Annotated in this window: 29 protein-coding genes (2 of these 29 only partly in view); 10 read left to right on the top strand and 19 right to left on the bottom strand. The window is 72.9% G+C overall.

Features of this window, described 5'->3' with window-relative positions; genetic code table 11:
- From CGL27_RS40805 to CGL27_RS40770, 8 genes are all read right to left on the bottom strand, one after another.
- On the bottom strand, positions 1 to 645 hold the 5' portion of the coding sequence (locus CGL27_RS40805; RefSeq protein ID WP_119992537.1) for an acyl-CoA dehydrogenase family protein. Its footprint begins 588 nt before the window's first position; only the first 645 of its 1233 coding nucleotides appear in the window; its start codon is at positions 643 to 645; its stop codon lies off the left edge, out of view.
- 37 nt (positions 646 to 682) lie between these two features.
- Positions 683 to 1657, bottom strand: a complete 975-nt coding sequence (locus tag CGL27_RS40800; RefSeq protein WP_119992536.1) for a phosphotransferase family protein — start codon at positions 1655 to 1657, stop codon at positions 683 to 685.
- Positions 1654 to 2856, bottom strand: coding sequence for an acyl-CoA dehydrogenase family protein (locus CGL27_RS40795; protein WP_119992535.1), 1203 nt, complete (start codon positions 2854 to 2856; stop codon positions 1654 to 1656). Before CGL27_RS40795 ends, CGL27_RS40800 begins: the two co-directional genes overlap by 4 nt.
- 91 nt (positions 2857 to 2947) lie before the next feature.
- Entirely contained in the window at positions 2948 to 4093 is a 1146-nt protein-coding gene (locus tag CGL27_RS40790; protein ID WP_119992534.1) for a thiolase family protein, read from the bottom strand.
- Entirely contained in the window at positions 4090 to 4473 is a 384-nt protein-coding gene (locus CGL27_RS40785; protein WP_078647183.1) for an OB-fold domain-containing protein, read from the bottom strand. Before CGL27_RS40785 ends, CGL27_RS40790 begins: the two co-directional genes overlap by 4 nt.
- A 5-nt stretch (positions 4474 to 4478) precedes the next feature.
- Positions 4479 to 5267 (bottom strand): enoyl-CoA hydratase/isomerase family protein, encoded by a 789-nt coding sequence (locus CGL27_RS40780; protein WP_119992533.1) that lies wholly within the window; start codon positions 5265 to 5267, stop codon positions 4479 to 4481.
- A gap of 94 nt (positions 5268 to 5361) precedes the next feature.
- Positions 5362 to 6561: an acyl-CoA dehydrogenase family protein gene (locus CGL27_RS40775; RefSeq protein ID WP_119992532.1), complete on the bottom strand. Its 1200-nt coding sequence runs from the start codon at positions 6559 to 6561 to the stop codon at positions 5362 to 5364.
- Between the two features lie 163 nt (positions 6562 to 6724).
- Entirely contained in the window at positions 6725 to 7528 is an 804-nt protein-coding gene (locus CGL27_RS40770; RefSeq protein ID WP_240450817.1) for an SDR family NAD(P)-dependent oxidoreductase, read from the bottom strand.
- A gap of 95 nt (positions 7529 to 7623) precedes the next feature.
- On the opposite strand from CGL27_RS40770, the gene CGL27_RS40765 reads away from it, so the two are divergent.
- Together CGL27_RS40765 and CGL27_RS40760 are read left to right on the top strand one after the other, a co-directional pair.
- Positions 7624 to 8664, top strand: coding sequence for an NAD(P)-dependent alcohol dehydrogenase (locus tag CGL27_RS40765; protein WP_119994791.1), 1041 nt, complete (start codon positions 7624 to 7626; stop codon positions 8662 to 8664).
- 119 nt (positions 8665 to 8783) lie between these two features.
- On the top strand, positions 8784 to 9533 hold the full coding sequence (locus CGL27_RS40760) for a glucose 1-dehydrogenase (protein WP_119992531.1): 750 nt from the start codon (positions 8784 to 8786) through the stop codon (positions 9531 to 9533).
- A gap of 40 nt (positions 9534 to 9573) precedes the next feature.
- On the opposite strand, the gene CGL27_RS40755 is transcribed toward CGL27_RS40760, so the two are convergent.
- A complete protein-coding gene (locus CGL27_RS40755; RefSeq protein ID WP_119992530.1) occupies positions 9574 to 10872 on the bottom strand; it encodes an MFS transporter in 1299 nt (432 codons plus the stop codon).
- Between the two features lie 400 nt (positions 10873 to 11272).
- Between CGL27_RS40755 and CGL27_RS40750 the strand changes: the two genes are divergently transcribed.
- The 3 genes from CGL27_RS40750 (at position 11273) to CGL27_RS40740 (ending at position 14417) form a co-directional block, all read left to right on the top strand.
- Positions 11273 to 12475 carry an acyl-CoA dehydrogenase family protein gene (locus tag CGL27_RS40750; RefSeq protein WP_119992529.1) on the top strand — a complete coding sequence of 401 codons (1203 nt, stop codon included), beginning with the start codon at positions 11273 to 11275 and terminating at the stop codon, positions 12473 to 12475.
- Complete coding sequence (locus CGL27_RS40745) at positions 12472 to 13500, top strand: phosphotransferase family protein (protein ID WP_119992528.1); 1029 nt, start codon at positions 12472 to 12474, stop codon at positions 13498 to 13500. Before CGL27_RS40750 ends, CGL27_RS40745 begins: the two co-directional genes overlap by 4 nt.
- 146 nt (positions 13501 to 13646) lie before the next feature.
- Complete coding sequence (locus CGL27_RS40740) at positions 13647 to 14417, top strand: glucose 1-dehydrogenase (protein ID WP_119992527.1); 771 nt, start codon at positions 13647 to 13649, stop codon at positions 14415 to 14417.
- Positions 14418 to 14496: 79 nt separating this feature from the next.
- Here CGL27_RS40740 and CGL27_RS40735 read toward each other — a convergent pair whose 3' ends face one another.
- From CGL27_RS40735 to CGL27_RS40680, 6 genes are all read right to left on the bottom strand, one after another.
- The gene (locus CGL27_RS40735) at positions 14497 to 15864 is read right to left on the bottom strand and encodes an FAD-binding protein (RefSeq protein WP_119992526.1); all 1368 of its coding nucleotides are present in this window, start codon (positions 15862 to 15864) and stop codon (positions 14497 to 14499) included.
- 217 nt (positions 15865 to 16081) lie between these two features.
- Positions 16082 to 17605, bottom strand: coding sequence for an FGGY-family carbohydrate kinase (locus CGL27_RS40730; RefSeq protein ID WP_119994790.1), 1524 nt, complete (start codon positions 17603 to 17605; stop codon positions 16082 to 16084).
- Positions 17606 to 17714: 109 nt separating this feature from the next.
- On the bottom strand, positions 17715 to 31679 hold the full coding sequence (locus tag CGL27_RS52560) for a non-ribosomal peptide synthetase/type I polyketide synthase (protein WP_240450816.1): 13965 nt from the start codon (positions 31677 to 31679) through the stop codon (positions 17715 to 17717).
- A 131-nt stretch (positions 31680 to 31810) separates the two neighbouring features.
- A complete protein-coding gene (locus CGL27_RS40690) occupies positions 31811 to 33310 on the bottom strand; it encodes an ankyrin repeat domain-containing protein (RefSeq protein ID WP_119992525.1) in 1500 nt (499 codons plus the stop codon).
- Between the two features lie 136 nt (positions 33311 to 33446).
- Complete coding sequence (locus CGL27_RS40685; RefSeq protein ID WP_119992524.1) at positions 33447 to 34874, bottom strand: gluconate:H+ symporter; 1428 nt, start codon at positions 34872 to 34874, stop codon at positions 33447 to 33449.
- A 209-nt stretch (positions 34875 to 35083) separates the two neighbouring features.
- Positions 35084 to 36073: a tripartite tricarboxylate transporter substrate binding protein gene (locus CGL27_RS40680; protein ID WP_119992523.1), complete on the bottom strand. Its 990-nt coding sequence runs from the start codon at positions 36071 to 36073 to the stop codon at positions 35084 to 35086.
- 98 nt (positions 36074 to 36171) lie between these two features.
- On the opposite strand from CGL27_RS40680, the gene CGL27_RS40675 reads away from it, so the two are divergent.
- The 5 genes from CGL27_RS40675 to CGL27_RS40655 all read left to right on the top strand — a co-directional run bounded on the left by CGL27_RS40675 (position 36172) and on the right by CGL27_RS40655 (position 41818).
- Positions 36172 to 37851 carry an ATP-binding protein gene (locus CGL27_RS40675; RefSeq protein ID WP_119992522.1) on the top strand — a complete coding sequence of 560 codons (1680 nt, stop codon included), beginning with the start codon at positions 36172 to 36174 and terminating at the stop codon, positions 37849 to 37851.
- Complete coding sequence (locus tag CGL27_RS40670) at positions 37848 to 38540, top strand: response regulator (RefSeq protein ID WP_078639594.1); 693 nt, start codon at positions 37848 to 37850, stop codon at positions 38538 to 38540. The genes CGL27_RS40675 and CGL27_RS40670 overlap by 4 nt, the downstream gene beginning before the upstream one ends.
- A 248-nt stretch (positions 38541 to 38788) precedes the next feature.
- Positions 38789 to 39823 (top strand): LacI family DNA-binding transcriptional regulator, encoded by a 1035-nt coding sequence (locus CGL27_RS40665; RefSeq protein WP_119992521.1) that lies wholly within the window; start codon positions 38789 to 38791, stop codon positions 39821 to 39823.
- 145 nt (positions 39824 to 39968) lie between these two features.
- A complete protein-coding gene (locus tag CGL27_RS40660; protein ID WP_119992520.1) occupies positions 39969 to 40439 on the top strand; it encodes an RpiB/LacA/LacB family sugar-phosphate isomerase in 471 nt (156 codons plus the stop codon).
- A 35-nt stretch (positions 40440 to 40474) separates the two neighbouring features.
- Positions 40475 to 41818: an MFS transporter gene (locus CGL27_RS40655; protein ID WP_119992519.1), complete on the top strand. Its 1344-nt coding sequence runs from the start codon at positions 40475 to 40477 to the stop codon at positions 41816 to 41818.
- 22 nt (positions 41819 to 41840) lie between these two features.
- Here the strand turns inward: CGL27_RS40655 and CGL27_RS40650 are convergent, their stop codons facing one another.
- From CGL27_RS40650 to CGL27_RS40635, 4 genes are all read right to left on the bottom strand, one after another.
- Positions 41841 to 42407 (bottom strand): cupin domain-containing protein, encoded by a 567-nt coding sequence (locus CGL27_RS40650; protein WP_078639596.1) that lies wholly within the window; start codon positions 42405 to 42407, stop codon positions 41841 to 41843.
- 1 nt (position 42408) lies between these two features.
- Positions 42409 to 44460, bottom strand: a complete 2052-nt coding sequence (locus tag CGL27_RS40645) for a class I adenylate-forming enzyme family protein (protein ID WP_119992518.1) — start codon at positions 44458 to 44460, stop codon at positions 42409 to 42411.
- The gene (locus CGL27_RS40640) at positions 44457 to 57221 is read right to left on the bottom strand and encodes a non-ribosomal peptide synthetase (protein ID WP_119992517.1); all 12765 of its coding nucleotides are present in this window, start codon (positions 57219 to 57221) and stop codon (positions 44457 to 44459) included. Before CGL27_RS40640 ends, CGL27_RS40645 begins: the two co-directional genes overlap by 4 nt.
- Positions 57222 to 57540: 319 nt before the next feature.
- On the bottom strand, positions 57541 to 57671 hold the end of the coding sequence (locus tag CGL27_RS40635; protein WP_078639599.1) for an SAM-dependent methyltransferase. Its footprint extends 685 nt past the window's final position; 131 of the gene's 816 nt are visible here — the last part of the coding sequence; its start codon lies off the right edge, out of view; it ends in the stop codon at positions 57541 to 57543.

The following is a 57671-nucleotide window of genomic DNA, read 5'->3' as shown; positions in this document are numbered from 1 at the left end:
CGGCAGGTCACGCAGGACCGTGACGCCCGGGGTGTCCCGGGGGACGAGCAGCATGGACTGCTGCCGGTAGGTGGGCGCCTCCGGATCGGTCTTGCCCATCAGGATGATCAGCTTGCAGTCGGGGTCGAGGATCCCGGAGGTGTACCACTTGCGGCCGTTGACGACGTAGCTGTCGCCGTCGCGGGTGATGCGGGTGCGGATGTTGCGGGCGTCGGAGCTCGCCACCTCCGGCTCGGTCATGGCGAAGCACGAGCGGATCTGAGCGTCGAGCAGCGGGCGCAGCCAGCGGTCCTGCTGCTCGGGGGTGGCGTACAGCGCGAGCAGCTCCATGTTGCCGGTGTCGGGCGCCGAGCAGTTGAACACCTCGGGGCCGATGATGGAGCGGCCCGCCAGCTCCATGAGCGGCGCGTATTCGAGGTTGCTCAGCCCCGCGCCCCAGTCGCCGTGCGCCATGAAGAGGTTCCACAGGCCCTCGGCGCGGGCCTTCTCCTTCAGCTCGGCCATCACCGGCGGCAGGGCGTGCGGGTCGTTCCCTTCGGCCAGTTGCCGGTCATACGTCGCCTCCGCGGGGAAGACGTGTTCGTCCATGAACGACCGCATGCGGTCCTGGAGTTCACTCGCCCGTGACGAGTATCCGAAATCCACGATTGCTCCTGTTCGGTGGGGGCGTACCGCTGCCGGATCAGCCGAGGATGTCGCGGGCGGTGCGGATCATCGCGGCGATGGTGGGCGGCAGGCGTTCCTGGTCCGGGTCGTGGTGCTTGCCCTCGCGGTGCCGGCGGAGGTTGTGGCCCATGATCGCGGCCATCTTCATGCGGCCGAGTGCCCGGAACCAGTCCATCGCGGGCAGCGCGGGCCGCCCGTCGCGGTAGGTGTCCAGCAGTTCGGCCTCGCCGGGCAGTCCGGGCACGGCGTGTCCCAGTTGGGGGAAGTTGCGGTGGTCGGCGAAGAGCAGAAACCAGCCCAGGTCGATGCGCGGGTCGCCGACGCTCCAGATCTCCCAGTCGACGACGGCCACCGCCCGCTCGCCCGCGCACAGCACATTGCCGAGCCGGAAGTCCCCGTGCAGCAGCACCGGCGGAAGGCCGTGGGGTACGCCGTCGGCGAGGCGTGCCAGCAACTCCTCCCCGCCGGGCCGCAGTTCGGCGGGAACGGCACGCAGGGTGCGGCTCCACCGCTCCAGCTCACCGGCGGCGTCCAGCGGTGCGGGCGCGTCGAGCCCGGGCGTGTCCACATCGGTGCCGTGCAGTCGGCGCAGGACGGAGGCGATCTCCAGCATCCGGGCGCGGGCCGTCGCGGGGTCCACCTGGTGGTCGTCCAGTACCGGCTCGACGGCCTCCCCGGCCGCGAAGTCCATGGCGAACCAGGCGGGTCGGGTCTCGTCGACGGCCACGACGCCCGGTACCGGCACCGTGGATCCGGCCAGCGCGCTCAGCACCCGAGACTGGCGCAGGACGTCGTTGCGCCCGACGGGCCGCTGCCCCGGAGGCACCGCCTTGACGACGTACCGGGCGTCCCCCGCCGCGACCTCGTACGTCAGCCCGGAGTGGCCGCCCGGCAGCACCGTCAACTCCCCTACCGGCGCGCCCGGGTGGCGGCGGGCGAGCCGGTCGCGGACCCGGGCGGCCAGCTCCGGCACCTCGGTGGCCATGCTCATCGGACGGGCTCCTTGGGCAGGCCGAGTACGCGCTCGGCGAGGATGGTGCGCTGGATCTCGTCGGTGCCGCCCGCGATGCTGTAGCCGGGGGCGCCCAGCAGGTGTTCCGTCCAGGCGTAGGCGCCCCACTCCCCCGTGTCCGCCACGAGGCTCGGCCCCAGCAGTTCGGACACCAGGTCGCTGGTGCACCGCATGGTCTCGGTGGCGTACAGCTTGCCGACCGATGCCTCCGCGCCGGGTTCGCGCCCGGCGACGAGGGCGGCGGTCACCCGCAGTCCCATGAGCCGCTGGACGAGGGTGCGGAGGTGGAGGTCGGCGGCCCGCTGCTGTTCGCTACCGGTGAGCGGGCGCGACAGGTTTCCGGCCAGGTCCAGCGCCCGGTCGGCGTTGTCCAGGCCGAGGCTTCCGGAGTCGAGCCGTTCGGCGGCCAGCACGCTGAGCGTGACCCGCCACCCCTCGCCGACGGGACCGAGCCGGTCGGTGTCGGGCACCCGCACACCGTCGAGGTAGACCTCGTTGAAGCTGGTGCCACCGGTCATCTGCCGGATGGGCCGTACGGTGACACCCGGCGCGTCCATGCGCACCAGGAAGACGGTGATCCCGGCGTGCTTGCGGACGTCCGGATCGGTGCGGCACACCGCCACGCCCCAGGTCGCCACGCGGGCCCCGGAGGTCCACACCTTGTGCCCGGTCAGCACCCAAGTGTCGCCCTCGCGCACCGCCCGGGTGCGCACCGCGGCGAGGTCGGAGCCCGCCTCGGTCTCCGAGAACAGCTGGCAGGCCAGCTCGTCGGTGCGCAGCATGGGCATGAGCCAGCGGCGCTTCTGTTCCTCGGTGCCCCACAGGCCGATCGCGGGGGCGACGAGCGCTTGGGTCACCGGGAAGATCTCGGGGCGGTGCGGTACGTCGAAGGCCGCCTCCTCGCCGCGGTAGAGCTGCTCGTAGTACGCGGGCAGACTTCGGCCGCCGTACTCCTGCGGCCAGTTGAGCGCGGACCAGCCCTGGTCGTAGCGGGTGCGTTCCCACTCCTGGACGCGGGCGGTGTGCTCGCGCTCCTGCTCCTCGGTCCAGTTCTCGAACACGGCGACGGAGTCGGAGCCGCTGCCCCACTCCCCGTCGGCGGCGCGGGGCCGGGCCACTCCGGCGAGCCACGTCCGGGCCTCGGCGCGGAACTCATCGGGTTCCGGGATACCGCTCATCTCTTCCTCCACCTCCGATCGGGGGGCCGTTCAGCGGGACATTCCGCCGGACATTCGGCGCGACATTCGGGCGGGACATTCGGCGGGACTTTCAACGGGACAGGACCGTGCAGGCGCTCACGCCGGGGGCCCCGTACACATGGGTGAAGCCGATCCTGGGGCGGTCCGGGACCTGGCGCTCACCGGCCCGGCCGCGCAGTTGCTGGACGACCTCGTAGACCTGGCGCAGTCCTGAGGCGCCGATGGGTTCGCCGTTGGCGATGCAGCCGCCGTCGGTGTTGACCGGCAGCGTCCCGTCGATCGCGGTGGCGCCGGAGGCGATCAGCCGCTCCTGCTCGCCGTCCTCGCAGAACCCGCACTCGGCCATGTGCATGACCTCGGCGCCGCTCTCGGTGTCCTGCAGTTGAGCGACGTCGACGTCGCCGGGGCCGAGCCCCGCCTCCTCGAAGGCGGCGGCCGAGGCATCACGGCTGACGCTGGTCAGTGTGCCCCCGGGAATCCACGGGCTGAACACCTCGAACGAGCCGAAGCGCCGGGTGCGTACGGCCGCCGAGCGCAGGGTGACCGGTGTGCCGTCCATCGCGCGGGCGGCCTCGGGTGAGCAGAGGACCAGCGCCGCCGCGCCCGCTCCCGGGGAGCAGAACATGAAGCGGGTCAGCGGATCGCTGACCATGCCGGATTCCAGGATCTCCGCGGCGGACACCGGTTCGCGCCGCCATGCCTCGGGGGTCAGGCCGCCGTTGCGGTACGCCTTCTCGGCGACCAGGGCGAGGGTCCGCGGGGTGATCCCGTGGTCGTGCATATAGCGCTGGATCTTCATGCCGAAGAACTGGGTGGTCACCATCAGCCCGTCGCTGCCGTACTCCGCTCCCAGCCCCCAGTCCTCGGGCCTGGGGTCGAAGGCGCCGCGCGGGTGTTTGTCGAAGCCGACGGCGAGGACGACGTCCGCCATGCCGGAGCGGATCGCGTTCACGGCGGAGACCAGCGCACTGCCACCGGTGGCGCAGCCGTTCTTGACATTGACGAACGGCAGTCCGGTCAGGCCGAGTTGGGCCACCAGGGTGTCCGCGAGACCCGCGCTGTCGCTGCCGCCGAACGCGGCCCGCACCCGCGACCACGCGATCCCGGCGTCCGCCAGCGCGGCGTTCACGGCGGCCACGGCGAGCTGCCGGCCGGTCGTCTCCGACCGGCCGAACGGGGTGCGCCCCGCGCCGCAGATCAGCACATCGGTGCTCAAGAGCCCTCCTCGCTCAGGGACGTGGGCCTGGCCCGGGGCACCCCGGCATCGGCGGTCACGGAGAGCGGCATGCCGATACGGACGGCGTCGAGGTCGTCGACGTCGAGGACGGCGGCCACCCGCACGCCCTCCGCCAGCTCGACATAGCCGAGCGCGAACGGCTCGAAGCCTCCGGGCGGGACCTGGTAGGGCGGCGACTTGGGGGCGTACCGCTGCACCGTCCAGGTCCACAGCGTGCCCGTGCCCTGGAGGGCCGCCGGATCGGCCGGCCCTCCGCAGCGCGGGCACGTGTCGTCCGCGGGGTACACCGTCACCGAGCAGCCGGAGCAGCGTGCGCCCTGGAGCCCGCCGGCGGCGGAGCTCCGCGGATCCGTGGTCATCCGGATCAGCGCCCCTGCCACTTGGGTTCGCGCTTCTCCAGGAACGCCGACACGCCCTCGTTCGCGTCCTCGGAGTTGAGCGCCACGCCCACGGCGAGGTGCTCCATCACCATCAGGGACTGGGTGTCGGCGTCCAGGCTGCGGTCGATCGTCATCTTCGTGAGCCACATGGTGAAGGGGCTCTTGTCGGCGAGGTGGCTGATGAACTCCTCGACCGTCGCGTCCAGTTCCTCGGCCGGGGCCGACTTGTTGATCAGGCCGAACTCGGCGGCCTCTACACCGGAGAGGAGCTTGCCGGTGAGCATCAGCTCCTTGGTCTTGCGGATGCCGATCATGCGCGGCACCCGGTAGATCGGACCGGCCCCGCCGAACAGCGCGCGGCGGATGTGGAAGTCGCCGATCTTCGCGTCGTCGGCGGAGATGGCGAAGTCGCAGGAGATCATGATCTCGAAGCCGCCCGCGGTGACATGGCCCTCCAGGACCGCGACCGAGGGGGTCTTCATCGAGTACAGGCGGTCGCACACCTTCGCGGACTTCACCGCGACGTCGATCGCGTTCGACTTGCCGACGTACTCGGCCTTCAGGCTGTCGAGGTCGAACCCCGAGCAGAACGTGCCGCCACGGCCGCGCACCACCAGGACCCGAAGCTCGGGGTCCTCGTCCACCTCGGTGATGATCTCGTCGAGCCGCTCAAGGATCGGCACGGTGACGCAGTTCTTCTTCCACGGACGGTTGAGCCACACACGGGCGACGTGGCCGTCGCGCTCGAACTGGATCTCTTCTTCCGTTGTCATCCCTCACCCCTCTGAAACTGAACTGAATTCACTACAACTCTGATTCCAGAGCCGCACGGTGTCAAGCCCTTGATCGAGACATACCTATTCGGGTTCAGGCAGCGGGGCGGCCAGCGAGGCCGACGAGCCCGGCGAGCCGGGTCCGGTGCTGGTCCGCCGTGCCGAACAGCACCTCTGCGCCGCGCGCCCGGCGCACGTACAGATGCGCCGGGTGCTCCCAGGTGAAGCCGATCCCGCCGTGCAACTGGACGTACTCGGCCGTCGCCAGGCGGAAGGTCTCGGAGCAGACCACGGCGGCGGCACAGGCGGCCACCGGAAACTGCGACGAGGCGATGGCGGCACAGGCGGTCGCATACGCGGACCCCGAGCGCGCCGCCTCCAGCGCCACCAGCACATCGGCCAGCCGGTGCTTGACGGCCTGGAAGGACCCGATGGGGCGGCCGAACTGGTGGCGCTGGGCCACGAAGGCGACCGTGGCGTCCAGCGCATGCCCGCTGCCGCCGACCTGCTCGGCCGCCAGCGCGGCCCGCCCGGTGTCCAGCGTGGCCGAAACCGTGCCCTCGACCCCCTCCGCCGTGCCCACGGCAGTGGCCGGGGCGCCCCCGAACTCCACCAGCGCCTGGCGCCGCGTCTCGTCCAGGACGCGGCGCGGAGTCCGCCGGCAGGTGTCGGGGACGGGCTCACAAGCGAAGACCCGAGGCCCGGCGGGCGTTCCGGCCCGCACCAGGAGCAGATCCGCACCGGCCCCGTCGAGCACGAAGTCCGCCTGCCCGCGCAGCACCCAGCCATTGGCCCCCTGTTCCGCGGTGACGCCGGGCTCGCCGGACTCGTCGAGGCCACCGGGACCACCGGGGCCACCGGGGCCACCGGGGCCACCGGGGCCGAACCCGGCCACGGTGGCGGTGAGCGTGCCGTCGGCGATCCGGGGCAGATAGCGCTCGCATGCCGTACGGTCGCCGCTGAACAGCAGGGCGTTTGCGGCCAGGACCACCGTGGGGAGCAGGGGCGCGCAGTACAGGGCGCGTCCGGATTCCTCCAGGGCCACGGCCAGCTCGGCGAAGGTGAAGCCCGACCCGCCGTACTCCTCCGGAATGGCCAGGCCGTGGACGCCGATCTCGCCCGCGAGCCGCCCCCAGAGCGCTTCGTCGTATCCGCGCGGGGTGGCCAGATGCTTGCGCACCTCCTCGACGCCACTCGCCTCGGTGTAGAGGTCCCGCAGGACGGTACGCAGTTGTCGCTGTTCGTCCGTTTCGGACAGTAGCTGGGGGTCGATCTCGGGGTGGCGACGGTGCATGGGATCTCCATCGTGCTCGTACGGCGGGCGAGGAGCGCAAGAATTGAACTCAATTCATGACCGTAGGCATGGGAACTCCAGGCAGGCAAGACCATCCGGCGCCAGGATCAGGGCGGTCCGGATCAGGGGACCGACCCGGATCAGGGGACCGGCCCGGATCCGCTCAGGCGGTGAACCGGCCGCCGTTGGCGAGCAGCACCGCGCCGACGAGGTTCGCCGCGGCATCGCTCGCGAGGAAGAGGGCGATCTCGGATATCTCCTCGGGCGTCGCGTACGGGCGCACCCGCGGGTCGGCGAAGGCCGACCGCAGCACCTCGGGGGTGCGGGCCGCCATCCCCGTGTCCGTCGGCCCCGGCGCCACCAGGTTCACGCGGATCCCGGACGCGATGACCTCCTTGGCCACGGCCTGGGCCAGGGCGTGCACCCCCGCCTTGGAGGCGGCGTAGTGCGGGTAGCCGACGGGCGCGTCGAAGGCCGACGACGATCCGATCACCACGATCGCCCCGGCCCCGCGGGGCCGCATGACCCGCACCGCGGCGCGCAGCACGTGGAAGGCTCCGTCCAGGTTCACGCGCATGACCCGCCGCCAGGAGGCGTCGTCGAGGGAATCGGTCAGCTCGACCGGCCGCCCTTCGACGGCCGCGTCCGCGATGCGCCGCTTCGCCTCCGGATCGTCGACCCCCGCCGCGTGCACCAGGACATCGAGGCGGCCGTGCCGGCGCAGTACGTCCTGGAAGGCACTGTCGACGCCCGCCGCGTCCGTGACGTCGAGTGCGACCGCCCGGGCGGCGGGCAGTTCCTCGGCGACGGCCGCCGCGCCGTCGCCGTTCACGTCCGCCAGGACGACGGCCCGCGCGCCTTCCGCGGCCAGTTGCCGGGCGACCGCCGCGCCCATGCCGGAGGCGGCTCCCGTCACCATCGCGACCCTGTCGGCGAACCTCCCCGCGCGGACCTCTTCGCTCGTCACACCGATCCCCTTCCGTTGCCTCAGCCATCTATTGAACCGACTTCACCTCTGTTACCGTGGCAGCCGCAGCGCTGACAAGACCCGGGACGGTGAAGATGAGGGCACTGCGGCTGACGGCCTGGGGCGAGGCTCCGGCACCTACAGAGGTCGAGCGGCCCGTCCCCCACGGCGCCGAGGTGCTGGTGCGGGTCGAAGCCGCCGGTCTCTGCCGCTCCGATCTGCATGTCATCGACGGTGCTCCGGGCGCGCTCCCCTACGGGCTGCCATTCACCCTCGGCCACGAGGTCGCCGGGCAGGTCACGGCCCTGGGGCCCGCCGCCGACGGGGTGAGCGCAGGTGACCGCGTGGTGCTCTACGGGCCGTGGGGCTGCGGCTCCTGCGCCCGGTGCGCCGCGGGCTCCGACAACTACTGCGACCGGCGGGACACCCTCGCCTGGCACGGGGCGGGACTGGGCCGGGACGGCGGAATGGCCGAGTATCTGCTCGTCCCGTCCGCCCGCCATCTGGTGCCGATCGGCGACCTGCCGGCCGACCAGGCCGCCCCGCTCTCCGACGCGGGCCTGACGTCCTACCACGCCGTGGCCGGGCTCCGGCACGCCCTCGTCGAGGGCACCACCGCCGTCGTCATCGGTGTCGGCGGGCTCGGCCACCTGGCCGTCCAGGCCCTCCACGCGACCACCGCGAGCCGTGTGCTGGCGGTCGATGTCCGGGAGGACGCCCTGGCTCTCGCGGATCGCTCCGGCGCGGACTTCGGCACCCTGATGCGGCCGGACACCGCCCGCGTGCTGAGGGCGCGCAGCGGTGGCGTGGGGGCGGACGCCGTGTTCGACTTCGTCGGCGCCGCACAGACGCTGGAACTCGCGACCAGCGTCCTGCGCCCCGGCGGCGAACTCGCCGTCGTCGGAAGCGGAGGCGGCAGCCTGACGGTGGCCAAGCCGGGTGTCCTCCCACCCGGCTTCCGGCTCTCACTGCCCTTCTGGGGTACGCGCCAGGAACTGGCCGCGGTCGTCGCGCTGGCACGTTCGGGGGCGCTCCACGTCGAGACGGAGCGCTTCCCGCTGTCCGCCGCCGCCGAGGCCATCGACCGGCTTCGCCGGGGCCGGGTGCGGGGCCGGACCGTGCTCGTACCGGACTGATCACATTCGCGGTGGACTGACGGCTCCGGCTCATGGACGCGGGGGCTCACCGACGCGGGCCTCATGGACGTCGGGGCTCACCGACGCGGCAACTCACGGATGCGGAAGGGAAGTTCAGCATGCGCTTCGACGGAAAAGTAGCGATCGTCACCGGCGGCGCCCGGGGCATGGGTGCCACGCATGTACGGGGGCTGGTCGCGGAAGGCGCCCGGGTCGCCGTCTGTGACGTCCTGGACGACGAGGGCGAGGCCCTGGCCGGGGAACTCCCCCACGCGCGGTACTGCCACCTCGACGTGACCGACGAAGCGCAGTGGCGGTCCGTCGTCCGCACGGTCGAGGACACCCTCGGCCCCGTGGACGTCCTGGTCAACAATGCGGGGATCATGCACTACGGCGGTGTGGAGCAGCAGTCGCCCGAGCACTTCCGCCGGACCATCGACGTCAATCTGGTGGGCGCCTTCCTCGGCATGCACACCGTTCTCCCCGGCATGCGCGAGCGCGGCCACGGGGCCGTCGTCAACGTCTCCTCGGCCGCCGGGATGACGGGTTTCGCCAATGGCATCGGCTATGTGGCGAGCAAGTGGGGGGTGCGCGGGATGACCAAGGCCGCCGCACTGGACCTGGCAGGCACGGGGGTACGCGTCAACTCCGTACACCCCGGAGTCATCCGCACGCCCATGGGCGAGACCGCCTCACCCGAACTCTTCGCCCATCAGCCGGTGGCGCGCATCGGGGAGCCCGAGGAGGTCACCCGCATGGTGCTCTTCCTCGCGAGCGACGACGCCTCCTACACCACGGGTGGGGAGTTCCTCATCGACGGTGGCCAGACCATCGGCCTCCGCGGCCACTCCTCCACGACGGCGGACTGACGCGGTGCGGTGCGGTGGCCGCGGCCACCGCACCCGCCCTCTACACGTCCTCGCGGACGGTGAGCAGGGAACCGATCCCGATCAGGCAGACCACCATGACGAAGAACGCCGGGGAGAGCAGGTTTCCGGTCTTGTCCACAAGGAAGGTCGCGATGTACGGAGCCGTACCGCCCGCGAGGACGGTGCCGATGTTGTACCCGATCGCCATGCCGGTGTAGCGGACCCGGCGTTCGAACAGACGCGGCCACAGACTGGCCGCCGGGACCTGCACAAACCCACTGCTCACCATGAAGAGCAGATAAGCCAGGCCGGCCAGGGCCAGGTTGTGCCGGCCCATGAGCGTCATCGCGGGGTAGGCGGTCACCAGGAAGCCCAGCAGCCCGCACATCAGGACGCGACGGCAGCCGAACCGGGCGGCGAGCCAGCCGGCCGGCACCATGAGCAGCACGGTGACGAGCACGACCCCTGCGGTCAGCCAGAACACCTGCGTGGAGTCGTACCCCAGGTTGGTGGTCAGATGGATGCCGATGTACGTCAGCCCCAGGAAGATGGCTCCGCCCTGCGCCATGGCCAGGCCGATGGACTGCAGCAGCGCGCCGCGGTGGGTGGACAGTACCTCCCGGATGGGCGCCGTCGGGATGTCGGCGCGGTTTGCGGCCGCCTCGAATTCCGGCGTGTCCTCGATCCGCAGCCGGGCCCACAGGCAGATCAAGGTGAGCGGCACGGCCATCAGGAAGGGCAGCCGCCAGCCCCAGTCGCCCATCTGATCCTTGGTGGTGAGGGCCGAGATCGCCCCGGCCGTGGCGGCCGCGAACATGAACCCGAGGTTGGACCCGATGGGCGTGACGGAGCCGAGGAAGGCTCTGCGCCCGGGCGGCGCCGACTCGTAGATGTAGGTGTAGGCACCGACCGACTCACCGCCCGAGGAGACGCCCTGCGCCAGCCTGGTGATGAACAGGAGCACCGCGGCGAACACGCCGATCTGGCTGTAGGTCGGCAGCAGGCCCGTGACGCTGCTGGCCACGCCCATGCACACCACGGAGGAGACCAGCGCCTTGCGGCGACCCCATCGGTCGCCGATCCACCCGAAGAAGACACCGCCGACCGGCCGCACCACGAGGCCGGTGGCGAGCACCGCGAGCGTTGCCAGCAACGAGGCCGCCGGATCGTCGCCCGGGAAGAACTGAGGTGCGATCGCCACGGCGAGATAGCCGTAGACGCTGAAGTCGTAGTACTCGATCAGGGTGCCGATGCTCCCGGCGAGCATCGCGCGGCGCACCGTACGTGGATCGTATGACGCCTCCTCCCCCGGAGGTGCGGGCTGTTGTGTGGTGCTCATGATCCGGCTCCCTTCGCGACGGCACGGTCCGGTGCCATGCCGACGCTCGGGACGCTACAGAACTGAACTCAGTCCAGCTAGCCATCGAACAGGAGTTTCCTCCGGGAGCGCGGCGGATGCCGTGGGCACCATCAGGCGCGCGAACCGAAAGGACTTCGCGGATACGGCATCCGACCTGCGGCTCAGTCGGCGGCGGAGTGCCGTGCGAGACGGTGACCGCATCGACACACGCCGACCGGTTGATGATCTGAATTGGATTCGGTTTACTCGTAAGGAGCGGGGCGCGCCGGGTGCGGTGCCCGCGCTTCGGATCTGCTTCGCGTCGTGGGTGCGCGGTCGCGCGCCCACGATGCGAAGTGTCGCCGTACAGGTAGGCAGTAGCCAAGCTCGGGAGTGCAACGTGCCCATCGGGTTCGAGATCGACGAACGGGTCGCCGGGATCGCGCGGCGTACCACCGAGTTCGTACGGGAGGTGGTGATACCCGAGGAGCAGGCGTGTGACGGCAACGTCCATGCCGGGCCGGAGCCGCTGCGCCGTCGGCTTCAGGACGCGGCCCGCGAGGCGGGCGTGTTCGCCCCGCACGTCGGCGCCGAATGGGGCGGACTCGGACTGGACCTGTGCGGGCAGGCGGTGGTGTTCGAAGCGGCCGGGTACTCGCTGCTGGGGCCCCTCGCGCTCAACTGCGCGGCTCCCGACGAGGGCAATACGCATCTGCTCGAGGTGGTGGCCACGGAGGAGCAGAAGGAGCGGTATCTGCGCCCGCTGGCGGCCGGTGAGGCGCGCTCGTGCTTCGCGATGACCGAGCCGGCGCCGGGCGCCGGCTCCGACCCGCGTGCGCTCATGACGACCGCGACGAAGATCGACGGCGGCTGGCGGCTCGACGGCCGCAAGTGGTTCATCAGCGGCGCCGACGGGGCGGCCTTCGCCATCTGCATGGCCCGCACCAGTGGCGGCCCCGGCGACCCGGGCGGCGCGACGATGTTCCTCGTCGCCGCCGACAACCCCGGTATGAAGATCGTCCGGAATATCGACACCCTGGACCAGGGCCTCTTCGGCGGGCACAGCGAAATCGCCTTCGAGGGCTGCGAGGTCGGGGACGAGGCCGTCCTGGGCGAGGTGGACCAGGGCTTCGCGTATGCCCAGGTGCGCCTGGGGCCCGCGCGCATGACCCACTGCATGCGCTGGCTCGGCGTGGCCCGTCGGGCGCAGGACATCGCCCTGGAGCGCGCGGCGGACCGTTCGGCCTTCGGCAAGCCGCTGGCCGAACTGGGCATGGTGCAGCAGATGCTGGCCGACTCCGAGATCGACATCGAGACCAGCCGGGCGGTGCTGTGGCGGGCCTGCTGGGAGCTGGACCAGGGCCGCCCCGCCGCCCAGCACACCTCGATCGCCAAGACCTACGTCTCCGAGGCGGTGAACCGGGTGGTCGACCGGGCCGTCCAGATATGCGGTGCGCTCGGCATCTCGGGGGACGCCCCGCTGTCGCGGCTGTACCGCGAGGTGCGCCCGTTCCGTATCTACGACGGCCCTTCCGAGACCCATCGCTGGGCCATCGCCAAGCGCGCGGTGCGGACGGCGCGGGAGCGGCGGGGCACCCGGTGACCAGTTCTGGGGCGACGGTGGCCGGAGTCGACGTGGCCGCGTTGCAGCGCTACTTCGAACGCCACGTACCCGAGTGCGCGGGCCCCCTCACAGTCACGCTGCTGCAGGGCGGGCGCTCCAATCTCACCTACGCGGTGACCGACGGGGCACACCGATGGGTGGTGCGACGGCCACCGCTGGGGGTGCTGACACCGACCGCGCACGACATGGACCGCGAATACCGCGTCGTCGCGGCGCTCGGCGACACCGCGGTGCCGGTTGCCCGGGCCGTGCTGTCGTGCACGGATCCGGAGGTGATCGGAGCGCCGTTCTGCGTCGTCGACTTCGTGGCGGGCACGGTGCTGCGCGACGGCGACGAGGCCGCCGCGCTCCCGCCCGACGACGCGCGGCGCGCCGCTGACGCGCTGGTGGACGCCCTGGTCACACTGCACTCGGTGGACGCGACCACCGTCGGGCTCGGCGACTTCGGCCGGCCCGACGGCTATCTGGAGCGCCAAGTGCGGCGATGGCGCGGGCAGTGGGACAAGGTCGCCACGCGGAGCCTGCCCGACCTCGACGAACTGCACGGCAGGCTGGCCCGTTCCCTGCCCGCGAGCGGCGCCCCGGCCATCGTGCACGGCGACTACCGCCTGGACAACGTCATCCTGGCACCCGGCGAGTTCGGGCGGATCGCCGCCGTGCTCGACTGGGAGATGGCCACGCTCGGCGATCCGCTCGCCGACCTCGGGATGCTGCTCATGTACTGGGACCGGACCTGCGAACCGGTCCTCGGGGCGCGCCACGTCCCGACGGCCAATTCCGGCTTTCCCTCGGGCCGCGAGGTGGCCGAGCGATACGCCGAGAAGTCCGGACGGGACATCGGTGGCCTGCCCTTTTACCAGGCACTGGGCTGTTTCAAGCTCGCCGTCATCGCGGAGGGCATCCACGCCCGCTATTCGGCGGGACAGACGGTCGGAACGGGATTCGAGCGGGTCGGCTCCGCGGTGCCCGCGCTGCTGCGCTCGGGGCTGGAGCTGCTGCCGTGACCGCTGACACCGGAGATGCCACGGCTGACACCGGAGATGCCACGCGAGACGCCATGCCAGATGCCACGCGAGTTACCACCCAAGGTGCCACGCGAGACGCCACGTCCGACGCCACGCGAAACGCCACGCAAGACGGAGGAGAGCCCGTGCGAGACCGACTGTCCGGACAGATCGCCCTGGTCACCGGCGCGACCGGCGGTATAGGAGCCGCCGTCTCGCGGCGGTTGGCCATCGAGGGGGCCACGGTGGTGGTGACCGACGTGGACGCCGACCGCTGCGAGCAGCTGGCGGAGGAGCTGACGAAGGAGCTGGCGGCCGATGGGGCGCGGGCGCTGGGCCTCGCGCTGGACGTGAGCGACGAGGAGGCGTGGCGCGGCACGGTCGAGCGCGTGGTCTCCGAACTGGGCGGCCTGTCCGTGCTCGTCAACAACGCGGGTATCGCCCAGATGCGCACCGTGGAGACGGAGACCCAGGAGTCCTGGGACAAGGTCATCGCGGTGACCCAGGGCGGTGTCTGGCTCGGCATGAAGCACGGTGGACCCGCGATCGAACGCGCCGGTGGCGGCTCGATCGTCAACATCGCGTCGATCTTCGGCACGGTGGGCGGCTTCGGCAGCCAGTTCTCGTACCACGCGGCGAAGGGTGCGGTCCGGCTGATGACGAAGAACGCCGCCCTGCACTGGGCCACGCGCGGCGTCCGCGTCAATTCGATCCATCCCGGTTTCATCGAGACCCCTCTCTCGCGCGAACTGTGGCGGGGCACTCCCCGTCACACCGCGATGGTCGAGGGCACCCCCATGGGGCGGCTCGGCACGCCGGATGAGGTCGCGGGGGCCGTCGCGTTCCTCGCCTCCCAGGACGCGAGCTTCGTGACCGGCTCCGAGCTGTACGTGGACGGCGGCTGGACGGCACGCTGACGCACCACCACCCGGTCGCGGGGACGGCGCCCCACCACCCCGTCGCGGCGGACGAGCGAGGTGGTGGGGCGGCGAGCGCTCAGTCCGTCGCTTGTGACTCCCTCGCCTGTGACGCCGTCGCGGTGGTGGTGGCGGTGTCCGCGGCGGTCAGTCCGAACACCAGGGCCGAGGCGGTGCCGCCTGCGTAGGCGCGGTGCCACAGGCCACCGGTGTCCGACCCGGCCGCGAGGAGTCCGTGGAGCGGTTCGCCGTCCCCGCGCAGAACGCGGGCCCGGTCGTCGATGCGCACACCGTGAAAGGGGAAGGTGATGGCCGGTACCGTCTCGATCACGTAGTACGGCGGTTCGTCGAGCGGGAGGCGGTCCAGCCGCCGACCGGGCACCGACTCCAGCCCCGCCGCGGCGTCTTCGTTGAACAGCTTGACCGCGTCGCGCACGGCGTCGCCCCGATACCCCCATTCCTCCGGGAGGTAGGCCAGTTCGTCGAGGTCTTCGGCGAGTCCCACACGGCCGCCCCGCTTACTGGCCAGCGCGAACTTGTCCACGGCGACGGCGCCCTCGACGTACGCCCCGACGACCCAGTCACGGAACACCCGGGCGTCAGCGATGAGCAGACCCCGGCTCTCGGGCTGCTCCAGCAACGCCATGGCCGTGAGGTGGTCGCCCAGCGTCTCGTCCACGAACCGATCGTTGAGCACGTTGAACAGAAGGGCGTGCTCGCTGTAGTAGAGGGACAAGTCGACGAAGTCCGCCGGGTCGGCGAAGGAGATCCCGCTGGGGATGAGATGGCCGTAGAAGCCCGCGTCGTCGTGGCCGGTGGCGGCACCGACCTGGGTGGCCAGACGGTATCCGCCACCGCGGCTGAAGGAGTTGGAGCGGAGCTGCATGCCCCCGGCACGGGGGTGCACATGCGCGGTGCGGAGTTCCGGATCGCCCTGAAACCCGCCGGTCGCGATCAGCGTGGACGCGGCACGCACACGCATGCGCGCGCCATCGGCCAGCCTCAGCTCCGCCCCCGCCACAGCCCCGTCCTCGACCACCAGCCGTTCGGCACACGTCTCCAACAGCAACGCGCCACCGCCTTGGCGGACGATCCGACAACAGGTGTCGACATACTGATGGGTGTCGAACTGGTGCCCGCGACCGAAACTGAGGACGCGCTGCGCGTCCTTGATCTCCACGTCGAGCGAACGAATCCATTCGACGCCTTCGGGAAACCGATCCACGAGGGCGCGCTTGAGCGCGGTGTCTCCCCAGGGATTGTGCTGGTCCATGACGTCATGGCTCGGCGCGGTCCACGCGTAGCCCGCGAAGCGCGCGGAACCGCCGATGTCCCCGGCGATCTCCACGACCATGACGGACAGACCGTTGCGAACCGCGCGAGCACCGGCGGTCAACCCCGCCATTCCCGCACCGATGACCAGCAGATCGACGTCCTTCACGCGCACGTGACTCCCCTCCGGCGATGAGCTCGACGGCTCGCCAAGGGCCACGACACGCCCTTGATGACCCTCCCCAGCAAAACCGAATCCAATTCAAAATACAAGCATCGGAGCGGGATACGGCATCATCACCGAAGTGAATTCGTTTGATGAGTGCAGGGGTGTGAGGCGGCCAGTACGGCGATCGAGGTGAAACGGGCACTCGACGACGGGAAGGGGGCGCTCAGCGCTCCTGGAGTGCCGCCAGGGCGTGGACGGTCGCGGCGGTGTCCGGGTACAGCCGCCGGTAGAGGGCGTACAACTCGTCGTAGCGCCCGGCGTGCTCGGCGCGGGGCGTCACCGTCTCGCGCACCGGGTTCCAGTCCTCGATGGAGGCGTCCCCGACGAGCTGCGCGGCCAGCAGAGCGTCACCGTAACCGGCGCCGATGGTGATGGTGCGCAGCTCCTGCGGGCGGCCGGTGATGTCGGAGACGATCTGCGTCCACAGGCAGCCCTGGGTGCCGCCACCGACGGCGACAACGCGGCGGATGTCACCGCCGGCCGCCTCGATGACCTCGATGTTCTGGCGGACGCCGAACCCGGTGGCTTCGAGCGCGGCCCGGTAGAGGTCGCCACGGGTGTGGGACAGGGTCAGCCCGGCGATCACTCCGCGGGCGTCCGGGTCCATGATCGGGGTCCGCTCGCCGGAGAAGTACGGGAGCATCAGCAGGCCATTGGCGCCGGCGCCCGACTCGGTGGCCAGCGCGGTGAGTTCGGCGTGGTCCCCGTCGGTGAACAGATCCCGCAGCCAGTTGGCGACCGCACCGGAGGTGGCCATGCCGCCGGCCAGATTACGGGTTCCGGGCAGGGCGCCGACCGTGCCCCACAGGGACGGGCTGGTCAGCGGCTTGGGCACGGTATGGATGAGAAACATGGTGGTGCCGTACATCAGCATCAGATCCCCGATGTGCTGGGCCCCCACGCTCAGGGCCTCGGCCCAGGCGTCGATGGTGCCGGTGGTGACGGGGATCCCGGCGGGCAGGCCGGTTGCCTCGGCGGCCTCGGTGGTGAGGGCCCCGGCCGCCTCGCCGGGCCAGCGCAGTGGCGGCAGTTCGATGCCGGGGGCGACCTTGGCGGCCCAGGGGGCGTACCACTCACCGGCGAGCGTGTCGTACAGCGGGGTGCACTGGCTGGCCGAGTGGTGGTCCAGGACGTAGTTTCCGGTGAGCTTCCTGACCAACCAGGAGCTCGGCATGTACAACCGCCGGGCCCGCGCGTAGACCTCGGGCTCCTCCTCGGCGATCCAGGCGATCTTCGGCCCGGCGGCCTGTGTGGTCAGAGCGGAGCCACAGCGGCGGATGATCTCCTCGGCGCCGAGCCACGCCTCGATGCGCCGGATCTGCTGGACCGAGCGGGTGTCCACACCGTACAGAACGGCGGGGCGCAGCGGGGTGTCGTGCTCATCGGCCAGCAGAACGCAGGGCCCCATGCCGCTGACCCCGACGGCGACTACGGTGGTGTCACCGGAGGCGGCGCCATCCGCGACGGTGTCACCGGAGGCGGTGTCACCGGAGCCGGTCAACTCCCGGGCGAGTTCGACGAACTCGCGCCACCAGACGGCAGCGTCCATCTCGAAGTGACCGGGGCCGGGCCTTGCGGGGGTGTGCTCCCGAGTGGCCGAGCGGATCAGTGTGCCATCGAGGCCGACGAGAACGCCCTTGCTGCTCGAGGTACCGATGTCCACACCGATGACTGCGTTGCGAGGCATGGCGAGCACGCTGGCAGAAGGCGATTTCAGCGTCAAGGGATTCCTGACATATGACCCTTATCTGGACGAAAGCCATATCAACAGCGCGAACGGCAGCTCGTGGAGTCGGTCAAGGCGTCCCGTGAGAAGTCGTCCCATGCCACGGTGGCCCGGTGGCGAGGGTGTGGCCGAGCAGGTGCAGTGGGGCGGCGCTCACTCCGGCTGCCTCGACCGCGTCCCAGTAGGCGTGCGCATGGGAGGCGTTGACCAGTCCGTGGACCAGTGGCAGGCCGGACACGGCGGTGTGCAGCAGGGACTCGAGTCGGCAGGAGGCGACCGTGCCCGGCAGCCAGGACCGTTCCGCGTATCCGGAGGCGGCGGCCGGTGGGAGGTTGTCGGCGATGTGCCGCTCGGTGTCGCCGACCGCGAGCAGGCCGCCTCCGACGGTCAGCACATCGCGCTGCCCGCGCATCCGGGCGAGGGCGCGGGCGGTGTCGAAGCAGTGCGGGAAGGAGTCGTCGACCACGACGGTGCCGGGGCGCAGTCGGTCGAGGTCGAGGACGGCGGTGCCACCGCTGACGGCGGTGACGATCAGGTCGGCCTCGTACACGGCGGCGGGAAGGGCCGGGGCGGACTCGGCCGTCGCCACCGACCCGGCCAGCCCGCTCCCGCGCAGCTCCGTGGCGAGTGCGCGCAGGCGGGGCGCGCTGCCCGCGACATCGCACAGCACCAGGTGGGCGGGCGGGCGCGGGGCGCGGGTGAGGAGCAGGTTGAGGGATGACGTACCGATGGAGCCGAGTCCGACCATGGCGACGGTCAGGTCGCCGAGGTCACGTCCGCTCGCGGCGAGTGCGGCGTGGACGGTCTTGACCACGGACACGGCGGTGGCGGCGTGGCCGGTGGTGACCGCCGTCGTCGCCCGGTCGGTGGCGCGCACCACCTCGAATCCGTAGCCGGTCAACGCGGGGATCATGCCCGCCAGGGACACGCAGCGTGCGCCGAGGGAGGCGGCGTGGCCGACGGCACGGGCGGTGTGGCCGGTGAGCGCGCTCCCTGCGGCCAGTTCATCCGCGAACAGCGGCAGCGCGACGAACGCGGAGCGGCCCAACGGTGTGCTGATCTCCTCCAGCAGACGGGGACCTCCGTCCGGGAAGAGCAGGTCTCGCATGCGTTCGCGGGGCAGGGCGGGTTCCGGTATCCCGACGAGGGCCGCCAGGTGTCCGGGGGCCGGTAGGTAGCCGATGAGCGCGGCGTCCGTACCACCGAAGGCGCGCGGCGCGGGGGCAGGGGCCGGGGCCGAGGTAGGGGTAGGGGTGGGGCGCGGGCGGGGCGTTGCCGCCCGGGTGAGTTCGTCCCGCAGGGCGCGGGTGAACGTGGTGAAGGTGGGCGCGTCGAGGGCGGCGGCCGAGGCCCGCAGGGTGACGCGCAGGCCGTCCCCGACCGGGCGGACGGTCAGGAATACGTCGGTTCCCATCGGGGGCGGGGCGAGTTCCGTGTCGTGGTGGTCCCAATCGAGGGTCAGGGTTGCGCCGGTGGGTGGGCCGAGGGCGGAGAAGTCCAGGTAGCTGAAGAGGAACTGAGTGGCCCGGGGCAGGCCGGGTGGGGCGGGCAAGTCGGGTGGGGCGGGCAAGTCGGGTGGACCGGCCTGGTCGTCGGGCGGCTCGCCGTTGGTGGCGCTGCTGCTCATGCTGCCGCCAGTGCCACGATTGGTGCCCCCGCTCGTACCGCCATCAGTTCGGCTGCGCGTACCGCCGCCGGTGCCGCCGCTCGTACCGCCTCCGGTGTCGCCCGCGGTGCCGTACGTCCGGGCGGCCACGGCCTCCTCGGTGATCTCGAGCAGGTCCTCGCGGAAGGAGCGGAACGACCCGTCGGGCGTGGCCCCGGCGCCCGTCTCCGTCACGGCAGGGCGCAGCGCCACGGCAGGCCGCAGCGGCACGGCGGCAGCCAAGGGACCGAACAGTCGGCTGATGTCGGGCAGCGGGTGGTCGCGTCCGGTGACCGCCAGCCCGAGGACGAGGTCCCGTTGCCCGGTGAGGTCCGCCAGGGCCCGGTAGTAGGCGGTCAGGACGGGCGCGTACGACGTGGCGCGGACGGTGGTGGCGAGGGTGCGCAGCCCGGCCGTCAGCTCGGCGTCGAGGGTGAACCCCGCCGACCTGAACTCCGACGAGCCGACCCCCGTGGCCTCGGCGCCCGCCGTCGCGCCGCTCCCCGCGCCCGGGCGTCGCAGGTCGGGCCGCTGGTACGGGGTGGCTTGGCGGGCCCGCCAAGCGGTGGCCGCCGGGGCCCGGCCGGGGTCCAAGTCCGGCCGCTGGAGCAGGGTGACGTAATCGCGGAAGGTGCTGCGCAGCGGTGGCAACCCGGTCGGCTCGCCGCGGCCGAGCCGGTCGTAGACGGCGATCAGTTCCCGGCCGAACAGGGCCGCGCTGTAGCCGTCACCGATGAGGTGGTGGGCGTGGACGACGAGCGTGTGCTCGTCGGGGCCGGTGGTGAGCACGCGCAGGCGCAGCAGTGGCCAGGCCCACGGTTCGAACCGGCGACGGCGTTCGTCGGCGACCCGCTCCTCGACCAGGCCCGGGGATGCCAGCGTCTCGAAGTCGACCGGGAGCCGCAGCGCGGGCGGCAGTTCCTGCTGGACCGGCGGACGGGCGCCCGCGGGGAAGACGGTGCGCAGCATGGGGTGGCGGACGACGAGGGCGTCGACCGCGCGCTGGAAGAGATCGGTCCGCAGCGGACCGCGAAGGCGAAGCCGGGCCAGCCACGCGGAGCCGGATCCGGGCGCGATGGCCTCGGCGACCAGGAAGCCGCGCTGGGGGGGCGTGAGGGGATACGGCGTGAGGTCCGCGCCGGCGGGGGCGGAAGCGTCGCCGATTCCGGGGGTGGGAGGGGTACTCGGAGCGGGCAACGTTTCCTGGCCAGACGGGTTCCCCGGGCCAGGCGGCACGGGCTGGTCCGGCGGGGCGGACGGGACCGCCGCACCGGGTGGGTTACCTGGAGCGGGCGAGTTTCGCCGAACGGGCGGAACCCCGGGAACGGGCGGGTTTCCCGGGCCAGGCGAAACGGGCCGGGCTACCGCGCCAGACGGGTAGCCCGGATCGGGCGAGTTTTCCGGGCCAGGCGGGCCACCGAGGCCAGCCGACGCGGGCTGGTCCGGCAGGGCACGCGGCGCTTGCGCATCGGGCGAGTTTTCCGGCGCGGGCGGACTTGCCGGAGCGGGTGGGTTTCCCCGCACGGGCCGGTCGGGCAGAGCGGGCGGGGTTGCCGCGTCGACTGCCGCGTCCTCGATGGCAGCCACGTCCACGCGGGCAGTCTCGTCCACGGCGGTGGCGAGGGCGGTGAGAGTGTTGTGCTCGTAGATGACCGTCGGCCTCGGCAGAGTGGCGTCTCGCCGTTCCCCCTCGTACACCTTCTCCAGCCGCGCGAACACCTCCAGGACGAGGATGGAGTCGCCACCGAGCGCGAAGAAGTCGTCCTCGCGGCTGACCTCCGCGACACTCAGCACCTCGGACCAGATACGAGCCAGGGTGCGCTCGGTTGGCGTGACCGGCGGGGTTCCCGGGGCTTCCGCACGGGTGGGCGGGTGTTCGTCCGTCGCCGGTCCCGTGTCCGCGTCGGCGGCCGACTCGTCCAGGCGGCGGCGGTCGACCTTGCCCGTGCTGGTGAGTGGCAGCGCGGCCAGGAACCGGAACCGGGCCGGGAGCATGTAGTCCGGCAGAGTGCCGCGCAGATGGGTGCGTAGCTGTGCCGGATCGGGTTCGGGACCGCCCGGCAAAGGTTTCACGTAGGCGGTCAGCTTGGCTTCATGGTGCAGTACGGCGGCCTGTGCGACCCGGGGGTGGGTTTGCAGCACCGCCTCGATCTCCCCCGGTTCCACCCGATGGCCTCGGATCTTCACCTGGTCGTCCAGGCGGCCGAGGAACTCCAGTACGCCGTCCGGCCGTTGGCGGACTCGGTCGCCGCTGCGGTACCAGCGCTTGCCGTCGCGCTCGGCGAACGCCGCTGCCGTGAGCCCGGGGTCGCCGAGGTATCCCGGCGTCAGCCCCGTTCCGCCGATGAACAGTTCACCGGGCTCATCGGTGGTGCAGCGGCGCCCGTCCTCGGCCACCACCGCGACCTCCATGCCGGAGACGGGACGGCCGATCGGCAGTCGGCGCACCCCATCGCCGGGGCGGGTCTCGATGAGGTGGCAGGTGGCGTTGATGGTGGTTTCCGTCGGCCCGTACAGGTTGGCGATGCGGTGGCCGGGTCCGAACAGGTCGTACCAGCGGCGGACGTGCGCGGCGGGCAGCGCCTCCCCGCCGACGTGGATCCAGCGCAGCGCCGACAGGTCGGGGCGGGGCGCGCCGCGCCGCACCCGGGTCTCGGCGGCGGTCAGCAGCCGTTCCCACAGCGTCGGCACCGAACTCCACACGGTGATCCGGTCCTTCACGACCCGGTCCAGCAGCGCCTCGGGGTCGCGGACCAGGTTTCGCGGCAGGGTGTGAACGGTGGCCCCGACCAGCAGCGGTGCCAGCAGTTGGCGTACGGAGGCGTCGAAGCACACGGAGGCCGTCTGGACGAGCCGGTCGCCCGCGCGGTAGCCGAAGGTGTCCACGGCCCAGTCCAGGTAGTTGACCATCGCCCGGTGGGTGATGGGCACAGCCTTGGGGCGGCCGGTGGAGCCCGAGGTGAAGATGACATAGGCGATGGCGTTGGGGCTGGGGTTGGCGGGTGGGGCGGGGGCCGCGGCGGGCAGTGGCTTCGGTGTCGGTGTCGGTGTCGGTGTCGGTGTCGGTGTCGGTGAGGGATCGTCTACGGCCACCGTCGTCACGGCATCGAGTGTCTCGGCGGTGGCTCGGGTGGCGTCGTGGCACACCACGGTCCGGGCCGTCGAGCGGTTGAGCTGGTCGGCCAGGCGCGCGGTGGGATGGGCGGCGTCCAACGGCACCCACCCGGCCCCGGCCCGCAGGATGCCGACGACACCTACGACGGTGTCGGCACCCGGCTCGGTCAGCAGGCCGACCAGGTCCCCGGGGACGACGCCCCGGGCGCGCAACCGGGCGGCGAGTGCGACGGAGGCCCGGTCGAGTGCGCCGTAGGTCATGGTGGCGTCGCCGGTTTCGACCGCGATCTGGTCGGCGGCCACCCGGAAACGTGACAACAGGCGTTCGACGATCCCGCGCCCGGCCCCGGGGACGGTGGTCGGTGCCGGAACATCGCCCCCGGCAGGCGCGGCGAGTTCCCTCTGTTCCGCGTGCTCGGCGAGTCGCGCGAGATGGCCGAGTTCGGCGAGGTGTTCGCGTGCCAGACGCTCCACCGTGGTCCGGGTGAACAGCCGCGCCGGGAAGTTCCAGGAGAAGTGCAGGGCTCGGTCGCTCTCCCAGCACAGCAGCCCCAGGCGCGTGGCGGCGGAGGCGGTGCGCGCCGCGGCCGGGCGCACCGTGACCGGGCGGTCGGGGTCGGTGGTGACGGGGAAGCGGGCGAAGCTGAACCCCGCTGGGGAGGCCGTACGCGGCCGGGGCCCGGCCGTGGGCAGCAGCCGGGCGATGTCCAGGCTGGTCAGCCGGGCGTGCCGCTCCGCGTCCAGCCAGATCGCCCGCAACCGCTGTGCCAGGGCAGGAACCGGCTCGTCGGGGTCGACGGCGGCCGACAGCGGCAAGGTGTCGGCGAGCGGGCCGACCAGCCGGTCGAGACCGGACAGCCGGAGTTCGCGACGGGCGCGGGCCACGTTGACCACGATGCCGCGCTGCCCGCTCCACCGCGCCAGACAGCGCGCGTACGCGGCCAGCAGCAGGTGGAAGAGCGAAACGCCGTGGGCGGCGGCGCACTTGCGCAGTGCGGCGGTGAGGTGGGGGTCGGTGGCCACCTGGTGTGCGGTGAGCGGCGCGGCGGGCGGCGCCTCCGGTTCGCCGTCCCAGGGCAGGTCCAGCGTCGTGGGGTGGGCGGCGAGCCTGTCATGCCAGTACCGCTGGTCCTCGGCGAACTCCGGTGCGGACCGTTCCGCCTCGACGGCGGCGGCGTAGTCGGCGAAATCGGCTTGCAGCGGTGGCAGCTCGGGCGAACGGCCGTGCGCGAGGGCGGTGTAGACGGACCACAGCTCCTCGCCGAGGACGTTGAGGCTGAACCCGTCCGCGGCGGCGTGGTGCAGTACCAGCAGCAGGTGGGCCAGGTCGGCGCGTTCGCGTACCAGCACCGCGCGCACCGGCGCCTCATGGGCCAGGTCGAACGGGCGGTTGCACAGCGCCTCCTCCAGCTCGGCCAGGGGGCCGTCTGCGTGGCGGAACTCGTACCAGGACGGCATGGTGAGCGGTTCGGGCGGCGCCACGCTTTGCACGGGAGCCGTGTCGTCGGCCTCGATCCTGACGCGCAGCATCGGGTGGCGTTCGGCGAGGAGGGCGAGCGCGCGGCCGAGCAGACCGGTGTCCAGGGGGCCGTTGACGGTCTGGCGCACATACGCGTACGCGGTGACCTCGGGGTGCAGTCTGCTGCCCGTGTGGAAGGCCAGTTGCACGGGTGTGAGGGGAAGCGGGGCCCCGTTGTCGAACCCGCCCGCACGGTCGGCGGTGGGGTGCGACGGGGGCGCGGGCTGTTGCGCCGCCTCCGCCTGAGCGGTTGTTGCCAGGTGGGCGGCCAGCTCGCGGATGGTCCGGTACTCGAAGAACAGGGTGGGCGGGAGGGGTCGGCCCAGCTCCGACTCCAGCCTTCTGACGAGGTCCACGGCGGAGAGCGAGTCCAGCCCCATGGTCAGGAACTGCTCGTCGTCGGCCACTTCGGCGGGCGTGCGGTGCAGAGCCTCGGCCAGGAGGCGGCGCAGAACGCCGGTGATGCGGGGCGGAGCGGCGTCGGCGGCGCCCGGTGTGGTTGTGAGGGGTCCCGTTGCGGGTGTGAGGGGTCCCGTTGCGGGTGTGAGGGGTCCCGTTGCGGGTGTAAGTAGTCCCGTTGCGGGTGCGATGGGTCTCGGTGCGGGTGCCGGGAGCCCGACGCCGGTCCCAGACCCGCCAGCGGCCGACACGACGGCCCTCGGATCATCAGCAACCGACACGCTGAACTCAGGCCCGGCAGCGGCCGGCACCGCGGCCTCTGGCCCCGGCGCCGCCCCCGACCCCGGCCCACCGGCAGCCGACACCGCCGTCAGCTCGGTCACCACCAACTGCGCGGCGTCGATACCGCATGCCGCATGCAGCGCGGCCAGGCCCGCGCCCGTGGTCAGAGGCGCCACGCCCCGCGCCGTGGCGGCGGTTCGCGACGGCTCCGCGGCGGCCAGCCCGGTCTCGGCGAACGCGGCGAAGTTGAGCGACTGCCACGGCCGCCCGGCCGCCCGTTCGGAGGCGGCGAAGGCGTCGAGGAAGGCGTTGGCCGCCGCGTAGTCACCAAGCGCACCGGCGAGCCCGGGCAGCACCGAGGCGACCGAGGAGAAGGCCACGCACACCGCCGGACGGTGGCCATGCCGCCACAGGGCCCGGGACAGCAGGTGGCTGCCGCGCACCTTGGCGGCCATGACCTCGGCCATCTCCTCCGGTGTCTTGGACCGCAGCGTGCCGGGGCGCGCCACTCCGGCGGCGTGGAACACCCCGTCCAGCGGCGGCAGATCCGCGACCAGGGCATCGACATCGGCTTCGACGGACACATCCGCCACGCGGTACTCGGCCGTGGCGCCGAGCGCGTCGAGTTCGGCCATCAGATGGCCCGCCGGGGGACGGGCCGACCGGCCGACGAGGACCAGGGTCGGCCGACCGCGCCCGGCCAGGTCGCGCGCGAGCTCGGTGCCGATCCCGCCCGTACCGCCGGTGATCAGATAGGTGCCGTCGGGTGGCAGCGGCGAGAACGAGGGCAGCGGGTCGGCCGCCACCCCCACCGCCACGGGGGTACGGACCAGACGGCGGTCCGCCCGCCACGCCACCGCGCCGCCACCCGGTGCGTTCCGCCCGAGCACCTCCCGCTCCAGGGCGTCGAGCCGGACGTCCAGGGAGTCGTACGAGGACAAGTCGACGCCGTACGCGGTGACGCCCGGAAACTCCTCAGGGAGCGCGAGCACAAGGCCGGTGAGCAGCGCTTGGGCGGGGCGCAGCCGTTCGGCGGTGGCGCCGGTGGCGTGCACATCCTCGGTGACCGCCACCAGACGGCTACCGCCCTGGCTCATCGATGGGATCAGGTCTTGCAGCGTGGACAGGACGGTGTGCGTCGCGGTGTCGAGGTCCGCCACGGTGGCGCACTCGACGGCCGGTCCGGCGAGCCAGACGGTGAGCTGCGCGGGCGGCTCGGCGAGGGAGCCATCACCGCCCCTGCGGACCGTGATGCCGCGCCGCTCCAGCCGGTGGGCCAGCGCACGGACCAGTTCCGAATCCGGCCCGGCCAGCCGGACGGTGTGCGGTGAGTCCCCGTCGGCCAACGGAGGCGTCTCACGCCAGGTGAGACGGTGCAACGGCGCCGTCACCGCGGGCTCGCGTTGGTGCTCGGCCCCGGGCTCGGGCCAGTACCCGGCCCCATGCTCAGGTCGGTGCCCGGCCCGGCCCTCCGGCCGATGCTCGGAGCGGTGCTCGGGCTGGTACTCGGAGCGGTCCTCCGACCCATGCACGGGCTGATACTCGGAGCGGTTCTCCGACCCATGCACGGGGCGATGCTCGTGCCGATACTCGGGGCGGTCCTCCGAGCGGTCCTCGAGCCCGTGCTCGGGCCGCTGCTCGGCCCAGTGCAGTGGCCAGTGGCGTCGGCGCTGGAACGGGTACGTCGGTACGGCCACGCGCGCCCGCCCGGCGCCCAGTGCCGCGTGGTCCAGGTCGACCCCGCGCGTCCACAGCCGCCCCAGGGCCGTCAGCAGAGCCTGCCCGGCGTCGGGCTCGGCACCGGCGCCGGTGCCGGTGCCCGGGGCCGCCAGCGCGAACACCTCCGGCGACGGGTCGCGTTCGGCCGCCACGGCGCGGACCGGCCCCGGCAGGGTGGTGGCGGGCCCGAGCTCGACGAAGGTGTCGTATCCATCGTCCAGCAGACGCTCGACGGCGGCGCCGAAGCGCACCGGGCGCAGGGAGTGTTCGCGCCAGTGGGCCGGGTCCAGGGACGGCTGCCACCCGGCGGTCAGCGTGCTGAGCAGGGGTACCGACGGCTGGCTGGGGGTCAGTTCGGCCGCCACGGCCGCGAGCGGGTCGGCCACCGGGCGCATCGCCGGGGAATGGAAGCCGTGGGAGACGGGGAGTTCGCGGGCCGTCATCCCATCGGCGACCAGCCGCCCGACGGCTCGGTGGACAGCGTCCGGGGCTCCGGCGATCACCACGTGCCCGGGGGCGTTGACCGCGGCCACGCACAGCGCACCGGCCGACTCGGCCACCACCGCGGCAACGGCGTCCTCGCCGCCGCGTACGGCGGCCATGGCGCCCGGTGCGGCCAGATCGCGCATCAGGCGCCCCCGCTCGGCGGCGAACCGCACCGCCTCGGCCAGAGTGAGCGACCCGGCGACGCAGGCGGCGGCGATCTCGCCGACGCTGTGCCCGGCGACCGCGTCCGGGCTCACGCCCCAGGCGCGCAACTGCCTGGCCAGTGCGACACCGAACGCGACGAGCAGCGGCTGCGAGACCTCCGTACGGGCCAGATCGGCGGGCGCGGCATCGGGATCCAGGCACCACTGAGCCAGGGTGCGCCCCCGCACCGGGCCGACAAGTGCGGACGCCTCCTCCATCACACGGCGGAACTCCGGTGCGGTGCGGTACAGGGCGCGGCCAAGCCCCGGCCGCGCGGTGCCCTGGCCGGGCAGCAGGAACACCAGCCGGGGCCGGGGGCGGGCCACGGTGGTGGTGGGGTGGGCTTCGAGGCGTTCGGCGAGGTCGCCACGGGACACCACCGCCAGGCGGTGACGGCCTTGGTCGCGGGCGGTGTTGACGGTGGCGCACACGTCGCCCTCGTCGAGCTCCGGGTGAGCCCGCAGATGGGCCGCGAGGTCACGGGCCGCGGCTGCCAAGGCGTCGGCGCCGCGGGCCGAGAGGGTCAGCAAATGCGGGGCGACCTCGACCCCTGAGCCGTCCTCAACGTCTGAGCCGTCGCTCGGACCAGGCTGAACACCTGGGCCGTTGGTCGGGCAGTCCTGAACACCCGGGCCGTGGCTCGGACCACGCTGAACACCGGAGTCGTCACTCACACCACGCTCGACACCTCGGCCGTAACTCGCGCCGTCCTCGAAATCCGAGCCGTCGCGTGCGGCGTCCGTCTCGTGCCGGGCGGTGGCCGGTCGGCCGCGGCGCGGCAGACGCGGGCGCGGGCGCGGAGGCGGGGGCGGGGGCGGGGGTGCCTGCTCGAGGATGGCGTGCGCGTTGGTGCCGCCGAACCCGAAGGCGTTGATTCCGGCCACCAGCGGGCCGGGGGCTGTCCATGCCCGATGCTCGGTGACCACGGCGAAACCGGCCGCGCCATCGTCGGGGAGGGAGGCGGGCGGATCGTGGTGCAATGAGGCGGGCAACTGCCGGTGGCCGAGGGCCAGGACGACCTTCACCAGGCTCGGCATGGCGGCGGCGTTGAGCAGATGGCCGAGGTTGGTCTTCACCGAGCCCAGGAGTCGGGGCCGCCCGTCGGCCCGTGGCGCGAACGCCTGGGCCAGGGAGCGCAGTTCGACCGGGTCGCCTAGGGCGGTGCCGGTGCCGTGAGCCTCGATGTAGGACACTCCGTCGGGGTCGACGCCCGCGTCACGGTACGCCTGGACGATGATCTCCCGTTGGGTGAGCGCGTTGGGGGCCAGCAGGCTCAGCGAACGCCCGTCGTTGTTCACCGCGGTGCCGCGCAGCAGAGCGAGAACCGGGTCGTCCGCGCGGTACGCGTCGTCCAGCCGGGCGAGAACGATCGCCGCGCCGCCCTCCCCGGGGACGAATCCGTCGGCCGCGGCGCTGAAGGCGTGACAGCGCCCGGTCGGCGAGAGCACGCCCGCCTGCTCCAACAGCCGGTGGCCGGTCGGGGCCAGCGCGAGGTTGACCCCGCCGACCACGGCGAGGTCACACTCCCCCGACTGCAGGCTGCGGCGCGCCAGGTGCAGCGCGACCAGCGCCGAGGAGCATGCGGTGTCGACCGCGAGGGCCGGACCGGTCAGGTCCAGGCTCTGCGCCACGCGGGCGGCGACGAGGTTGGGGAGGTTGCCGACCAACGCGGCGGGAGGCAGCCCGCCGTCCGGGCCGGAAGCCCGGGAGAGCAGTTCGCGGTAGCCACTCTCCCCGGTCGCGGCGAACACGCCGATGCGGCGGCCCGTCCGCCTGGGCCCCGCGTAACCGGCGCGTTCCAGGGCTTCATGGGCCAGTTCCAGGAAGATCCGGGCCTGGGGGTCGGTCGCGGCCGCCTCTTCGTCGTCCATGCCGAAGTACGTGGCGTCGAAGCGGGACGGGTCGTCCAGGAAGGCGCCCCACCGGGCGGTGTCCTCCGGCCGGGTCGTCCATCGCGCGGGCGGTACGGGACCGACGGCGTCGTGACCGGCCACGAGCCGGTCCCAGAAGGCGTCCGGGGTGTCCGCGCCGGGAAAGCGGCAGGCCACGGCAACGACCGCGATGGCTCCCGGGTCGCTGTCGTTCACGGTCCCGCTCGGGCTCGGGCTCGGGGTGGGGGTGGGGGTGGCGCGGGGCCGAGCGGCCTCCGGCGGACCTCCGTGCCGCGTCGCCACCACGTGTTCGGTGAGCGCGGCGACCGTGTCACGGTCGCGCAGCACGGCCGGTGGCACGGTGACAGCGAAGGTGTCCTCCACCTCGGTGAGCACTTCCATCGCCTTCAGCGACGAACCACCAATGACCAGGAACCCGTCGTGCGGGCCGATGGTGTGCTCGGGCCGGTCCAACACCCGCGCCCAAATGCCGGTGACAACCCGCGCCACCTCCCCCCGCGAGCACGGCCCCGCGGGCACGTCCCGCGCAGGAGGGATGGCAGGGCCCGGAACACCCGCACCCGAAACACCCGCACCCGGGGCACGTTCTGCCGGGGCACCTTCTGCCGGGACGGGGGCCGGAATGGCAGAGCCCGAGGCACCCACCGGCAGGACGTCCACGTCCGGGGTGCCCGACCCTGGGGCGCCCACTGGCGGGGAGTCCGCATCCGGGCCACCTGGCCCCGAAGCCCCCGCTGCCGGAACGCCCTCCGCCGGAACGGCAGGGGCCGCCTCGCCAGAGACCGAGACATCCGTCGTCGGACTGGCAGAAGCCGAGCCGCCCTGTGCCGGGATGGAGGCGCCCGGGCCCGCAGAGGTCGGAACCGCAGACGGCGGAGCCGCCGAGGTCGGGGCTGCAGTGCCCGGGGGCGGCGCCCAGGCCGGAACCGCAGAAGCCGGAACCGCAGGCGCCGGGGCCGGGGCCTCAGAAGCCGAGGCCGCCGAGGTCGGGGGCACCGAGACCGGAACCCCAGAAGCCGAGGCCGCCGAAGGCGGACCCGCAAACGCCGAAGCCGCCGAGGCCGGGGGCACCGCGACCGAGGCCACAGAAGCCGGCGTCGCAGACGCCCCACCCCCACGCCCCCACCGCTCCTCGACCGCCGCATAGGCCCCCGCCTCGAACCGCTCCCGCATCGCACGGCGCCTCAGCTTGCCGCTCGTTGTCCGGGGGAACGCGCCCGGTGGCAGGGGCAGGGCCCGTACGTCGTCGTGGGCCAGGGCCTGGCGTACTCGCGCCGCCACCTCGGCCAGCGCGGGCGCCGCCTCGCGCGGTGGCCTGGGCCAGCGTACGAAGACCACCGCCCGTTCCGCGCCGTCGGCCGGGTCGGTGGAGCCCACCACCGCGGCCAGGGGCGGCGTCGGCAGGCCGGGGGTGGCCATTGCCACCTGCTCCAGGTCCGGGGCGTGGAAGGTGCGGCCGCCCACGAACACCACGTCCTTGTGGCGGCCGGTCACACACAACCGGCCGTCGGCCAGGAATCCCAGGTCACCGGTGCGCAGCCAGCCGGCGGCGAACGTGGCGACGGTCGCCTCGGGGGCCTTTCGGTAGCCGCGCGCCACCTGCGGGCCGCCTACCTGGATGTGGCCCACCCGCCGGTCGTCCAGCGGGCGGCCCGCGTCGTCCACGATGCGTACCTCGCACCCGGGCACCGGCAGACCCACGTCCATCAACTCCACGGCGTCCGGGCCCAGGACGGTGTTCACCGCGCGGCCGCGGCTGAGGGCCGCCCGGTCCAGGACACGTGGCACCGCCATCTCGCCCAGGGGCGGGAAGGTGACCGCCAAGGTGGCCTCGGCCAGGCCGTAGACCGGCAGCGGGGCCCGCTCGTCGAGCCCGGACGCACGCGCCTTTGCCGCGAATCGCCGCCACACCGCCGGGGCGATCGGCTCGGCGCCGACCAGGACCAACCGCACGGCGGTCAGATCGAGCCGAGCGAACACCTCGTCGGGAATCCGCCGTACGGCCAGGGCCAGGGCGAAGTTGGCGGCGGACAGGAGTGTCGCCCGGTGCCGGGCCGCCATCTCCAGCCACAGCGCCGGCCGTTTGGCGAACGACAACGGCTCCAGCCGCACCTGTTTGGCGCGCGCGGCGAGCGGGGCCAGGTGGGTGCCGATGAGGCCCATGTCGTGGAAGTACGGCATCCAGCTCGCCACCACATCGTCGGGTGTGAGGGCGGCGGCGAGGCGGATCTGCTCCAGGTTGGCGAGGACGCAGGCGTGCGTCAGCTCGACGCCCTTCGGGTCTCCGGTGCTGCCCGAGGAGAACTGCAGAAAGGCCACGTCGCCGGGCGCGGCATCCGGCAGCCGGGCGGGCGGGCGGCCCTGCCGCAGCTCGCCCAGCCGCAACGGCTCGATCTCGTCCGGCAGTTCGGCCAGCAGTGTCTCGGTGGCCTCGTCCACGGCCACCGGCGGGCGGCCGAGCGATTCCCATACCGGCACCACCCGCTGCACATCGGACGCGAGCGGCACCGGGATGAGGCCGGCCAGCAGGGCGCCCCAGAACATCGCTTGGAAGTCCTCACCGCGCTCGGCGAGCAGCGGGACACATGTGCCGGGCGCCACCCCTGCCGCGAGGTAGCCACCGGCGACGCACAGCGCCTCGTCCCGCAGCCGCGCGAAGGTGACGGTCCGCTCACCACCGTCTCCCCGGACATGCACCAGCACCTGGTCCGGGGCCGCGTCGGCGGCGTCCAACAAGACCTGCGGAAGCGTGGTCTCGCCATTCGGTCCCGTCATCAAGATCCCCAACTCACTTGCCGTCCCCTAGTGGGAGGCACGGAGGGAGCGTCGGGTTCCAGGGGGTCGGCAATCCCTCACCTCGGCATTCACCTCGGCGTTCACCTCCGCGTTCACCTCAACGTTTCACCTCAACGTTCGTCCGGGACCACCGTGGCGAGCCGGTCCACCACGGCCTGGTAGTGGGTCAGGCCGTGATCGACCCACTGCATGGCGCTCTCGCGAGCCGTTCGACCATAGGTGCCCGGCCGGTCACCCACGCCGCGGCTCACCATGATGTCGACGAGTTCAACAAGATAGTCGGCGGAAAGTTCACGCTCGTAGTAGCCCGTGACGGCGAGCAGAGAGTCCAGCGGATGGTCGTACGGCGCGCCGGTGTCCAGCAGAAAGCGGACCTGATTGCGCAGTACGCACAGCTCCTCCTCGTACCCGTACGGCAGCCCGCGGACGAGCGCGTCCACGCGCGTGGCCGCGAGTTCGCGGCTGACGGCTCCCCGCTCCAGCAGCAGGCGCACCTGCCGCTCCGGGTACGGATCCGACCGGACGGCCAGGTCGAGCAGGGTCTGACCGGCGGTGTTGGCGGCGTTGATGTCGGCGCCCGCGTCCAGCAGGGACCACAGGAGGCTCCAGTGCTCCTCGTCTTCGACCCGGCGGGCGGTGGGGTATGGACGGCCCGGACCGGCGGCCGTGAACTGGGGTGCGTTGCCGAAGGCCGCCTGGGCGCGCGGATTGGCACCCGCCGCGAGCAGCGCCTCGACGACCTCGGCCGAACGCGCCGCCACGGCGTGGTGCAGCGGTGTCGCGGCGTACTCGTCGAGCGTGCCGACGTCAGCGCCCTCGCCGAGCGCGGTACGCAGCGCGGCGGGGTCCCCGGCGGCAGCGGCCAGCAGCAGGGCGCGGCTGACGGGGTCCGGCGTATCGCGGGGCGGGAGTTCCAGGATGGCGAAGGCCACTTCCTGGTTCGGCGGGGCGGCGCTGGCCAGCATGACGAACCGTGCTCCGGGGAGCCGTGTCGCCACATGGCCCAGGTAGCAGTCCTCCTCGAAGTCCTCTGTCAGGAAATCCATCGGGCCGAGGACACCGCAGAGCAACTGGACGACGGAGCGCCGCCGCGGGTCCCGTATGCCTCGCAGAAGAGCGAGCCATTCGTTCCCCTCTTCGCCGTCTCCTTCGCCGTCTCCTTCTCCGCCTTCGTCCTCCGCCGCCGCGCCGAACACCTCCGCGCCGAACTCGGCCGCCTCCGCCGCCCACTCCTCCTCGTCGAGTTCCGTCAGATCCTCCTCGTCGGGGAGTTCGTCGCCGAGGAGATCCAGCGCCTCGTAGAGCGAGGTCGCGACACCGATGAGGGAGAACCAGGCACCGTCCTCGTCCTCGAACTCCTCGTCCTCGGACTCCTCGTCGGTGTCCTCGATGGCATCCGAGTCCTCTACGGCCGGGTCCTCGACGGCGTCCGGGGCCGCCGCGCCGGTGCCGGGGGCTGGGACACCGAAGAGTTCCGCGAGGTCCGCGTCGTCGAACACCGTCTCCTCGGGGTCGTACTGCACGACCACATAGCGCCCACCGGTCAGCTCTTCCCGCAGCTCACCCGACTCGGCCTCCGCGAGACACCGCAACAGCTCGTCAAGATCCATGGCCGGAGTCTGGCAGGCGGGTCCGACAGCCTCCGGGCGGCCGGGCCCGCCGCGGTCGACGCCGTCGCGGCCAGCCCGGTCGCGACCAGCCCGGTCGCGACCGGCCCCGTCGCGACCGCCCGGCCGCCGCCTCGGCTCAGGCGAAGACCGACAGCAGCAGGGCCATCGCCAGGCCGAGCACGCTGACCAGCGTCTGCACAACCGTCTGGGTCTTGGTGGCCTGGCCGAGGTCCATTCCGAACGACTCCTTCACCAGCCAGAACCCGGCGTGGTTGACATAGTTGAGGCCGAGGGAACCGGCCCCGATCGCGACCACCAGCAGGGATGCCTCCAGGCCCCCGCCGTCACCGATCAGCGGGGCCACGATGCCGGTGGCCGAGACGATGCCGACGGTGGCGGAGCCCGTGGTCAGCGACAGCAGCAGGGCGATCAGCCAGCCCAGCAGGATCACATTGATATGGGCGCCCTCGGCGGCCGAGGCGATGGCATCGCCGATGCCCGAGTCCTGAAGGACCTGCTTGAAGGCCCCTCCCCCACCGATGATGAGCAGGATCGCGGCGATGGACTTCAGGCTGTCGGTCAGGGAGGCACGGGTCTCCTCACCGGAGCGGCCGGAACCGGCGAACGTCACCCCGAGGGCGAAGACGAACCCGGCGAGCATCGCCACCAGCGGCTCTCCGGCGAATACGAGCGCCGCGCCCAGCCCGCTCGACTCGTCCAGCACCGTCTCGGCCAGCGTGCGCAGCAACATCAGGACGACGGGGACCAGCACCGCCGCCACGGCCAGGCCGGTGGGCACACCGGTCCGGCGGGGCGCGTCCGTGTCCGCCTGCGCACCGGGTCCGGAGGTGGCCGCAGCGGGCTGCCGCTCGGCCCCGGCGAACTGGGCCACCAGCTCGGCGTCCGGGGCGACGTCGGGAAGCCGGGGCGCGATCCAGCGGGCGTAGACGGGGCCCGCGAGGATGACGGTGGGTATGGCACAGACGATGCCGACGCCGAGGGTGAGACCGAGGTCGGCGTGGAGGCCGGTCATCGCGGTCAGCGGTCCGGGGTGCGGCGGCAGCATGCCGTGCAGGGTGGACAGCGAGGCGATGGCGGGCACGCCGAGGAGTACGTACGGGCTGCCCTTCGTGCCGCCCTGGCCCTCCATCCTGCGGGCGACGCTGAAGATCAAGGGCAGTAGCACGATCAGGCCCACCTCGAAGAACATGGGCACGCCGATGACGAACGCCGCGGCACCGACCAGCCAGGGCAGCCTGCGCGGCTCGGCGCGGGCGACGAGGGCGCGGGCGATGGTGTCGGTCGCGCCCGAGTCGGACAGCAGACGGCCGAGCATGGCGCCCAGGGCGAGGGTGACGCCCACGTCGCCGAGGGTGCCGCCGGCGCCCTCCTCGATGGATCCGACGAGTTTCGAGGCGGGTTCCCCGGCCGCGATCCCCGTGCCCACGCTGACCAGGATCAGCGCGACGAACGGGTGGACACGCAGCCGGGAGTTGATGAGGTAGATCAGTGCTGCTATCGCCACCGTGAGGATGAGCAGCAGCCACCAGGTGTGTGCGGTCATGCGGTGCCTTCCAGGACATGCGTGTCATTACGGGACATGCGGGCGGGTTCGTACGGCCACCAGGGCATGGGTGGGTCAGGGAGTGGGGCGCGAGTCGAGGGCATGGGTGGGTCAGGGGGTGGTGCGGATCGAGGGCATGCGGGCGTGAGGCGGGGCCAGCGGCAGTGGCCGGTGAGGCTCACTAGTGGCGACCGCCCCGGGGGTGTCGGTCAGTCCAGTCCCAGGTGTCCGACCAGTTCGGCCACGGCCTTGTCCTGCCGGGCCAGGTAGGTGGCGAAGGCGCCACCGGTGGTGAAGGCGTCGGTCCAGCCGTGGCGGGTGAGCTCGGCCTTCCACTGCCGGGAGGTGTGCAGCGCGGTCAACACCTCGATCCAGCGTTCGCGGTCCGCGGAGCTGATGCCGGGCGGGGCGACGATCCCCCGCCAGTTGTCGAAGACGAGATCGATCCCGGCGGCCTTCAGCGTCGGCACCCTGGGCAGCGCGGCCACCGGCCGGTCGCTGGTGACCGCGAGCACCCTGAGCTGTCCGGCGGCGATCTGGTCGAGGAACTCGCCGATGCCGCTGGTGGCGAAGTCGACCCGGCCGTCCAGCAGGGCGGGGAGCAGATCGCCGCCACCGCCGTCGTAGGCGGCGTACCGCACCTTCTTCGGCTGAACGCCGACCGCGCCGGCCAGCGCCATGGGCAGCAGGTGGTCCGGGCCGCCCAGTGACGAGCCGCCACCGACCGTGACGCCTCCGGGGCTCTTGCGCCACCCGGTGACCAGGTCGGCGAGGGTGCGGTACGGCGAGTCCTTGCGGACCACCACCGCTTCGGGCTCCTCGATCAGGCGGGCGATCGGGGTGGTCCGTGCCACGGTCACCTTCGCGCCCTGCACATGCGCCGCACCGAGGACACCGAGGCCCATCTGCAGGGCGAGCCTCCCGTTGCCCCGTTCGTCCACGGTGCGCTGCAGGCCGACGGTGCCACCGGCTCCGGGCAGGTTGAACACCTCCATGTCCGAGGCGGTCCCGGTCTCCTCCAGCACCCGGGCCACGGTCCGTGCCGTGGTGTCGTACCCGCCTCCGGGTGTGTTGGGCACCAGGATCCGCAGACCGTCGTCCGCGGTGTCCCCGGGGCCCGGCCAGGTGCCACACGCGCCGACGAGCAGGGACAGCACAGCGGCCAGGAGGCCGGACAGGGCGCGGGTGCGGCCTCTCATGACACCTCCCTTTCGCTTCCCATACGGCGGACGCCATGATTGTGCAGCCTGGTGAGAACTGCGCCCAGGTTGTGTCAGCAGGAGAGATTGAGTTCATTGTGGTCGCCGCGTTCCGTCGTCAAACGCTCGCGGGCGAGATGCTGGTGTTGCAGCTCGCCATCGTCGTGGTGGTGCTGATGGCGGTCGCCGCGGTCTCGCTCGCCCAGTCGGAAGCCACCTTCAACCGGGTGGAGGGCCGCCGGGTCGGTGCGCTCGCCGAGCAACTGGCCGCCCAGCCGCTGGTACGCAGCCGGCTGGTGGGCCCCTCACCGGCGGAGGCGCTGGCCCCGCTGGTGTATTCGTCCCGGGTGCAGTCGCGGGTGACGTCCGTCACGGTGGCCGATGGTGACGGGCGCGTCGTCAGCTCGACGAATCCCACGGTGCTCGGCGACCGGCTGCCGCTGGGCAAGGGGGTCGGCGCGGGGCGCGGCTGGTCGGGCACGCTGGACTGGGACGGCAGCCGGGAACTGGTGGCCCAGGTGCCGGTCCTCGGTGCGACGGGCGACGACCTGGGGCGGCATCTGGGCACCGTCATGATCGGCGAGGCGTCTCCCACGGTGTGGCAGCGGCTGAGCGGCGCGTCCTCGTACCTGCCCGTCTACCTCGGTGTCGCCAGCGCGCTCGGCGTCGTCGGCTCCTGGCTGCTGGCCCGGCGCGTCAAACGGCAGACGCTCGGGCTGGAGCCGCGTGAGATCACCGGGCTGGCCGAGCACCGCGAGGCGATGCTGTACGGCATCGCCGAGGGCGTTGTCGCGCTCGATCCGCAGCATCGGGTAACACTCGTCAACGACATGGGCAGACGGCTGCTGGACCTGCCCGAGGACTGCGTGGGCCGGAACCTGGCCGAGCTCGGCATCGAGGGACGACTGCTGGACGTGCTGGCCGGGGCGCGGAAGGAGACGACGGACCCGAAGGACGAGGTCGTCGTCCGGCACGGCCGCGTCCTGGTCATGAACCGGATGACCGTCGTCAAGGACGGACGGCCGCTCGGCTCCGTCACCACACTGCGGGACCGCACCGAGCTGGCGAGGCTGGAGCGCGAGATCGGCTCCTTCCGGAGCACCTCCGAGCTGCTGCGCGCGCAGACCCACGAGTTCGCCAACCAGCTCCACACCATCTCCGGGCTGATCCAGATCGGCGAGCAGGAGGAGGTGGTGCGCTACATCCGGGCGCTGAACCAGCGCCGCCAGTCGCTGGACATGTCCATCGGCCGCCGGGTCAGGGACACCGCCGTGGCCGCGCTGCTGATGGCGAAGGCGTCCCAGGCCGCCGAGCGGAAGGTGGTCCTGCGTCTCTCGGACCGCACCGCGCTGGACCGGCTGACCCCCGAGGACGCCGCCGATGTGGCGACCGTGGTCGGCAACCTGGTCGACAACGCCATCGACGCCGCCACGTCCGAGCGCGGCGACGGGGGCAGGGACATGGCCGAATGCGGGGACGGCGACGAGCCATGGGTGGAGGTCGAGCTGCGCCAGGACAACGCCAGTGTGGAGATCGTGGTACGCGACTCCGGCCCCGGTGTCGCCCCCGGACTCGCCCAGGAGGTCTTCGCCCATGGCTTCACCACCAAGGCCGCCCGGGAGGGCGAGCGCGGCATCGGGCTCGCCCTCACCCGGCTCGTCTGCGAGCGCCGCGGTGGCGAGATCGCGGTGACCAATACTCCCCAGGGCGCGATGTTCAGCGCCCGCATGTCCGTCAGCCACCCCGCCGACGCGGTGGCGGAAGGAGCGACCCGATGACCGAGTCGGCCGGCACGATCGATGTGCTCGTCGTGGACGACGACTTCATGGTGGCCCGTGTCCACCGCACCTTCGTGGAGCGGGTGGCGCCGTTCCGCGTCGTCGGCACCGCGCACACCGGCGAGCAGGCGATCGAGGCGGTCGACGCGCTCCGTCCCGACCTGGTCCTGCTCGACCTCTATCTGCCGGACCTCTTCGGTCTGGACGTCATCCCCCGGCTGCGCGCCGCCGGGCACGACTGCGACGTCATGGTGATCACCGCGGCGCGGGAGGCCGACGCGGTGCGCGGCGCGGTCCGCCAGGGCGTGGTCGACTACGTCCTCAAGCCCTTCGACTACGAGGATCTGCGGCCTCGCCTCGAACGCTATGCGACCCAGCGCGGACGGCTGCTCACCACCGTCGTCCGCGGCCAGGCGGACGTGGACCGGGTCCTGGCCGGGGCGTTCGCACCCCCGGCGGGCGGGGCCCTCCCGAAGGGCCTGAGCGTGGAGACCGCCCAGCTCGTCGAGCGCGCCCTCCGCGAGGCGGACGGCACCGTCTCCGCCGCCGAGGCGGCCACCGCGATCGGCATCTCCCGTGTCAGCGCCCGCCGTTACCTGGAGTACTTCCACGCCACCGGCAACGCCGACGTGTCCCTGCGCTACGGCACCGCCGGCCGCCCGGAGCGCCGCTACAACTGGCGGGCGTAGCAACCCCGGTCCGCACCGGTTCGCACCAAGCCCGGTGGGTGGCCCGGGGTGAGACAGCCGAACGAGCCTTGTCATGACCCTTGACGCGGGTCGGCGCGTCCACCAAGATCCCACTGGAATCGATTCCATGGAATCGATTCCAGTGGGATTCATTCCGAGCCACGCCGCCCCTGTCCCTCCCCCAACCTCACCACCAGGGCGGCGGCTTCGCCGCACCCGCACGAGCCCGACACAGTGAAAGGCCGCATGTGGACGCCACCGTTACCCTCAAGGACGTCGCAGCGCGCGCCGGTGTCTCCGTGGGGACCGCGTCGCGGGTGCTCTCCGGCCACTCGGCCACCTCACCCGCGGCCCGCGAACGTGTGCGGGCGGCGGCCACCGAGCTCGGCTATCGGATGAACGCCCGGGCACAGGCGCTGCGTTCGGCGCGCAGCCATGCGGTGGGGCTCCTCGTCTCCGACGTACGCAACCCGTTCTTCGCGGACATCGCCCACGGCGCCGAACAGACCGCGCTCGCCTCGTCGTACGTCACGCTGCTGGCCAACGCCAATGAGGACACCGCACAGCAGGACACCTACCTGGATGTGTTCCTCACCCAGCGGGTGGACGGCATCATCATCGCTCCCCAAGGAGCGGGCCGCGGCGACCTGCGCGCGCTGGAACAGGCGCGGGTGCCGATGGTCTTCGTGGACCGCACCGTCGACGGGTTCGATGTGCCCAGCGTGACCGCCGACAACGCGCAGGGGGTCGAGCTCGCCGTCGCACATCTCGCCGAACAGGGCCACACCCGTATCGGATACATCGGCGGACCGCCGTCCGTATCCACCGGGCGGGCGCGTCTGAGCGCGTTCCTGGAGTCGATCGCCCGCCACCATCTGGACGACGACCCCGCGCTGATCACGGCGGGCGACTTCCGCCGGGCGAGCGGTGGCACCGCGGCCGCGAAACTCCTCGCGAACCACCGGCCGCCTACCGCGTTGCTCGCCGCCGACAGCCTGATGGCGGTCGGCGCCGTGAGCGAGGTGCGCCGACGCGGTCTGCGGATCGGCGAGGATCTGGCCCTGGTCGCCTTCGACGACATCGAGTGGTTCGCCGAACTCGACCCCCCGCTCACCGTGGTGGCCCACGACGCCCGCGCCTTAGGGGCGACCGCGATGCGGCTCCTGCTCGACGTCATCAACGGCGGTACGGCCGAATCCGTCGTCCTCCCGATGCGGCTGATCCCCCGCCGGTCATCCTCGGCGCGGCCGACGCACACCGCAGCCGTCCACCCCTCCGTCTGACGGCCCCGACCCACCCATACCCACAGCGCGAACACCCACAGCCCGAACACCCACTCCGCGGAGCCGCCCACCGTGCGGCCCCGCCGCCTCGGCGCGGCCTTCGCGGACCACCCTCACCTGCCCGACGCACGACGAAAGGCTGACCATGCGCATCGCACTCGGCAACGACCACGCGGGGCTGGCGCTCAAGGAACACGTCCGCCAGGTGCTGCGACGTCTGGGACATGAGGTGGCCGACTTCGGCCCCGACACCGAAACCCCCGTCGACTTCCCCGACATCACCTTCGCCACCTGCGACGCCGTACGCCGCGGGGAAGCCGACCGCGCCGTGCTGGTGTGCGGGACGGGCGCGGGCGCGCTGATGGCCGCCAACAAGATCGCGGGCATTCGATGCGGTCTCGGACATGACGTGTACTCCGCCCACCAGGCCGTCGAGCACGACGACGCCAACGCGCTCGCCATGGGTGCCTGGCTCATCGGACCGGCCATGGCCACGGAGGTCCTGGAGGCGTTCTTGACCGCGACGTTCGACGACGACGCCGACACGGTGCGCCGCGTGGCCAAGCTCCGCGACCTGGAACTGCGCTCGGCCCGCGAGCTCGCCGACCACATCTGACTTCTCTGGCACACCTCCGATCGAAGGAGACCGGTATGAGCGCTCCTGCCTCGCCCTCGACCCCGCCACCCACGCGTGGACGCGTCCGGACGGCCCTCGCGTCCGCCGTCGGCACCTGCGTCGAGAACTACGACTTCGTCGCCTACGGCACCGCGTCCGCCCTGTACTTCGGCGACGCGTTCTTCCCCAACTCGGACCCGGTGGTCGGCACCCTGCTGGCCTTCGTCACCCTCGGCGTCGGCTTTCTGATGCGCCCGATCGGCGGGGCCATCGGCGGTTACCTCGGCGACCGCCACGGGCGTAAACCCGTCCTGGTCGCGGCCCTGCTGACGATGGGCATCGCCACCGTCCTGATCGGCATGCTGCCCACCTATGAGCAGGTCGGGGTGTTCGCGCCCGCGCTGCTGGTGGTCATCCGCTGTATTCAGGGGCTGGCGTTCGGCGCCGAGTGGGGCAGCGCCGTGATGATGACGTACGAGCACGCGCCCCGCACCCGCCGCGGCCTGTACTCGGCGATACCGCAGGCCGGCAACCCGCTGGGCATCGCGCTCGCCAACATCGCCTTCCTGCTCTCCTCCACCCTCGACTCCGACTGGGCCTGGCGGCTGCCCTTCCTGGCCAGCGCCCTGCTGATCGTGGCCGGAGTGGTCATCCGGATGAAGCTCACCGAGTCCCCGGAGTTCGAGGCCGCCAGGGCGAAGGGCACCACCGTCCGCAACCCGCTGCTCAGCGTGGTGCGCGAGGACTGGCGCAACATCCTGCGCATCATCGCCCTGCGCGTCGTGGAGTCCTGTGCCTACTACCTGACCGCCACCTACCTCCTCTCCTACATCACCGACCGCGACTCCGGCGACCGTGGCGTGGCACTCGCCGGTGTGGTCACCGCCAGCCTGCTCGCCACCGCCACCACCGTGCTCTCCGGCGCGCTCACGGACCGCGTGGGCCGCCGCACGGTCTACCTCGTGGCCTGTGTGCTGGCCGCCCTCTTCGGCTTCCCGATGTTCCTGATGGCCAACTCCGGGGCCCCGGTGCTCATCGTGCTGATCTTCCTGATCGGCATCGGTGTGATCCACGCGGCGCTGACGGGCACTCAAGCGGCCTGGTTCGCCGAGCTGTTCAACACCGCCACCCGCACGTCCGGGGCCTCACTGGGCTACCAGACGGCGGCGTCGGTGGCCGGTTTCGCGCCGTTCCTCGCCGTGCTGCTCGCGGAGTCCTTCGGCTGGGCGGGCCCGGCCGGTCTCTACGTGTGCATCGCGCTGGTGGGACTTCTCGGTGTGCTGTCCACCCGTGAGACCTGGGGTCCCGGGCAGCGCATGGCCCGCCCGGCCGGTCAGCCGCGGCGGCCGGCCGATCGGGCGGGGCATCCTTCCCGCTGAGGGCGGCCCTCACGGACCGGGCCTAGCGGTCCTGACCCGGCATGCCCGCACACGTCCGGCAGGGACAGTGCGGGCAGCCCGTGGTGTGCAGGTAGCGTGGCGGACCGGCCGTACGGCGGCAGATCAGGCAGGTCAGTTCGCCGTCGTCGGCGACCACTTCCTCGTACGCCACCGGGGTCATCCGGTCGTCCGCGCCGATCCGCTTGTGCGGCGAGCCGACGGCGAGGATCAGATGGTCGGTGATCGCGCCGACGGCGTGCGGGATGTCGCCTTCGATCAGGAAGGTCTGTCCGGCGTGGGTTTCGTGGATGCGGCCGTCGTAGGTGATGGTCCCGATGCCGGCCACCACGGTCAGGACGTGGTGGCCGGGGTGGGTGTGCGGGACGAACCCGGCGCCCGCGGGCAGCCGGATCAGGTCGGCGCCGATGTCCCCGTTGGTCACCAGTTCGCGTCCGCTGGCCGACGCCGTGCCGTGGACCGGCACGGGCAGCGGAGCATGCTGCACATGCAGTCCGGTGTGCTGGTGGCGCACCGTCCTGGTGGCCCAGGTCGCGATCTTCAGCGCGGGCTCGGTGTCCTGTTCCGGCATGTCACTCCCTCGGTTGTGAATCCCAAACGACGCCGCCCAGGTCATGGCGGCCGGCGCGCAGAACGGAAAAGCCCACCGTGGCCGGGCGGCCGGGGCGCGGCCACCGCACCCACGTCCAGCGGTCGGCACGGGCCGTCCCGTGGTCGTCCGCGAGACGGCGCCACAGGTAGTCGAGCGCCCATGGCGTGCCGTCGGCAGTGGTGGGGGCATGGGTGGAGGCATGGGTGGAGGCATGGGTGGGGGTGGCGGGGGCGTGGGGCAGCAGTCGCAGTGTGCCGTCCTCGGACTCCCACCGTGCGCCGAACTCCACCGGCCCGGGCGCCGCGGGTACGCCGCCCTCGGTGACGGGTTCGGCCGCGGACTGGACGATCTCGGCGGCGAGTTCGGCGTATTCCGAGAGGGGCCACTGGGACCGCAGATACGCACGCCACCGCGCCTTCTCCGCCTCCGGCAGGGGCGTCCTGATCCCGTTCTCGCGCACGTGTGCGCGCAGGAAGTCGAACGCGGCGAAGGCCGGCTCGTCTCCGGTGGGGGCCGGTTCGTCGGCGGCGTACGGCGCGATCGCGCGCAGTGCGCGGTGCAGGTCGCGGTGCGGGTCGCGGTGCGGGGCACGGTCCAGGTCCCACGAGGACGCGTCCTCCGTCGGGCCGGTGGCGAGCAGGGTCCGGGCGGTGGCGGCGGCGTAGCGCAGCAGTCGTTCGTAGCGGACGGCGGAGATCCGCCGTACGGCCAGGGTGCCGCCCATCGCGGTGCGCTGCGGCTTGCCGGTGGCGGTGGCCAGGAAGCCGCCCCATCGGACGGCGGCGGGGCGTAGGGCGGCCTGCTCGCACACGGTCCGCACCGCGTCGAGGGTGGTGGCGGCAGGCTCGTCGATGACGAGGCCGACCTCATGGCCGAGAGTGGTCTCGGCCACCGGGACGGCGGCGAACCGGCCGCGCAGGCCCGCGTCGTGCCACATCCGCTCCACGTCCAGCGGATAGTGCTTCTCGCCACCACGGTCGATGCGTTCCTTGGCGCGCCCCCTGAGCACGAGCAGTCCGTCGCGGAACTCTCCGAGGTCGCCGGTGCGCAACCAGCCGTCGGGGGTGAGCGTCTCGGCGGTGCCGCCCGGGTCGCGCCAGTAGCCGTCCATCATGTCCGGTGTTCTGATCCACACCTCGCCGGAGGCGAGCCGTACCTCCGTGCCGGGCAGCGGGAGTCCGACGGGCGGGAAGCGGTCGAGGTACTGCGCCAGGAAGTCCTCCTCGGTCAACACGGGCATGGTGAAGCTGAAGTTGACCGCTTCGGTGAGCCCGTATCCCTGGCGGAGTCGTGGCCCGTAGCGCCGGTGGAAGCGCCGGGCGAGGTCGCCGGTGAGCGGGGCGGCCGCGGTGATCAGGTAGTCCAGGCCGTCCGGCCAGCCGGGGCCCGCCTCCACCAGCTCGGTGAGCAGGGCGGGAACGATCGAGGCGGTGCGGGCGCCGCCCGCCGCCAGATCGCGCAGATAGCCTTCCGGGTCGAAGGCGGTGTGCAGGACCAGCGGGGCGTGCGTGATGTGGGTGCCGATGAGCGACATGACGAGCGCGTTGCAGTGGTACAGCGGCAGGCAGGTGCCGTGCGGACGGCCGGGGGCGAAGCGGTGCAGCCGCGCCGTCTTGGTGGCGTTGCCGAGGACGGCGCGGCGGCTGAGCATCACGCCCTTGGGGGTGCCGGTGGATCCGGAGGTGAACATGATGAACGCCAGGTCCGCTCCCCCGGGATCGGCCGGGGCCCCGGGAAGGATCCGCGCGCGGAGCGCCTGCGCGCGGTCGCGGGATGCGTCGATGACCGCCGAGGCGTCCACGCGCCGTACGGTGTCGGCCAGCTCCGCATCGGAGCTGCGCGGATGGCGCGGTACGGCCACCAGCCCCAGGTCGAAGCAGGTAAGGAGGGCCCCGGCCAGCGGCTCGCCATGCGGGAGCCGGATGACGACGCGGGCGCCGGGCGGCAGCTCCTCCAGGCCGTGCAGCGGTGCCCGGAAGCGCCGTGCCAGTTCCGTGGTGTCCAGCGGGGCTCGGTGCGCCACAGATGTCATGGGTTCTCCGTCCCTCGGGCGGTGCGCTCGTATCGTCGCGCCCTCTCGGCTCGGCGCGGCTCCCCGACGGGTCGTGGCCCCTCTACTCGGCGTGACCCTTCCACTCGGTGCAGTTCGTCGGCGAGGATCCGGCCGAAGTCGCCGATGTGCTGGGGCTGCATGATCCGTTCGTGGTCGCGGTCGACTTCGTGGACGGTGAGCGCGCCGGTGACCAGCGGACGCCACGCCTCTCGCAGCGACGGGCGGTTTCCGGCGCCCGCCACGTGGACGGCATCGCCGTCCAGGACGGGTGGCCGGTAGTCCCGCAGGAGCCGGGCGTTGTTCTTGGAGACCGCGACGACGCGGCCGATGTCCTCCTCGGTGAGAGTGGCGAGCACACTGCCCTCGGCGCGGAGCGCGGCGGTGACCGTGGCGAAGTCCGTTTCGCCGGGCGGGAATCGCCCCTCGTCGTATCCGGCCGCGGTCAGCAGGATGCGGTGGATCCGCTCCTCGTCGATGCGCTCCCCGGGCCCGTCGTCGGGTCCGTGGCCGGGTCCGTCGCCCGGTCCGTCGTCGGGGCGCGGCGGCAGGGTGTCGACGACGCAGACCAGCCCTGGCTCGACGCCCAGCTCCCGCAGCCGTACTGCCATGGCGTGGGCGACGAGACCGCCGAAGGACCAGCCGATCAGGTGGTACGGGCCGTGCGGGCGCACCGACCGCAGTTCGTCGACGTAGATCTCGGCCATCTCCTCGACGCTGGAGGGCAGTTGGCGGATGCCGCCGGGGCCCTCGCCCCGGAGGGCGTAGAGCGGATGCGCGCGGTCGACGTGGTGCAGCAGCCCGGCGTACAGCCAGCCGAGGCCGCTCAGGGGGTGCACACAGAACACCGGCGCCGCTTCGCCGCCGGCGCGGTACGCGATGAGGTGGCCCCGGGTCGTGGGCGTGCCGTCGTCGAGACGTGCGGCGAGAGCGGCCGGGGTGGTCGCTTCGAACAGGTCGCGGATGGTGGGCCGCAGGCCGAGCACCTCGTGGATCCGGGAGGCGAGCCGGGTGGCGCTCAGCGAGTGCCCGCCCAGTTCGAAGAAGCTGTCCGTGGCCCCGATCCGGGGCAGGCCGAGCACCTCGGCGAACAGTCGGCACAGCGCCTCCTCCCGCAGCGTGCCCGGCGCCCGGCCGCGGGTGCCGCGGCCCCATTCGGGCTCGGGCAGCGCGCTCCGGTCCACCTTGCCGTTCCGGGTGAGCGGAAGGCGGTCGAGGGGATGGAGCCGGGCGGGCAGCATGTAGCCGGGCAGCCGCGCGGCCAGGTGGTCGCGTACGGAGTCGAGGTCGAGGTCGGCCCCGGCGGGATCGGCCCCGGCGAGGCCGGCGGCGGCGAGGCCGGTTCCGGCGGATTGGGGCACGAGGTAGCCAACCAGCCGCCGGTCGTCGGGACCCACGTCCCGCACCGCCGCGGCGGCGGCCCGCACTTGGGGGTGCGCCGCCAACGCGGCCTCGATCTCGCCGAGTTCGATGCGGTGGCCGCGCAGTTTGATCTGGTCGTCGTCGCGGCCGTGGAAGCGCAGGGTGCCGTCGGCCCGCCAGGAGGCCAGATCGCCGGTGCGGTACATGCGGGTGCCGGGCGGGCCGAAGGGGTCGGCGACGAAGCGCCACGCGGTGAGCGACGGACGGTGCAGATAGCCGTGGGCGACGCCCGCCCCGGCCAGGTACAGCTCACCGATGGCGCCGGGCGGCACGGGTCGCAGCCGGTGGTTGAGAACGTACGCGCGGGTGTTGGCGACGGGGCGGCCCAGGGGAACACCGGGCTCCTGAGGACCGGTGACGGGGTGGCAGGCGGACCAGACGGTGGTCTCGGTGGGGCCGTAGCAGGCGAGCAGACGGCAGCCGAGGCCGGTGAGGGTCTCGGCGAGCGGGCCGGGGACGGACTCACCGCCGATCACCGCGCGCATGCCGTGCAGCACGGCGGGCCGCCGGGCCGCCAGGGTCTCCCAGCGCGAGGGGGTGGCCTGCATGACCGTGACGCGGTGCCGGGCCAGGAAGGCGAGCAGGGCGTCCGGGTCACGGAGCGTCGCGGCGTCGGCGACCACCGTGGCGGCGCCGGTGACGGGGCCGAGGAACAGCTCGGGCACCGACATGTCGAAGCCGGCCGGGGCGGCTGCCAGGACGCGGTCACCGGCGCGGACACCGAGTCGTTCGCGCATCGTGGCCAGCAGGTTGGTCAGCGCCGGGCGCGGGACGACGACGGCTTTTGGGTGGCCGGTGGAGCCGGAGGTGTGGATCGCGTAGGCGGCGTCGGCGGGCAGCCGGGCGGGGCCGAACGGCGTGACCGGCCCGGCGGTGATGGCCCAAGGCTCGCCGGTGGGTTTCGGGGCGCGGGTGGTGGCCGGGCCGCGGGTGGTACCCGCAACGCCGCTGGCCGCGGGGGCAGTGCCCGCGGGGTCGGTACCCGGGGCCTCGATGCCCGGAGTGCCGGTGGCCGGGGCCTCGCTGGCCGGACCCTCGATGCCCGGAGTGCCCGTGGCCGCAGCCTCGCTGGCCGGACCCTCGATGCCCGGAGTGCCCGTGGCCGCAGCCTCGCTGGCCGGACCCTCGATGCCCGGAGTGCCCGTGGCCGCAGCCTCGCTGGCCGGACCCTCGATGCCCGGAGTGCCCGTGGCCGCAGCCTCGCTGGCCAGGGCTTCGACGTCCCGAGTGCCAGTGACCAGGGCCTCAGTGCCCACGGCCTCGCTGCCCGAAGTGCCCGCGCCCGGGGCCTCGGCGCCCGAGGCTCCGGTGCCCGGGGCCTCGATGGCCAGGGCCTCGACGTCCCGAGTGCCAGTGCCCGGGGCCTCGATGGCCAGGGCCTCGACGTCCCGAGTGCCAGTGGCCAGAGCCCCGGTGCCTAGGGCCTCGGTGCCCGGAGTGCCCATGCCCGGCGTGCCGGTGGCCGCAGCGCCAGTGGCCACGGCCCGCATGTCCGCCGCGCACAGAACGAGGGCGGGGCGGGCGTCGGCGAGCAGGGCGTCGATCCGTTCGGGCGGCAGGTCGGGGTCGAAGGGCAGATAGGCGGCGCCGGAGGCCAGCACGGCCAGGCACGCGGTGATCAGGCCGGTGTCGCGCGGCAGCCCGACGGCGACCAACCGGCCGGGGCCCGCGCCACGGTCCGCAAGCGTCCGGGCGAGGTCCGCGACCCGTTCGGAGAGCTGCCGGAAGTCCAGGGTCTCCGTGGCCCCGATCACGGCGGGCGCGTTCGGGGTACGGCGGGCCTGGGCCGCGAACAGCTCGACCACGCCTGCCGCCCCGGCCGCCTCGTGCGCGGCGTCGCTCCAGGTGATGTCGTTCCAGGCGGTGTCGTTCCAGGCGGTGTCATTCCAGGCGGTGACGGTCCGTCGCTCCTCGTCCTCCGTGAGCAGGGGCAGGTCCGCGATGGCCCGGTCGGGGTCGGTCACGGCGGCGCGGAGCAGCCTGGCCAGCCGCTCGTTCAGGGCGTCCGCCGTTCCCCGGGTGAACAGGTCGGCGTTGTACTCCAGCACCCCGGTCACGCCCGCGGGCGCGCCGGTCCCGTCGTACTCCTGCCGCAGGCTCCACAGCAGGTCCAGGCGGGCCCGGTCGCCGTGCACCGGTACCTGCCGCGCGGTGATCCCCGGCAGGTCGATGTCGGCGCTCCCGGTGTCCTGGAAGGCCAGCATCACCTGGAAGACGGGGTGGTGCGCGGTGGACCGCGGCGGATTGAGGAGCTTCACCAACTGCTCGAACGGCAGCTCCTGGTGGTCGAAGGCGTCCAGATCGGCCGCGCGCACCCGGCGCAGCAACGTGGCGAAGGAGGGGGTCCCCGACAGGTCGGTGCGCAGGACCAGCGTGTTGACGAAGCAGCCGATGGTGTCGTGCAGTGCCGCGTCGTGGCGGCCCCCGACCGCCGTGCCGATCGGGATGTCCTCGCCCGCGCCGAGCCCGGACAGCAGGGCGGCGAGCCCGGCGTGCAGCACCATGAACATGCTCGCCTCGTGTTCGCGGGCGAGGGCGGTGAGCCCACGGTGCAGTTCGGCGTCCAGGGTCAGCTCGACGGTGCCGCCGCGGTGCGAGATGGTCGGCGGGCGCGGGTGGTCGGCGGGCAGCGGCAGCACCTGCGGGATGCCGCTCAGGGCGCGCGTCCAGTACGCGGCGGCGGCGTCGGTGGGCAACTCCCGCTGCCAGAGGGCGAAGTCCGAGTACTGCGCGGGCAGCGGCTCCCACCGGGGGGCGGTGCCGGTGGCCCTGGCCCGGTAGGCGGCCGACAGATCGCGGGTGAGCGGGGTCAGCGACCAGCCGTCGGCGGCGATGTGGTGGGGCAGCAGAAGCAGCGCGTGCCGGTCGGGGCCCAGCGCGTACAGCGTTGCCCGCAGGGGCAGTTCCGCGGTCAGATCGAAGGGGCGGGCGGCGTCGGCGGCGAGCCGCTCGACGAGGCGCGCTTCATCGGCGCCGTACCCGTCCGCCTCGTCCAGCGACACCGTCGCGAAGGGCGGCTCGACGGGAGTGGTGGGGCGCTGCCAGGGCTCGCCGTCGTGGACCTCCACCACGGTGCGCAGGATCTCGTGGCGCGTCAGGACATCCATGAGCGCGGCGCGCAGCGCCTCGGTGTCCAGCGGGCCGTCGAGCGTGAAGGCGAAGGGCATGTGGTACGTCGGACCGCCCTCCTCGAAGTGGTAGAGGAACCACAGGCGGCGCTGGGCGAACGACAGCGGGACACGGTCCGGCCGCAGCCCGGGGCGCAACGGCGGGCGCACCGCCGGACGTCCGGCCGACGCCCGGCGGGGCTCGCGCCGCGCGATGACACGCGGGGCGAGCGCGGCCACGGTGGGCGCGTCGAACAGCGTGCGGATGGCGAGGTCGATGCCGAGGCCCGCGCGGATCTTGTTGATGAGCTGGGTGGCGAGCAGCGAGTGGCCGCCGAGGTCGAAGAAGCCGTCGTCCACGCCGACTTCGGGCACGCCGAGCGTTTCGGCGAAGGCGCGGCACAGGAACCGCTCCAGCTCGGTGGCGGGCGCCCGTCCGGCCCCGGTCCGCAGTCCCTCGGTGGGTGCGGGCAGGGCGCGCCGGTCGAGCTTGCCGTTGCGGGTCAGCGGCAGCCGGGCGATCGCCACCACGAAGCCGGGCACCATGTATCCGGGCAAGTGGCGGGCGGCGTGGTGGCGCAGGGCGGCGGGGTCGAGGCGGGTGTCCGCCGTCGCGGGGACGGCGTACGCCACGAGCCGTACGCCACCCGCGCCGTTGCCCCTGCCGTCGTCCTGGGCGTCCTCGGCGTCCTGGGCGATGACCGCGGCCTGAACGACGTCGGGGTGGCGCTCCAGGACGGCCTCGATCTCGCCCGGTTCGATCCGGAAACCGCGCACCTTCACCTGCTGGTCGGTGCGGCCCAGGTACTCCAGGGTGCCGTCCTGCCACCGGCGCGCCAGGTCTCCCGATCGGTACATCCGGGCGCCGGGCGGGCCGAAGGGGTCGGCCACGAAACGGGTCGCGGTCAGAGCCGACCGTCCCAGGTAGCCCCGGGTCACACCGGGGCCGGAGAGGTAGATCTCGCCGGGGCAGCCGGGCGGCACCGGCCGTAGCGCATGGTCGAGCAGGTGCAGACGCAGGTCGGCGAGCGGTTCGCCGATGGCGCCGCGGGTGTCGGCCGGGTCGGTCAGCTCGGCGTACGTGGAGTGCACGGTGGTCTCGGTGATGCCGTACATGTTCACCAGCCGGGGGCGGCCGTGCGGGCCGGGGCCATCGGGATACCAGTCGCGGATCCGGCGTGGGTCCAGCGCCTCTCCGGCGAAGACCACGACGCGCAGCGCGTGCCGGGGCGGGCCGTCGGCCTCCCGCGCCATGTCGGCTTCCGCCTGGGCGAGTTGGTAGAAGGCCGACGGCGTCTGGCACAGGGCGGTGACCCGTTCGCGGACGAGCAGCCGCCACATCTCGCGCGGCGACCGGCTGACCGTGTGCGGCACGATGACGAGCCGCCCGCCACGGCCGAGGGCCGCCCACAGCTCCCACACGGACACGTCGAAGGCGTACGAGTGGAACAGGGCGTGCACATCGTCCGGCCCGAAGCCGAACCGCTCATCGGTGGTGTCCAGCAGCCGTACGACGTTGTCGTGCGTGACCACGACGCCCTTGGGGGTGCCGGTCGAGCCGGAGGTGTGGATGACGTAGGCGGTGGTGTGCGGGTCGGTGCACCGGCCGAGGTCACCGGCCGGGCCCGTGGCCAGGGCGGCGGCCGTCTCCGGGTCGTCCAGCAGCAACCGGTCCTGGCCGGACGGCAGTACGGCGGCGGATTCGGCCGTCGTCAGAGCCAGGGGCGGGCGGGCTTCGCCCAGCACGTGTCGCACGCGCTCGGGCGGGGTGGCCGGGTCCAGCGGCAGATAGCCCGCGCCGGACTTGAGCACGGCGAGGACGGCGGTCACCAGATCGGCGCCGCGTGGCAGGGCGAGGGCGACGAGCCGGTCCGGGCCCGCGCCGCGGGCCACGAGCACCCGCGCGAGGCGGTTGGCCCGTTCGTTCACCTGCCGGTAGGTGAGGGTGCGGTCGCCGTCGGTCAGTGCGGGAGCGTCGGGACGCATCGCGGCCCGCGCCTCGAACAGCCCGGGCAGGGTCCGGCCCGGGGCCCGCTCGGCGGCCGGTGCCCGCTCGGCGGCCGGGGCCCGGGGCGGCCGCTCGTGCGGCAGCAGGAGGTCGATGTCGGCGAGCCGGGCGCCGGGCGCGGCGGCGATACGGTGAAGCAGCGCGCCGAGCCGGTCCAGCAGACGCCGGGCGGCGTCCGCGTCGAGGACCCCGGTGTCGTGGTCGAGCCGCAGGCCAAGTCGCGTTCCGTCGCCGGGCAGGACGATGAGCGACAGCGGGTAGTGCGTACCGTCCATCACCCGCAGCCCGGTGATCTCGATGCCGGGCGCCACATCCCGCAGGACATCGGCGTCGAGGGGGTAGTTCTCGAACACGACCAGGCTGTCGAAGAGTTCGCCGTGTCCGGCCAGGCGCTGGAGCCGGGTGAGATCGGCGTGCTGGTGCTCGACGACGGCGAGCTGCTGATCCCGCAGCGCGCGCAGCGTCTCCTCGACGGTTCGGGAGGGATCGAGGCGGACTCGGACCGGGATGGTGTTGATCAGCAGGCCGACGATGTTCTCCACACCGGGCAGCTCGGGCGGGCGGCCGGAGACCGTGGCGCCGAAGACGACGTCGTCACGGCCGGTGTGGGCGCCCAGCAGCATCGCCCAGCCGAGCCGTACGAGCGTGTTGACGGTCAGCCCGTGGGCACGGGCCGCCCGCCGCAGCTCGTCCGTCACTCCGGCATCCAGCTCGGCGTCGGCCTGGCCGTGGTCGGCGCTGCCCCGGCCCAGCTCCCCACCGACCAGGGTGGGGCCGTCCAGCCCGGACAGGACACCGCGCCACGCGGCCTCGTCGGCCTCGGCATCGCGCGTGGCGAGCCAGTCCAGGTAGGCGCGGTACGGCGTGGCGGCCGGGGGTGTTCCGCCCGCGTAGAGGGTGAAGAGCTCCCGGACCGCTATCGGCCAGGACCAGCCGTCCAGCAGGATGTGATGGGCCGTCAGTACGAAGACGTGCCGCTGCCCGGCGGCCCGCAGGTAGGTGGCGCGCAGCGCGGGCGGGTCGGTGAGGTCGAACCGCAGACGCCGGTCCCGGTCGAGGAAGGCGGCCTCCTCCGCGGGAGACGCCACCCGCTCCTCCCGCCACGGAACGTCGATCCGGTCCGGCACCGTCTGCACGGGCCTGCCGACGGCGTCCGGCCGGAACCCGGCGGCCAGGTTCGGATGCCGGTGCAGCAGCGCACGCAGGGCCTCGCGCAGCGCTGTGGCGTCGAGTTCGCCGGTCAGCTCGAAGACGAACTGGACGAGATAGGGGTCGGCGCCGCCGCCGTCGGCACCGCTTTCGTCCCCCTCGTCGCGATCGTAGAGGGAGTGGAACAGCAGCCCTTGGGCGAGGGGCGACAGCGGCAACGCCTCGCCCGCACGGTCCACCGCGGACGCCACGGGTCGCTCGCCCACCGCGGTTCGCTCGGCCACCGCGGGCGCGGTGGGTCGCTCGTCCGCATCGGCGGCCAGAGCCGCGAGGTGGTCGAACCAGCGCCCCGCCAGGTCCGCCATGTGCGCGTCGTCCAGCAGGCGACCGGCCCAGGACCACATGGCGGTGAGCCGGGGGCCTTCGGGGTGGTCGACGATGACGGAGTCGAGTTCGACGGCGTGCGCCAGCGGCAGATCCGGCGACGCGCTGGACGCGAGGACGCTCCCGTCCGGGCTCCAGTCCCGCTCGCCGTCCGCCTCGAAGCGGCCGAGGTAGTTGAAGGCGATCGGGGGCGGTGCCGGTGCGGCCAGCCGGGTGGCGGTTTCCGGGTTGAGGTGGCGCAGCAGGCCGTAGCCGAGGCCGTGGGCCGGTACGTCGCGCAGTGCCGCGCGGACCCGGGCCACGGCAACGTCCCAGGGCGTGTCCCCGTCCCCCGCGTCGAGCAGCAACGGGTGAATGATGGTGAACCAGCCGACCGTACGCGACAGTTCGAGACCGGCGGCGAACTCCTCCCGGCCGTGGCCTTCCAGGTCCAGGCCGACGGCCGTCTCATCCGCGCCCCGCCAGTCGGCGACGGCCCGGACGAACGCGGTCAGCAGCAGGTCGTTCAGCGAGGCGCCGAACGCGCCGGTGGCGCGGTCCGCCAGGGCCGCGGTCAGCGCGGCCGGAAGGGTGCGGGTGTGGTGGCGTCGCGTGGCTTCGGTGTCCCGCGCCGGGTCCGGCAGCGGCTCGGCCCGGAGGTGGCTCACCGCGTTGGCGACCTGGGTCCAGTACGGGAGTTCGGCCAGGACCGACGCGTCCCGGGCATGCGCCGCCAGCGCCCTGCTCCACCTCCCGAACGCCGTGCCGACCGCCTGCGGTGCCGGGGTCCGGCCGGTGGCCAGCGCGCGCCAGCCGTCGCGCAGGTCGTCGAGCATGATCCGCCACGACACCCCGTCGACGGCGAGGTGGTGCACGGTGAGAACGAGAGTGCCGGGCAGATCGGCTCCGGCGTCGAACCACTCCGCGTGCACGACGCGCCCCTCCACGGGGTCCAGCCGCTCTCCGGCCCGCGCGGCGTGCTCCCGTACGGCGGCCTCCAGCGCCTGCCGGTCCACACCGGCCACGTCGTGCCGGACCAGTGCGATCCGGCCACGGGGTTCGGTCCGCAGCTCCCAGGAGGAGTCCCGCGCCACCAGCCGGAGGCGCAGCATGTCGTGCCGGTCGAGCAGCGCTTCGAGGAGGGTGAGCAGCCTGGGCACATCGAGCCCGGCGGGGGTGCGCAGCGCCATCGACTGCGCGAACCCGGTGACAGAGCCGCCACGTTCACGCAGCCAGTGCATCACCGGCGTCGGCTCCACCGTCGGGTCCGCGCCGCCCTCGCTCGGAACGATGGGCGGCAGGGGCCGGTCGGTCAGCGCCGCGGCCAGTTCGGCGACCGTGGGGTGGCGGAAGACGTCCTGGGAGGTGAGCGGGAGACCGGCCCGCCTGGCCCGGCTGACCAGGTGGATCGCCAGGATGCTGTCGCCGCCCAGTGCGAAGAAGCCCTTGTCCGGCGGAATGTCCGGCTCGCCCAGCACCTCGCGGAACAGCGCGGCGAGCGTCTCCTCCGCAGGCGTCCGGGGCCCACCCGTGGCCGCGCGGTCCGGCGGCGGGGCGGGCGGGGCAGGCAGGGCGGCGCGGTCGAGCTTGCCGTTGCGGGTGAGCGGCAGCCGTTCAACCGGGACGATCACCGAGGGCACCATGAACGCGGGCAGGTGGTCGGCGGCGTGGCGCTTCAGCGCGTCGACGTCGGCATCGATGTCGATGTCGATGTCGATGTCGATGTCCACATCCACGCCCGCATCAACGTCCGCGTCAACGTCCACACCCACGCCCAGGGGCACGGTCCGGGGGTGTGCCGTTCCCGACCGCACGGTTCCCGACCGCACGGTTTCCCGCTGTCCGGTGACGACGTACGACACCAGCCTGCGCTCGCCCGGCCGGTCCTCGCGGAGCACGGTGGCGGCGCGCGTCACGGCGGGGTGGCGGCACAACGCGTCGTCGATCTCGCCGGGTTCGACGCGATAGCCGCGCAGTTTGACCTGGCTGTCGGCACGGCCGACGAAGTCCAGGGTTCCGTCCGGGTTCCAGCGGGCGAGGTCTCCGGTGCGGTACATACGGGCGCCGGGAGGGCCGAACGGGCAGGCCACGAAGCGCTCCGCGGTGCGGGCCGGTGCCCCGAGGTAACCGCGCGCCAGCCCGGCCCCGGAGAGGTGGACCTCCCCGGTGACGCCGGGCGGGACGGGGCGCAGCGCGTCGTCCAGGAGGTGCACCCGAGTGCCGTCGAGCGCGGTGCCGACCGGCACCGACGTGGCCTCGGCCGGGAGGTGGTCCACCGGGTGCCGGGTGGCGAAGACGGTGGTCTCGGTGGGTCCGTAGCCGTTGATGACGGCGGGGGCGGGGCGCGCGGTGCGGACGCGCCGTACGGCCTCGGGGGCGACCACGTCGCCGCCGGTCCACACCTGGCGGACGCCGGCGAGGCAACCGGGGTCCTCCTCGGCGACCGCCGCGAACAGGCCCGCCGTCAGCCACAGGCCGGTGACCCGGTGCGCGGCGATGACGTCACGCAGGACACCGATGTCCGTCCGGCCCGGTGGCGCGATGACGATCTCGCCACCGGTGAGCAGCGGCACCCACAGTTCCAGGGTGAGCGCGTCGAAGGCGTGCGGGGAGTGCAGCAGCACCCGCTCCGCGCCGCCCTCGGTCCACCAGCGGTCGGCGGCGAGCCGTACGAGATTGTCATGGGTGATGGCGACGCCCTTCGGGGCGCCGGTCGAGCCCGAGGTGAACATCACGCATGCGAGGTGCTCCGGGTGCACGGCCGCCGGGCGGTGATCCGGGACCACGGCCCCCACACCGTCATCCTGGGGCACAGCCCTCGCACCGTGATCCGGGACCACAGCCCCCGGGCCGTGATACGAGGCCACGTCCCCCGCGCCATGCTCCGGAGCGGGTCGCTCATCGCCGAGGACGAAATCGCCGAGGACGAAGGTGCGATGCCCCCTGGCGCGGAACCACACGGCGATGTCGTCGTCCCGGGTCGTGGCGTCGGTGATCAGGAACCGCGCCCCCGCACCGGCGGCGATCGCGGTCAGGCGGCCCCGTCCGTCCTCGCGGTGCAGCGGCAGATACGCGGCCCCCGCCTTGACGACCCCCAGCACCGCGACCACGAGATCCGGCGAACGCTCGACGAGCAGGCCCACGGGTGTCTCGGCGGTGACGCCCGCCGCGGTCAGCAGGGCCGCGACGGCGTTCGCCCGGGCGTCGAGCTCCCGGTAGGTGAGCCGCTCGCCGGTCGCGGCGGAACGCACGGCGAACGCCCCAGGGGCGCGGGCCACATGGGCCTGAAACCACCCGAGGGCCGTCCGCGCCGGGCCGGTGGTCCGCTGCCGCGGCCCGGTGCCCGCCGTCCGGAGCCGGTCGCGTTCGGCGGCCGAGGTGACGGCATAGCGCGCCACGCGGGTCCGGCCCGGGCGGGCGGCGGCCTGGCGCAGCACCCGCAGGAACCTTTCACCCGCCTCGCGCAGCAGCTCCGGGGAGTGGTTGGCCGGGTTGGCGTCGGCGTCGATGGTGAGCGGTCCGTCGCCGCGGTCGTACGCCACCAGGGACAGGTCCTCCGAGGGCGGCGCCTGGACGTTGTGCACGGTGGCGGTGGCGGATCCGAAGCGCAGGCCGTAGGCGAAGCGCTGGATGTTCAGCACGGGCCCGAAGAAGCGGCGGCCGTCCTCGGGGTAGCCCAGATCGCGGCGCAGTCGCTCACCCCGGTAGCGCTGGTGCCGCTGGACGAGCGCGATCTCCTCGTCGGCCCGGGCGGCCAGGTCCGCGAAGGGGGCGGCGGGGTCGACCCGCAGGCGCAGGGGCAGCACGTTCGCCGCCATGCCGGGCACGCGACGGCTCTGCTCGCTGACCCGTCCGGTGACCGGCAGGCTGAGCACGACATCGCGGCTGCCGGTCATCGCGTGGGCGAAGACGGCGGTCGCGGCGACGACGAGCCGCGACCAGCGCTGCCCAATCTCCCTTGCTGCCGACCGCAGTTGGGCGAACTCCGCTTCGGGCACGATGCTGGTCCGCCGCAGCGAGCCCGCGGGCACCGGGGCCGGGCGCGCGGCCAGGCTCAGGAACTCCGGACGCCCTTCCATCCGGCCGAGCCACCACCGCCGGTCGGCTTCCCAGCGCGGCGAGGCGTGGTAGGCGCGGTCCTCCTCCAGAGCGGCGCGCAGCGGGCTCCAGCCGTTCGCGGGTATCGGGCCGCCGCGCAGGAGGCTGTCGTAGAGCTCGGCGACGCGCCGTGAGAGGAGGGTCATGCCGAAGCCGTCGAGGGCGATGTGGTGCACCCGGTGGAACAGCAGATGCCGCTGGTCGCCGATCCGCAGGACGGCGCCGTCGAACAGCTCGCCCTCGGCCAGGTCGACGGGCCGGGACAGCTCCTCGCGCATCCAGCCGAGGGCCGTCGCGTGCGGCTCGGCCTCCTGCCGCAGGTCGCGCACGGGTAAGGACACGGAGCGCGGGCTCGTCACGCGCTGGACCGGCCGGCCGTCCGGCGCCTCGATGAAGCGGACGTGCAGCGCTTCGGTCTCGCGCACGGCCTGCCGTACGGCGGCCACGAGGACGTCGGTGTCGAGCGCTCCGGTGATGTCGGTGTACTCACCCCAGAGATAGGGCGAGGACAGGTCGGGCCAGGAGCGCTCGGCCAGCCATACGCCCGACTGGGCCTCGGAAACGGGGAGTTCGGTGCCGGTTTCGTCCAGGGCCATCGGGTTTCCCGCCCGGTCGCCGTGCGACGACCTCAACGTAGCAGTGGCTTCACAGGGCGATCGCGTCGGTCGTCGGATGGTTCGGGAACGGTGGTCGGTCGGCGGCTCTCCGATCTTGTCCGGTCGCCGAGACTAACAGGCAAGTAAAGGCATCGCAAAGCAATGGCAATGTGACTGGGTACGGTTCAGGCCAAGCCGGAGCCGGGATGCGTCCGCCGGGCCCGGACACGGCGCCGGGCCCGCCGGTGCGGGCCGCGATGACGCGGCCGCCCGCACCGACGGGCCCGTGGAAGAAGTGGAAGAAACCGAAGGAACGACCTCAGGGCTTGCGGGCCACCGCCCCGTACATGGCGATGTCCTCGTCCTTGATGGTTTCGGTGGAGGTGCCGTCCGGGCGCCACTTGTGGACCTGGGTGAGGCCGGGCTCGACCAGGTCGAGGCCGTCGAAGA

This window comes from Streptomyces sp. 11-1-2, assembly GCF_003595545.1.
GTDB lineage: Bacteria > Actinomycetota > Actinomycetes > Streptomycetales > Streptomycetaceae > Streptomyces > Streptomyces hygroscopicus_B.
Note: the sequence above shows the minus strand (reverse complement) of the source record. Positions and strands in the feature narration are given on the sequence as shown.

Bases quoted from the DNA above. Each gene is read 5' to 3' on its own strand.
- CGL27_RS40760 (WP_119992531.1), top strand. From the start codon at position 8,784: ATGCGCTTCGACGGAAAAGTAGCGATCGTCACCGGCGGCGCCCGGGGC.
- CGL27_RS40660 (WP_119992520.1), top strand. From the start codon at position 39,969: ATGCGCATCGCACTCGGCAACGACCACGCGGGGCTGGCGCTCAAGGAA.
- CGL27_RS40785 (WP_078647183.1), bottom strand. From the start codon at position 4,473: ATGACCACGGATCCGCGGAGCTCCGCCGCCGGCGGGCTCCAGGGCGCA.
- CGL27_RS40800 (WP_119992536.1), bottom strand. From the start codon at position 1,657: ATGAGCATGGCCACCGAGGTGCCGGAGCTGGCCGCCCGGGTCCGCGAC.
- CGL27_RS40680 (WP_119992523.1), bottom strand. From the start codon at position 36,073: ATGAGAGGCCGCACCCGCGCCCTGTCCGGCCTCCTGGCCGCTGTGCTG.
- CGL27_RS40730 (WP_119994790.1), bottom strand. From the start codon at position 17,605: ATGCCTCGCAACGCAGTCATCGGTGTGGACATCGGTACCTCGAGCAGC.
- CGL27_RS40780 (WP_119992533.1), bottom strand. From the start codon at position 5,267: ATGACAACGGAAGAAGAGATCCAGTTCGAGCGCGACGGCCACGTCGCC.
- CGL27_RS40685 (WP_119992524.1), bottom strand. From the start codon at position 34,874: ATGACCGCACACACCTGGTGGCTGCTGCTCATCCTCACGGTGGCGATA.
- CGL27_RS40795 (WP_119992535.1), bottom strand. From the start codon at position 2,856: ATGAGCGGTATCCCGGAACCCGATGAGTTCCGCGCCGAGGCCCGGACG.
- CGL27_RS40755 (WP_119992530.1), bottom strand. From the start codon at position 10,872: ATGAGCACCACACAACAGCCCGCACCTCCGGGGGAGGAGGCGTCATAC.
- CGL27_RS52560 (WP_240450816.1), bottom strand. From the start codon at position 31,679: ATGACGGGACCGAATGGCGAGACCACGCTTCCGCAGGTCTTGTTGGAC.
- CGL27_RS40775 (WP_119992532.1), bottom strand. From the start codon at position 6,561: ATGCACCGTCGCCACCCCGAGATCGACCCCCAGCTACTGTCCGAAACG.
- CGL27_RS40640 (WP_119992517.1), bottom strand. From the start codon at position 57,221: ATGGCCCTGGACGAAACCGGCACCGAACTCCCCGTTTCCGAGGCCCAG.
- CGL27_RS40765 (WP_119994791.1), top strand. From the start codon at position 7,624: ATGAGGGCACTGCGGCTGACGGCCTGGGGCGAGGCTCCGGCACCTACA.
- CGL27_RS40645 (WP_119992518.1), bottom strand. From the start codon at position 44,460: ATGACATCTGTGGCGCACCGAGCCCCGCTGGACACCACGGAACTGGCA.
- CGL27_RS40670 (WP_078639594.1), top strand. From the start codon at position 37,848: ATGACCGAGTCGGCCGGCACGATCGATGTGCTCGTCGTGGACGACGAC.
- CGL27_RS40690 (WP_119992525.1), bottom strand. From the start codon at position 33,310: ATGGATCTTGACGAGCTGTTGCGGTGTCTCGCGGAGGCCGAGTCGGGT.
- CGL27_RS40650 (WP_078639596.1), bottom strand. From the start codon at position 42,407: ATGCCGGAACAGGACACCGAGCCCGCGCTGAAGATCGCGACCTGGGCC.
- CGL27_RS40655 (WP_119992519.1), top strand. From the start codon at position 40,475: ATGAGCGCTCCTGCCTCGCCCTCGACCCCGCCACCCACGCGTGGACGC.